The sequence below is a fragment of the Staphylococcus parequorum genome (assembly GCF_039237145.1).
GTDB classification, from domain to species: Bacteria; Bacillota; Bacilli; order Staphylococcales; family Staphylococcaceae; genus Staphylococcus; species Staphylococcus equorum_A.
Window position 1 is genome coordinate 980415 of sequence record NZ_CP150682.1, and the last position, 57671, is coordinate 1038085.

Consider the following 57671-nt stretch of genomic DNA (forward strand, 5'->3'; position numbering starts at 1 on the left):
TAACTAAAGAAATAAGTTCAGGACACGGTGTGCTATACATTTATGGTAATTACGCAGGCGATTTGATGAACTTTGAAATGGCTAGTGAAATGACTGAAATTGAAGATGACATCAAAACCGCAGTGGTCATAGGTAATGATGATGTTGCCTCTTCAAAAGATATTGATGATCGTAGAGGGATAGCTGGAGAGTTGTTAGTGTATAAGGCGGCAGGCGCAGCAGCTGATTTTGGCTATGACTTAGAAGAGGTAAGACGTATTGCCCAATTAGCTAATGATCATACACGTTCAATGGGTATTGGTTTAAGTCCATGCTATTTACCTCAAACTGGAAAACCAAGTTTTGATTTAGAAGAAAATGAGATGGAAATTGGTTTAGGACATCATGGTGAGCCTGGTATTGAAAAAACAACAATTCGCACAGCAAAAGAAACAGTCCATGTGATGATGCAAAATATTTTAAAAGAAGGATTATATAACGCTGACGATGAAGTGGTTGTATTGGTTAATGGCTTAGGTGCAACCTCTCAAATGGAACTGTACATCATAAATAAAGAAGTAGATGAAATTTTAAAAGAACAAAATATTAAAACATATAAATCTTATATAGGTAATTTTATAACTTCAATGGAAATGGGCGGCTTTTCGGTGACTTTAATGAAATTAGATGACACTTTGAAATCTTGTATGGATCATCCTGTAGATTGCCCAAACTTTAAAGAAGTGTAGGAGGAAGTAGTTATGGCGTTGACGAGTCAATCATTTAAAGCATATATCTTAGCGTTAACAACCTTATTTGAAGAACAACAAGATGTACTTTGTGAATTGGATAGGAAAATCGGTGACGGTGACCATGGTGTAACGATGAATATTGGTTATCAAGCCGTACAAAAAACGATAAATAATGAATTACAAACACAAGACGATATCGCAAAGATTAGTGTTGCAGTGGGGAAAAGTTTTTTAGATGCAGTTGGTTCTTCAGTTGGTCCACTCTATGCTTCTGGTTATCTTAAAGCGGCCGTTGCAATAAAAAATAAAACTGAACTAGATGATGAAGCATTATATCAATTTTGGATTGCTTTTAGTAAAGGTATTAAAGATAGAGGTAAAGCTGAAATTGGAGATAAGACAATGATAGATACGCTTGAACCATTCTATAAATCTTTAGAAAGCGCACTAGATGAGGGCGAACCGTTTGGGCCTGCTTTTAATAAAGCACTGGTTAAAGCGAAGTCAGGAATGGATAGCACGAAAGAGATTATTTCGAATAAAGGCCGTTCTAAAAGACTCGGTTACCGTGCCCAAGGACATGTTGACCCAGGTGCGACATCTTCGTATCTCATGTTAGAAACTTTTAAATCATTTATTTAATTACTGTAGCTAAATCTATAAGGAGGAATTAGAATGAAAATAGCAATTGGTGCAGACCATAATGGTTATGAATTAAAAGAAGCGGTTAAAGCTCATGTTGAACAATTAGGACATGAGGTAGAAGATTTTGGTTGTCATCAATGTGCAGAAACTGACTATCCAGATGTAGCTGCTGAAGTAGGTAAAAGCATCCAACAAGGACAAAATGAAAGAGGTATCTTAATTTGTGGTACAGGTATTGGCGTTGCAATCACTGCTAATAAACTCAAAGGCATTCGTGCAGCACTTGCACATGATTATTACTCTGCAGAACGTGCACAATTAAGTAATAACGCACAAATTTTGACCATGGGTGCTCAAATTGTTGGTATAGAAGTCGCTAAAAAGAACGTTGAAGCTTATCTCAACGTAGCTTGGGAAGGCGGTTCACAGCGTAAAGTGGATAAAATAGACCAAGTTGAGCATAATGAAAACAACTAAAAGATAATTTGAAATCAATTCATATATTAAAAACGCTCATTCCTAATTACAACAATTTGGGAATGAGCGTTTTATTATTTAGAGAGCGCATAAGTGATATTTATTTTTGAAAAGTAAAACATCATATTTTTAAAAGATAGCATTGTATAAATGAATAATGTGTAATAAATTGATTGCAAGTATATAACATGAATTAAAATAATTATTGTAAATGATATGTCTGAAAAATGACAATTAATAATTAATATTGTGAATATACTTTGAATTTAATATGATGAGAGGTACAAGACATAATTAGGGGGATATGTTGTGCAACTGTCTATAAGATTTCCTAAAGCGACGATGTCTATATTTTTCATCACTATAATCATAGTGTTTATGGCATTAACGCAACAAGTGTCAGCACATGCCACACTTGAAAAAGCAACGCCAAACGCAAACAGCGTTGTAGATGAACAACCAGGAGAAATTGAGCTACAATTTAATGAACCAGTACACGCACAATATTCAAGTGTGCAAATTTTTGATGATACTGGAAGTGAAATTGCTGAAGTGAAACCAAGTACAACGGGTTCTTCGCAGACATTATCATTTCCTGTGGATGAGTTAGAAAAAGGAACGCATAATATAAAATGGCAAACAATGTCAGCAGACGGTCACGAGATAAGCGATACGTTTGAATTTTCAATTGGAAAAGAAACTGCTAATGGCATTGACACAACACCACCATTTTATGAAAAAGCAGATTTTTGGTTTGGTGCATTACGCTTTATAACTGAAGGGCTTATTATTACATTATCTGGCCTATTTCTAGTAAATCAATTGGCAAGTAGGAAGGGATTATTAACATTTAAGTCTGATCGATATTTTAAACCCATTGTATGGATGCTTATGATGCTTTCAGTAATAACTGCTTTAGTTTATATGATGACACTTTCTTCAGATGTTGTATCTGATGTATTATCATTGCAAACAGCAGCACTCACACAAGTGCCATTTGTCTTAGCGATGGTGGCCATCATAGTATTGTTAGGGTTATTTACATTGAAACACATGGCACAGAGTTGGTACGTATTCATCACAATAATAATGCTAATCACATTGAGTATGTCTGGACACGCATGGTCTCAAAGCGTGCCTATTTGGTCGATTTTAATTAGAACAGTACATATAGGCGGGATGTCACTTTGGTTAGGTGCATTGATTTATTTATTATTTGTCATACGTGCGAAATCAAATCAGAATAGCCAGGCTATCAGAGCATTTTTATTGAAATTAAATACAATTGCAGTAGCACTTATTATTATTTCGGGTGTATTGATGTCTATAGATCAAACAAATATATTAGCTATTTGGACTGATATACAAACATGGAGTGCATTGCTCATCGTTAAAGTGGTATTAACGCTCATCATGATGACGCTAGGTTTTTATCAAACGACACGTGCGTTAGGAAAACAACACCGTGCAAATAAAGTAACATTGTATATTGAATTAAGTATAGGACTCATATTGATATTAGTTGGTGTAATTATGAGTCAAATTAATATTCCAGGATAAAGGGAGATAAAAATAATGTTCAAACAAATTATGGCAGCAATAGTCGCATGTATCATTGCAGTGGGCTTTTCTAAAAGTGCAGATGCACATGTAACGTTAAATCCGGATACAAGTGAACCGGGCTCATATGAAAAGTATGATGTTAGAATTCCAGTAGAAAAAGATGCAAATACGACTAAAATTGAATTAAAAGTACCGGAAGAACTTACAGTAGTTGGTGTAGAGCCTAATGATCAATTTGATCATAAATTAACTAAAGATGATGAAGGTAATATTACAAAAATTACTTGGACAGCAACAGATAAAGGCATTGGTCCAAATGAATTCATCGATTTACCAATTCAAGTCGCTAACCCTGAAAAAGAAGGAGAATTCAAATGGGAGGCTTACCAAACCTACGATGATGGTGATACTGTTAAATGGACAGGCGATGAAGATGCAGAAAAACCTGCGCCTATTACTAAAGTAGCTAAGGGCAACGAAGATACTGCTGGAAGTAGTCAATCTAGTAATGGTCCAATAGCACTATGGATTGTATCAATTGTTGCAATTATTTTATCGTTAATAGCAATTTTTAAAAAGACAGCTAAATAAAATAGGTGTGTAAAGTTAATTAATAAAATAAATAAAAAGGCGAGTCATCTTAAAAATATGACTTGTCTTTTTAATGTGTAAGTTTGTTGAATTGTCACTGTAATTTTCAAAAAAATATCCTATAATAGCTATAAGGAGGAGTCTCGATGCGCAGAATTTTGTATGCTTTTTTAGTCTATACAATCTTAGGTTTACTAAGTGGGTTTTATTATCGTGAATTAACGTTAGCGTATGATTTTACTGGTGAAACACAACTTGTAGTTGTACACACACATACGTTGATATTAGGTATGTTTATGCATCTTATTTTATTACCTGTAACGAAAGTCTTTAATTTAAGTAGTTATTATCTATTTAATTGGTTCTACATTATATTTAACCTGGGTGTATTAACAACAATAGGAATGATGTTTACTAAAGGGACATATCAAGTCATAGGTAAAACAGTACCAGAATCATTTGCAGGATTTGCTGGTATCGGACATACAATTTTAACAGCAGGATTTATTTTATTATTCTTCTTGTTAAAAAGTGCAATTATTAAAGATCCTAAAGATGAAAAATAAAATTGAGGATGAGACATGTAATGATGTCTCATCCTTTTTTATTATCTTGATGAGCTGCTTCGTTAATGAGGTATGGGTTAAGAAAAAATGACCGTATAGTTATATTAATTTGAAGAACACAAATAAATGTAAAATTGATTAAAAATAACAGCGTTTCCATTGATAACCGTTATCATTTCAAGCATAATAGAATCAACAGAAAAGATAGATTTTGGGAGGATTCATTATGGATGACGTTATAATTATTGGCGGTGGGCCAGCAGGATTGTACGCGAGTTTCTATGCGGGTTTACGAGGTATGAGTGTTAGAATTATTGATATACAAGATAAACTTGGTGGAAAAATGCATGTTTATCCTGAAAAAATTATATGGGACATTGGTGGTTTAGCACCTAAACCGTGTGCCGAAGTAATTAAAGATACGGTTGCACAAGGTTTACATTTTAATCCTGAAGTGAATTTGGAAGAACGTGTCATAGATATTAGAAAAATAGCAGAACAACATTTTGAAATTGAAACGGCTAAACATCATATTTATAATGCTAAATCTGTCATCATTGCAATTGGTGGTGGGATTATTAATCCTAAGCAATTAGATATCAAAGATGCAGAGCGCTATAAACTAACGAATTTGCACTATGTAGTCCAATCATTGAAAAAATTTAAAAATAAAAATGTATTGATTTCAGGTGCTGGAAATTCTGCGTTAGATTGGGCAAATGATTTAAGTGGTTATGCCAAAAGTGTCACACTTATTTATCGTAAGGCAGATATTAGAGGCTATGAGGCAATGAAAGATGTGTTGGAAAAATTAGAAGTTGAAAAGTTATCTAATACACATATTCATCAACTTATTGGTGATTCTACGCAAACCAAAATTGAGCAAGTTATTTTAGAAAATACAGAAACAAAAGAACAAATTGTAAAAACATTTGATGAAGTAATTATAAGTCATGGGTTTGACCATGAAAGTACATTACTAGAAGAATCTTCAACTCAAGTTGATATGTTTAATGAATATAGTATTAAAGGTTTTGGCAATACATCTACAAGTATTGAAGGACTGTATGCATGTGGTGATATTATTTATCATGAGGCAAAAGCACATCTGATTGCTAGTGCATTTAGTGATGCTGCGAATGCCGCAAACTTAGCTAAATTATATGTCGAGCCTAAAGCCACGCCTGAGGGTTATGTATCTAGTCACAATGATGTGTTTAAAGAATCTAATAAAGTAGTTATGAAAAAATATCTATAAAATAAAAGTAAGCTAAAAGGCTATGTGATATGGTAAATGTTACATAGTCTTTTTTTAGGAGTTGTTCGTAAATGATAGAAATAAAGCATGAAGCACCAGCAATTTCAGAGTATCGAAATTTACGTAAAATAGCAGGATTGAGTGAGAAATCACAAAAAGCAGCAGAGAAAGGTTTAGCTCATGCTTGTTTTGATGTAACCATTTATGATAATCAATTGCTTGTTGGCATGGGGAGAGTGATTGGTGATGGTGGGACAGCGTTTCAAATTATTGATATAGCTGTTAATCCTAATTACCAAGGGCAAGGTTATGGCAAGTTGATTATGACAGATATTATGGCCTACATTTCTGCTGAAGCGGAACAAGGTACTTATGTCAGTTTAATTGCTGATTATCCAGCAGATCAATTATATGCACAATATGGTTTTATCATGACAGAACCGCATTCGGCAGGAATGTATAGAAAATATTAAAATATAACAAAACTGGCTTATTTAATAACATAAACAAATCAAACTTTGTACTGAACACCAAAAGTTGTACTGTGGTTTAGTATATAATTTCAAAGGTTTGTTTTAGATTGTCGACTATTTGTTGGTTGAACTTATATAGAAGAAAATGCACACAAAAATTTAATGAAGGAAAACACCTATAAAAACCAAATGTTTAATGTGCACAAAAAGAGAGGGTATGAAGTCATATGACTTCATACCCTCTTTGAGGTAAAACTGATGTGTTTCAGTGTACCTTTTATATAATGAGATTATTTTGTTTCATTAATATTTGCTTCGTCTGCATTTGTTCTAGAACGTAATTCGGCTTCGATTTCTTCTAAGCTACGTCCGCGCGTTTCTGGTAGGTATTTAATAACAAAGATTAAAGCTACAATACCAATAGCTGCAAAGATTAAGAATACTTGCTCTACTGGTAATACGTCAGTCAAGAGTGGGAAGAATTGTGCAACTAATAAACTACCAATTGACAATACTAATGCTGCCATACCCGTTGCTGCGCCACGTGCACGCATTGGGAATAATTCTGGTAACATAACCCATAGTACAGGACCCCAAGTGAAACCAAAGAATATAATGAAAAGAGTTAAACAAGCAACAATAATCCAAGCTGATGATTGAATTCCCATTGACCATATTAAGATAGCCATGATTAATAATGAAGCTACCATACCGATATTACCGATAATTAATAGGCGTTTACGGTCAATCTTATCAATAATATTAATAGCCACAATTGTAACTACCACGTTCACTGCGCCGATACCGACTGTACCTAAAATAGAAGTGGCATCTCCTAATCCAGCTTTACTGAAAATAGTAGGCGCATAATAAATGATTGCGTTAATCCCTATAATTTGTTGTAGCAAGGCAAACACACAACCAATTAATAGTGTAGGTCGTAACCAAGCTGATTTTAGAACATTCCAAGTGCTGTCAGAAATCTTGTTGATTTCTTTCATATCAGCAATTTCTTTGTCTATTTCACTGTGTTTAAACGTTAATTTCATAACGTCTCGAGCAGCTTTTTCGCTTCGATGTTCAAGTAACCATCTTGGACTTTCAGGCATAAATGCTACACCGATAAGTAAGATGAGAGAAGGTACAATTGCAAGACCTAACATCCATCTCCAACCTTCAATTGGTGTGAAAGCGTAGTTGATTAAATATGATGATAAAATACCAATTGTAATCATTAATTGGTTTAATGAACTTAATGAACCACGTTGTTCTGTTGGTGCCATTTCTGATAAGTATACTGGAACGATTGCGGTAGAACCACCAACGGCTAAACCGATAACTAAACGACCGAGTACTAAGATTTGCATTGATGGTGCTAATGCTAGAATTAATGCCCCGACAATATAAATGATCGCTATGATAAACACAACGCGTCTACGTCCAAGTCTGTCAGACATTGGTCCACTTGCTCCCGAACCAACAATTGCCCCAACGAGCATAGATGAAACGACTAAACCTTCTGTAAAACTATTTAAAGGAATATCATCTTTTATAAATAATAAGGCACCAGATATGACTCCCATGTCATAACCGTAGAGTAAACCACCTAAGGCACCAAGGAAAAAGATGAGTTTCTTATTTATTTTCATTCCCAAACCCTCCTGATTTAATTCGATAGATATAAGTATACGCTTTCATATATTGGTTGTAAATATTAAAGTATAAGTTTTTTATTAATTCATATGTGTTTATATCAAACGGAACATTTTCTATATACGAATATAAATTCATTTATATTTAAAATGCAAAAAATCCTACTTCAAAATAAAATTGAAGTAGGATAGCAAGAACTCACTATTTTACTAGGCTTCGAAATCGATAACGATACGGCCAGAATTATTATGTTCAAGCACCTTTTTAATACTATCTTTTATATCGCTAAATTTGATTACTTGTTTAATTTCATGTAATTGATCTGGTTTTAAGTCTTTAGCTAATCGACGCCAAATATGTTTACGTTGTTTCATTTCAGTATAAACTGAATCAATGCCTATAATACTTGTACCTCTTAATATGAAAGGAAATACTGAACTGTCAAATGTATGACCACCAGTCATACCAATTACTGCGATACTTCCATTGTAATCTATTTGTTTGATAATCTGAGATAAACTTTCGCCACCTACAGGATCAATTGCTCCTTGCCAAGTACGTTTGCCAAGCAGTTTATTATCAGTTTCGTTAATACGAGGTATAACTTCTTTTGCACCGAGTGATTTAAGCTTTTCTTCAACACCTGATTTACCTGTGCTCGCTACAACATCAAAGCCAATAGAATCTAACATCATAACAGCTAGTGTTCCAACACCACCTGTAGCACCACGTACAAGAACGTCATCTTTTTCAACTGAAAGTCCGTTACGTTCTAATTTCTCTATTGCTAATCCTGCTGTATAACCAGCTGTTCCGTAGATCATAGCCTCTTCCAGTGTTAAATCTTTAGGTAATGGCACGATCCATTCTTCTTTGACACGAGCATATTCACTAAATCCACCAAAATGACTACTACCTAAATCGTAACCAGTTACGATTACTTCTTCGCCAGGATTGAATGCGTGCGTATCAGAATGTTCTATTACACCTGCTAAATCAATGCCTGGAACCATTGGATAAGCATTGACAACTTTTGAATTTTCAACTGTTGCTAATGCATCTTTATAATTGATACCTGAGTACTTAACCTTAATCAGCACTTCACCTGCTGGAAGGTCATCTATAGTTATATCTTTAAATTGATTTGTTACTTTGCCGTCCTGTTCATCGACTACAAAAGCTTTAAATGATTCAGTCATTGCCTTAGGGCACTCCCTTATGTATATATTTATGCACAATTAAAAAACTAGAATCAACTTTATCACGTAATTGCAAATTACACAATAAGCCTAGACACAAGGTTTTAGAAGTAAGCGTTTTAAAATAAAAAACTTTTGTGATTATGTGAAAGTAAAACGATGTTGTAAATATACCTTTTAAAAGTAATGGAATTATAATCAAATTATAGTAAAATTATCCTCGGATTAGTATAATAAATTACAAATATGAATTGAGATAGAGGTGGACATCATGACCCAATGTATTGAACGTGTTAAACAATCTGAGGTTAAAATATTGAGAGCCTTGTGCATGACAACTTTTAGAACAACTTTTGAGGCAGGCGAATATTCTGATGAAGATTTTAACCATTATTTTAATGAAGCTTATGCTATGGAGCAACTAGAAAAAGAATTACTAAATAAAAATTCATTCACTTACTTTTATAAGGAAAAAAATGAAATAATTGGTTATTTTAAATTGAATGTTAATGATGCTCAAACGGAAGTTATGGGTGATGAGTATCTCGAACTGCAACGTATTTATTTTCTCCCCCAAGCACAAGGAAGTGGTAAAGGTAGCGATGTCTTTGATTTTGCAGTAACAAAAGCTAAAGAACTGAACAAATCAAAGCTTTGGTTAGGTGTATGGGAGCATAATGCGCAAGCTTATCGGTTTTATCTAAAACAAGGACTTACAGTGACTGGAGAACACCAATTTTATACAGGTTCTATTATAGATACGGATTTAATTATGGAGAAAGATTTATAGATATGAATAGTATTTAATAAATTGTTTAGTTTTCATTAAATTTATATTTTATTTCGAAAAAATTTTGATAAAAGATGTTTATTTTTAAATTTATAGTGAATAACATACTAATTCTCATCTAACTTATTGGGCAAATTAATACATATGGCTAAATCATTAAGTTATGAGTATTAAAACATAAGGAGGTTTTCTATATGAAAAAATTATTAGCAGGGGCTCTGACACTATCTTTAGCTTTAGCTGCTTGTTCAAATGGTGGCGATGACGAAAGTAATAAAAAAGATGATAGTTCAGACGACAAAAAATCTAGCGAAGACCAATCAAAAGATTCTAAGAATGATGACAAGAAGAGCAATGATAGCTCAGACAAAGATTCAGACAAAGATTCAGACAGTAAATCTGGTGACAGCAATTCAAGCGATGATGATAGTTCTGATAGCAACAGTAATAGCGATTCAGATAGCAGTAGTTCATCAAGCGACAGTGGAAATGCTTCAGACAGCAATGGTTCAAATTCAAGCGGTAGTAATGACGCTAACAGCTCTAATAGTGGCGATAGTGCTAATAGTTCTAGTGGTACATATGCTAATGGCGATGCAGCTAACAGTGGTAATAACGCTAATGGTTCTGCAGATAGCGCAAATACAAATGGTGCAAATGATAATGCGAATTCTAACAGTGATGCATCAAACAATGCGAATGCAAATGCAAACAATACAAACAATGGTACAGCAAATTCAGGAGCATCAGAATATGTGCCACCGTACCAAGGACAAAATGCGGTTCCAGTTTCACAAAATATTTCGTCAGGAACTGTTGATAATCAGGCCGCATTACAGAATTTACCTAACTTCCAAAACTCATTAGATAATGCAACGGCAGAAGTTAACTCAATTAATGGTCAATCTAATCCTTACAATGATTATGCCATTGAAGGAAGCGAAGGTAACTATAGTTATATCTTTAGTTTCCAAAATCAAGCTGAACCAGGAACATATGCAATTGCTACAGTAGATCAACAAGGGACTGTAAGAGTTGTAGATCCAGCTTATCATCAATAAACAATCGAAGTGAAAATGATATACACAATAAAAAAGGCTAGGAGATCTCATTACTGTAATGAGTTTTCTTAGCCTTTTTAATGTAAGTTTAACGATATTTTATGTTAATTATAAGTTTTATTACACTTTTTAATAATATGAGACAGGGTTTCAAAAGCATGATTATCTTTATTGATAAAAGAATTGGAATGAATCTCTGTCATTTGATGACTAATTAAATCATTTAGCAATGCTTTAGCATCACTATATCTAACAGTAGCTAATGAATGCATAACTTCATCGTAGACGCCACGTTCAGAAATGTATTTAGCATGATTTGGTGTGTACTGACAAACAGTTTTATTAATTGTTAATGCATCAAAAATAATAGAAGAATAGTCTGTGAGTACAATGTCTGAAACTAATAATAAATCTTGAACTTCTATATGTGACGGTGCAAGAATTGCATTTTCAGGAATATAAGAAGATTGATCTTCAATATGTCCTTTAAATACAACATTATATTTATTGAGTAATCCATCACTAATAGGTAATAAATCTGAATCATCGTGGTGAGATTTCCATGTTGGTGCATAAAGTAAAGTTTCTTTTTCAGGGTCTAACTTCAATTCTCGTTTAATAAAAGAAATATAATGGTGATCTGTTTGTTTATCTAGCAAATATCTATTTCTAGGATAACCGCAGTTTAAAATATGTGTTTCTTGTTGCGGAAAAGCAGATTTGAAATATTCTATAATAGATTCACTATCACACACAAAATAATCTTGTTGTAACCATTTATTGTATTTACGTGCGCGGTAATTGTAAATATTTAGATTTTGTGACGGTTCATTACTATCTAAAAACAGTTTTTTTATGGGCGTGCCGTGCCAAAGTTGAATAACAGTTCCATTGGGTTTCAGTGTGTCTGGAATATTACTTTCTAATATCACTACACATGCGCTTTCTATAAGCTCTTTTGCTTTTGGATCATTTGGCTTAATGAAGTTTGGACCATTGACATCATCGGTTATAAAATATATTGGTAATTTTGAAAAATGTTTTGCAAAGTGATTGAACAAGTAACGAGAATTACCTCTAAAACCATAATCAAAGCCTAAGAATACAATATGATTTTTAACTTTTGACGGGTTTTTTTCATATATGTAGCTTTGCTCTCGATGTTTTTTAACTGACTGGCGTTGCATCATATTGAATAACCAGTGAGGCATTTTGAAACCTGTAGAATTTAACCATTTATCAGTAAAACGCATTTGTTCTGGCGCTAATGTTTCATTTGTTTTAAATGGAAGTCCATGTTTATGTTCATATGCTAATTTATTTAAATTGAACTTTGTCGTGTTCAATGGTGTCAGTTTATGTATATCCTTCCATATCTTATTACTTGTAGTGAATGAATGACTGAAATCAAAAGTGACATGACTGTCAGTAGCAACATCATCTTGCAATAGTGATATTAAAGCTAAGTCAAATACATTTTGTATATTAAAGTCATCTATAATACGCTGCGTTGTTTCTATATGGAAAATGATGTTTGGATAGTGATTAATATTTTCTATCCAGTCATTAAATGTAATCTCTAATTTACCAAAATAACGACAATCATTTATATATTGTTGGTTAACAGTATAGTCAGATACAATCGTGCAAGGTTTCAAATTAACTGCATCAATCATATTTTGGTGTATTTTTATATTCTTGTTTATTACAACAAAATGTGTATAATTTTCTAGTGTTGCTTTTTTTAGTTGAGTTTCTAAATGTTGCCACTCAGCTAATTCAATTTGTTTTATCATTAATATCCCTCTACTTAATCATTATTGTTACTATTTTACCACGGAGTGCACTTGAGATAAATGAATCCCTTGTACAGCAGGTTTTAAAATTTTAAACTTCGTGTTACGCTAGAAAAAATAACGAAAGTTTTAAAAAGTATATTGTATTTAAGACAGAAAATGTTATAATTTCATTGTGAAAAAAATCACAATAATAAACTACCCCAAAATTAAAATAGAAAGAAGTAGTGAAACGAATGTTTGTAGAAACTTTTAACCCCTTTAACAATGTATTAGTCTCATCTATCATTGCAGCGATTCCTATTATTTTATTCTTGTTATGCTTAACTGTATTTAGAATGAAAGGGATATATGCTGCAATAACTACTGTAGTCGTTACATTAATCATTGCAATATTGTGTTTTAAACTACCAGTAAGTATTGCTTCTGGTGCAGTTGTCGAAGGATTTTTCCAAGGTATCATACCTATTGGTTATATTGTTATCATGGCAGTATTATTATATAAAGTCACAACTGAAACAGGGCAGTTCCAAACTATCCAAGATAGTATATCTAGTATCTCACAAGACCAACGTATCCAATTATTACTTATTGGGTTTGCGTTTAATGGGTTCTTAGAAGGTGCTGCAGGTTTTGGTGTGCCAATTGCAATCTGTGCACTTTTACTTACTCAACTTGGTTTCGCTCCATTACAAGCAGCGATGTTATGTTTAATTGCAAATGCTACGGCAGGGGCGTTTGGTGCGATTGGTTTACCTATTACTGTAATTAATACTTTAGGTTTACCAGAAGATATTACAGGTATGGCAGTCTCACAAATGTCTACGCTAACTTTATTCATTATGAATATGGCGGTACCATTTCTATTGATATGGATTATTGATGGTTTCAAAGGTATTAAAGAAACATTGCCAGCCATCTTAATTGTAAGTATTACTTATACAGTATTACAAGCTGTAATTACATTATTTGTTGGACCTGAATTAGCAGATATTATTCCGCCATTAGGTGCAATGTTAGCATTAGCTTTATTTTCTAAAAAATTCCAACCAAAACATATCTTTAGAATTAATAAAGAAGAGAAACCACAACAAATTGAGCAACATAAAGCGAAAGAAATTGTTTATGCATGGAGCCCGTTCTTTATTTTAACTGTATTTGTAATGATATGGAGTGCACCAAATTTCAAAGCACTGTTTGAGCCAGGTGGCGCATTAGAAGCGTTCGTCTTTAACATCACATTACCGGGCACATACAGTGAGATTGCAAATAAAGCAATTAGTCTTCCATTAAACCTAATTGGTCAAACAGGTACAGCCATTCTTTTAGTAATAATTATTACTATTTTAATGTCTAAACGTGTTGGTTTTGCTGATGGTGGTCGACTATTTAAACTTTCATTTAAAGAACTTTGGTTACCAATCATCACAATATGCTTTATCTTAGTAATTTCAAAACTTATGACGTATGCAGGGTTAAGTAATGTAATTGGTGAAGGTATTGCAAAAACAGGCGCTATATTCCCATTATTATCTCCAATTTTAGGTTGGATTGGCGTATTCTTAACTGGATCAGTGACAAATAATAATACGTTATTTGCGCCGATTCAAGCAGCTGTTGCAAATAATATAGGAGCAAGTGGTGCGTTACTCGTTTCTGCCAATACTGTTGGTGGTGTAGCAGCGAAACTTATATCTCCACAATCTATTGCAATCGCTACTGCATCTGTTCAACAAGTTGGTAAAGAATCTCAACTGTTGAAAATGACATTACGCTATAGTATTGCGATGCTCGTATTCATATGTATTTGGACATTTATCTTGAATTTCTTTGTATAGAAATAAATAATTAAAAACGACTACACATTATTTGGCTGTCGACAAAGTCTGTGACTTTGTTGGCAGTTTTTTTGTGCGCTTTCCACAAGTATAAATTTGACTTCACTATATAAGTTTCATACTCGCTTGCCTAAAGCACGGCCTCAGCCTGTATTCTTCAGCTTGTGCTATTCTACTGGACGGAGCCAAATCACTGTCGATACTTAGGTTTAAAAAAACAAATCAAACGTCATAATTAACGTTTGATTTGTTTACGTTTTGGATAAAGTACTATGGCGTGTGTGAATTTAGCATATTTGAAAACTGTTGATAAACAGCTTCAGGAGCATAAGCAGCTACGGTCTTGAAACCATTTTCTATAAGGACTTGTTCTTTGAATTCTTGATTGATTAGTCTACGTAGTTTATTCGATAATTCAGTCACGTTCGTGTGATCTATTAAATAACCATTCACGTTATTTTTAATAATAGAATCAGGGCCAGCGTTTCCACTAAAGCTTACTACAATATTACTTTGGTTCATGGCTTCTAAGATAACCATGCCGAAACCTTCGTTACGCGAAGGAATGACTGTAATTTCACTAATTGCTAATTTTTCGTTTAATTGTTGCGTTGAACCTTGTAGTAAAACAATATCTGATAAATTATAACGATCAATAAGTTGTTGTAGCGCTTCTCTTTCCTGACCTTCTCCGAAAATGTGTACTTTATAGCCAAATTTTCTGACGATATGTTGAATAGGATTAATACTATCGATGAGTAAGTCGAACCCTTTTTCATATTCTAAACGACCAGCTGCAGTAATTATTTTTTCTTTTGTGATAGTAAGTCTAGGTTCATCTAAAATGTTTGGAACAACATAAACAGGTGTTTGAATAAATGATTGATATTTAATTTTATCTACAGTAGTAAGTGTAGTCACTTTATCTAAAGCGGTATATGCATCAATGATTTCTTGTTGAAATGCTTCGGGATGGGCTTCAAAATTCATGTGCTCCATGCCAATGGTTTCAATGTTGTTTTGTGCGTATTTTGCAATCAATATATTAAAACTGGCTCTAGTTCCGATTAGAACATCCGTATCAATTTTACGGATGGATCTAATCATTTTTTTCTCTATATAATGTGAAAATTGATTTAAACCCGGTTCGTTTTTTGAAAGTACTTTAGGTTTAGAAAATGAAGTGTATTTATTGATGCGGTTAAAAAATAAATCTTTAAAATTTTTAGGGTGTAACTGATAATTGATCAAAGGTTTTATAACTATAGAATCATGGAGTTCGAAATAAGGTTTTATATCACCTTTAAATACAGAAATGATTTCGATTTTATGACCTTTTTTAGCTAGCGTATTAGCTAATTGTGAAATAGACTTTACAGTGCCACCCATAGCATAAATATTATGCATGAAAAAAGTGATTGATTTCATCCGAGAACCTCCAAATGTTTCTTAACTTAAATTAGAATTCATTATATCATGAATTGTATGATGTTTTTTTATGAGTAGTATCAAACTTATTTAAGTATTTAAAAAGCGTATTAACGTCTTTTTAGAAGATATAATAGAACTTTTATTTAACAGTTTGGTTAACACATATTAACAAAATTTGTGTAGAATTACTGAAAGCCCTTTTTTCATAGGGCAATTACGTATATAATTAGAGAAGTATAAAGATATATTTCGTTATTTTTACATTTTAATCAATTATAACGGCAAGGTTTTTTTATTTTTTAGTTATAGAAAACGCTTCATCCCATTTTTTAAAAGGATAAAGATAACGTTTCTATAAACATATATAAAAGGGGGACTGTGTTTGTTATGAGCACAAAACATAGCAAAACAGATGTCATCTTAATCGGTGGCGGTATCATGAGCGCAACATTAGGAACTATATTAAAAGAACTCGCACCAGAGAAAGAGATTAAGATGTATGAAAGGTTATCTACACCGCAGAAGAAAGTTCTAATGGTTGGAATAATGCAGGAACCGGTCACTCTGCATTATGTGAGCTGAATTATACAAAAGAAAATAAAGATGGTTCAATAGATATAAATAAGGCCGTAAAAATTAATGAACAATTCCAAGTTACTAAACAATTTTGGAATTACTTAGTTAAACAGGGTCAACTTACGCAGCCTGAGGCGTTTATTAAGCCTGTACCTCACATGAGCTTTGTACAAGGCGTCCGAAATGTAGATTTCTTAAAAAGACGTGTGGAGAGATTAAATAAAAACATTCTATTCAGTAATATGGAAATTACTGATAATAAAGATAAAATAGCTGATTGGGTGCCACTGATGATGGAAGGTCGTACATCTCATGTACCAGTGGCAATGAGTTATGATAAAACTGGCACAGATGTTAACTTCGGTGCACTAACTAAAAAGTTATTTGAAAACTTAGAAGAAAAGCAAGTTGAATTGAATTATGAACATGAAGTACAAGATCTTAAACAACGTGAAGACGGTGTTTGGGAGATGAAAGTTAAAGATTTACAAACAGATATCGTGACATTTGTTGAAAGTGATTTCGTGTTCATCGGGGCTGGTGGGGCAAGTTTACAATTGTTACAAAAAACAGGTATTAAAGAATCTAAACATGTTGGTGGATTCCCTGTAAGTGGCTTGTTCTTAGTATGTAAAGATGAATCTATTACAACGCAACATCTTGCTAAAGTATATGGAAAAGCTTCAGTAGGAGCGCCACCAATGTCAGTACCACATTTAGATACACGTTACATAGATGGCAAACGTACAATATTATTTGGTCCATTTGCAGGATTTTCACCTAAATTCATGAAAACTGGTTCAAATATGGATTTAATTAAATCTGTGAAGCCAAATAACTTAATTACAATGCTGTCTGCAGGAATTAAAGAAATGAGTTTAACAAAATATTTAATTTCACAACTTACCCTTTCAAATGAAGAGCGTATGGAAGACTTACGTCAATTTGTTCCTAATGCTAAGAGTGAAGATTGGGAAATTGTTGTAGCTGGTCAACGTGTGCAAGTTATAAAAGATACAGAAAATGGTAAAGGAACATTGCAATTTGGTACAGAAGTTATAACTTCTGAAGACGGTTCATTGTCTGCATTGTTAGGTGCGTCGCCTGGTGCTTCTACAGCAGTAGATATTATGCTTGATATGCTTAAACGCTGCTATGGTGAAGAATTTAAACAATGGGAAGATAAAGTAAAAACAATGGTACCTTCATATGGCATGAAATTATCAGATAATGAAGCACTTTATACGAAATTGAATAAAGAAATCACGAAAAATCTAAAAATAAATTAATATTGCTTTAGCATTGATATAATAATAAGAAATGAAAATAAGCGCACGGCTAATCTAGTATCATACTAGGCTAACCGTGCGCTTTTAGTTTAACTTTTACGGATTTCGATAGAGAATGTAGTGCCCTTATTTTTTTCGCTTACTATGGATATCGTACCTCCATGTAGTTCAAAAATGGCCTTAGCAATAGCAAGGCCTAAGCCATTACTGTTGTCATGGTTACTTGCTTTATAAAAACGTTCGAACAAACGAGATTGGGTTTCTTCAGTCATACCCTGACCATCGTCTGTAATCGTACAATTGATAGAATCTAAATCTTGTTTGAGCATAATATCTATCGTGCCACCTTGAATTGAATATTTAATGGCATTTGTAATGAGGTTTTGGAATGCTTGATGTAATAAGCGTTCGTTACCAATCATTTCAATATTCTCTAAATCTGACATAATGATTAAATCTTTTTCATTGGCAGAAAATTGTTCATGGCGAATAATTTGTTTTAAAAGTTGGTTAAGTTCAATGTGATCTTTAAATTCAAGATGTGCACCATTATCAATTTCCGATAACAGTAAAAGTTCTTTTGTTAATTCGCTAAGTTGTGTAGTGATTTGGTAAATATCATCAATATAGCGCTCACGTTCTTGATCACTCTTAGCGAATTTGAGCTGATCAAGTAGATGATGAACATGGGTTAATGGTGTTTTTATTTCATGAGAAACGTTCTGAACGAAATGTTGTCTCATATCATCTAATTGTTTTAATGAAAGTCTCATTTTATCAAATCGGTATTGTAACGTGCCTAATTCATCTTTACGGGTGATCTTAATGGCCGTATCAAAATTACCTTGCATAAGACGTTCTGTCGCATTTTTCAATTGTTGAATGGGTTTGATTAATGTATAAGTTGAAGAAATAACTAGAATGATAGAGATAATGAGTAATAACGATATTAATATCGCTAAGAATATTCTAAATTCACTAAATGTTTTACCAATATCTGGTCTCATGAAGACAGCATAGTTTTGACCTTTGGATTCAAAAGCAATACCTACTGTGTTTTGAGTAGTGTTTTCAAAAAAACCAGTAATAATAGGCGCGTAAGGTAAATTTTTAATACCATGATAATCTTTACCGTTTAGTACGCTTTGAACTTCTTGTGGAGCTATATTATCTTTTCTGAATGGTTCACCATAGTATGTTCTTTTTCCGTTTTCTGAAATAGTCATAATTTGGTAGTTCATTTCACCTAAATGTTTGAAAAATGGTGGATAGCTATCTATTTTTGATTCATTTTGGTATTCCATCGAATCTTTTAAAGTACGCATAATTTTTGCATCATTATTTTCTTTCAAAAAATTATGATAAATAATATTTGTACATAAAAAACTGACTGCTGCACTGAAGAGCATAACAACAATGGTATACACTGCAATGCGTGTATAGAGTGATTTAAACATGATCATCCACCTTATAACCCAATCCACGCACTGTATGAATTGTTACTGATGCTTCCAATTTTTCAAGCCTTTTTCTAAGACGTTTAATGTGAACATCGACAGTGCGTTCATCACCTTCATAATCAAATCCCCATATTTTTTCTATTAAATCATCACGGTTAAAAACTTGTCTTGGATGAGAAGCAAGGATAAATAGTAATTGGAATTCTTTATTAGGCAAATTCATCGTTTTAGATGCTGTTTGTAATTCTAAATACGCTTGATTAATCGTCAGGTTGCCAATAGTAATTTCATTATTAGCATTAATATTATAGCGTTTAAGCACAGCTTTAATTCTGAAAATAAGTTCTTTCACTTCAAAAGGTTTCGTGACATAGTCATCCGTGCCTGTTAAATAAGCTTGCTCTTTATCGCTTAAAGCATCACGTGCAGTTAACATGATGACCGGCATATTGTAATCTTCTTTTAAAATCTTACAAAGCTCAAAACCGCTCATGCCACCCATCATAATATCTACAATGGCAATGTCTACTTGATTGGATTCAAGGTAGGATAATGCATCTTCAGCACTTGATTGCGTAATTGTTTCTAATCCTTCACGACTAATATAATTAGAAACATACTCTAAGATTTTTTTGTCATCATCGACAATTAGACAAGTTGTCATGGGCAATGTCTCCTTCTTCATTTTAATGTCATTATAAACGTTACTAAATGACTTAACAAATAACAAAAGTTTTTAAAAATGAACATGAGTTCATATTGAGTTCACATAAGGAGGATAAACTCTAGATATAAGTTTTAGAGAAGGAGTGGGAAATAATGAAATTAGCATGGCAGGAGATTAAATATTATAAATTCCGTTATATTTTAATTATGTTAATCATTTTATTACTAGGTGTTATGGTCTTATTTATTAGTGGACTAGCACAGGGGTTAGCGAGAGAAAATATATCGATGTTAGACAACATGAAAACTGAAAAATATGTTTTACAGGACAATAAACAACCACAAATTGAGAAATCAATTATCAAACCAGAACACCAAAAAAAAATAGAAGATATTACAAATCAAGAACCATTAAAATTAGCGTCACAAACATTAAAAATTAATAAAGCCGAAGAAGATGTTGTGATGATTAATACAGTAGATAATGACAAGCCTGAATTGGCAGAAGGTAGTTATCCAACAAAAGATAATGAATTTGCAATCAACAGCAAGCTTACTGCCGAAGGTATAAACGTCGGTGACATGGTTGAAGTTAAAGATGGTAAAGAATTAAGAGTATCAGGTGTTATCAACGATACGATGCATTCACATAGCTCAGTCGTGATGATGAATGACAGTGGTTTCGACAACTTGAACAAACAAGTGAGTACAGTTTATCCTGTTAAAGACTTAACAAGTAAACAACAAGATGAAGTAAATAAAATCTCAGATGTCAAAGTATTTACACAAGATGATATTACAAGTGAAATACCAAGTTATCAAGCAGAGCAAGCGCCATTAAATATGATGATTGTAAGTTTATTCGTGATTTCAGCGATCGTACTTAGCGCATTCTTCTATGTTATGACGATTCAAAAAATACCAGAAATCGGTATCTTAAAAGCAATTGGAATCAAAACAAAACATTTATTAAGTGCATTATTAATTCAAATATTAATTACTACTATGATCGGTGTATTGATTTCTGTCGGCTTCGTGAGTGGTTTATCATTAATTATGCCAGTATCGATGCCATTCCACGTAACAGCATCTAATCTATTATTAGTTGTAGGCGTATTTATTGTAGTGGCAATTATAGGTGCGGTATTATCATTCATTAAACTATTTAAAGTAGACCCTATTGAAGCAATTGGAGGTGGAGAATAATGAGTTTACAAGTAAAAGATATTAAAAAAACATTTGGTAAAGGTCCATCAGAAACCCCAGTATTAAAAGGAATAAACTTTGAAGTGAATGATGGAGAATTCGTAATATTAAATGGTGCGTCAGGTTCAGGTAAGACAACATTGCTTACTATTTTAGGTGGTTTACTCTCACAAAATAGTGGTGACATTTTGTATAATGGTTCTCCGTTATATGCAGGAGATAAAAAAGCATCAGAATTAAGATTGAATGAAATTGGATTTATATTTCAATCTTCACATTTAGTACCTTATTTAAAAGTGAAAGCACAGTTAACGACAATAGGTAAAGAAGCTGGAATGTCTAAAAATGATGCTAATCAAAGAGCGGAAATGTTATTAAAACAAATAGGATTAGAACACCGTTTAAATGTATTTCCACATATGTTATCTGGTGGGGAGAAACAACGTGTAGCGATTATGAGAGCATTGATGAACAATCCTAAAATTATACTTGCGGATGAACCTACAGCAAGTTTAGATGCAGAACGTGCAACTGAAGTTATTCACATGATTAAAAATCAAATACAAAGTAAAAAAATGATAGGTATAATGATTACCCATGATAAACGATTATTTCAGTATGCAGACAGAGTAATTGAATTAGATAATGGTGTAATAGTGAATTCATAGACCATAAAAGTTCAATTCAGTCAGCCACTGACAATATAAAACAAGAGGTTGAGACATGTGATATGTCCCAGCCTCTTGTTTTTTTACGTTCTCATTCATCTTATGTTTATTGCCAATAATTAATGCTTAGCACTATGTCACGTTGACCTATTTGCTAAATTGATATTTTTAATTGATTTAAGTTGGTTGTTTTTAAAATTATATATCTACAGAGTAGGGATATGCCACAATGCAAAAATACAAGCAAAAAACAATGTAGCGAAGTAGACTGTTAGCAATAACTTGTATTGATACATTAATGCTAAAAAATCTCTAATTAAAGCAACTTCAAAAAAGTGATAGGGCGTATGACTTCCTACACCTGTTAATTTAAGGTCTAACTTTTGGCCGAAGCGGACTGCACGCATAATATGAAATTGACTTGTAACACAGACGATCTTAGGTTTTATATTAAATGACTGTTGTATCAGTGATTTTGTAAATTTAATATTTTCGTATGTACTCGTAGATGCATCTTCCATTAAGATTTGATTTGGATTCACGCCACGGTCAACTAAGTAACGAAACATGGCCAAAGCTTCAGATATAGGTTCATCCGGACCTTGTCCGCCACTTACGATTAATTGCGCATTTGGTTGTTGATTAAACAAGGCTAATGCTCGATCTAATCTACTAGCTAGCATAGGCGTGACATGTTCATTAAAAATACCTGCACCTAAGACGAGTATTGTATCAAATTTTGCAATGTGTTGCTGATTTAAATAACAAGAAGCGCAAGATACATAACAAATAAAAGTGAAAATTGCGCTAAAGGCAATCGTTGCTAACCATAGAAATACAACATTAAATGCAAACGGTAGCAAGCTAATGTAGGCACAAGAAAGTGTGAAAACAATGACTTTAAAAGATAAGCGATAGAGTCGTTTTAAAAATAGCGCGCTCATACGATATTGCAGTATATGTTTGTGTTTTATATGTACTAATAAGAAACCAATAATCATCACAACAATGATATCTATAGGGATATGATGAGAAGCAATACGTAATATAATTACAATATAACCTAACATTACCTGGGAAATAAAAATATTGATATTTGCAAAATATTTTAAATTTAAATACATACTTACGAAAATAAGTACTGTCAGTATACTACAGAGTAGTGCCAGAATATTCATGTTTCACCCCAGTATTTTATAGTATATTAAATGTAGTTGAATCTATTAAAATAAGCAAATGTATAAAACGTTACTATTAATATTAAGCAATACACAACATCCATAAATGGATGCATTATATATTTTAACTTTTATAGAAGTTAAAATATTGATACTATTAATATAACAAATAACAAAATGATATTACATATAGTGGAGATTGAAGAGGTGCAACCAATGGTGAAAAATTTAAGTAGTCATATAGAATTCATGGGAGAATTCATAGATGATGTAAATACATTATTAGCTAAATTATTAAAGGCGTTAAGAGAAGAGTACAATGTATCAAAAGAACAGGCAAACGTTATTTTAATGCTTGAAAATGGAAAAGCGATGACTTTAACAGAAATAACAGAACGTCAAGGCGTAAATAAAGCTGCCGTCAGTCGAAGAATAAAAAAGCTAATTCAAGCTGAGGTTGTACAATGGGATAAATCTGAAGATACAGGCGATCAACGATTAAAATATATTAAATTAACTGAGAAGGGCAAACAGTTTAATAGAAAAAGTAAGTCTATTATAAATGACATAGTGAGTGATATGCTGCATGATTTATCAGATGATGAAATTGAACAAGCACGTTATGTATTGGAAATCATTGATCAAAGACTGAAGAACTTTAATGTCAAACATCATTCGTAACATTAATTAATATTAGTATGGTAGGACGAATCTAAAAACACAGCAAGTTATAATTAGATAAATATGAGTCTTATTAAGTGGCTGTTAGCATCCAAGCTAGGGTGACTAGTAGCTGCTTTTATTTTATGAATTATTTAGTTATAAAGTTTGTAGATATATTGTTTTGAACAATGGATGATCCAATGACAGAACTGAAGCATTAGACTAAATGCGTATATCAATTTTTAAGCAAGGCACATATAATAAATATTATAGCTATTAAAATATACATTATAATACTTCAATTATGCATAGGTATAGTAATTTATACAGTATTAATCTGACATATAGTTTCAACCTATAATGTGTTAAAATAACGGGATAGTGTAAAAATCGAGGGTAAAGAGGTGATAAAATGCAAAAATGTCCAAAGTGCGGAGAAAACATAAGAAATGGGCAGAGAAGGTGTAGTCATTGCGGTTATCGAGCAAAACAAGACGATTCAGAAAAAATGACGCGCTCTACAAAAACAAATAAAAACACAGCAAACATTAACGCACGTAAAGTTATTCCTTTGGGGATTGCATTCTTTATCCTTATCTTACTGATCATTGTTTTTTTCTTAGTAAGAAATTTTAATTCACCTGAAGCACAATCAGAGATTATAATAAATGCAGTAGATAATAACGATACGCAAAAACTTTCAACGCTTTTGAGTACCCAAAATAACAGTGTTGATGAAAATGAAGCTGAAGCTTATATTAAATACATAAAAAATGAAGTTGGAATGGATAACTTTGTGAAAGATGTAAATAGTAAAATTGCGAAATTGAACCAAAATGATACAAAGAATTCAGGTTTTGTCACAGCCAAAAATGGAGAAAAAGTTCTGAGAATCAGTAAAAATGGAACACGTTATTTAATATTTGATAATATGAGCTTTACTGCACCAACTAAAGAAGCAATTGTGAAACCTAAACAAAAAACAACTTATAAATTTAAGGCAGATGATAAACAAAAAACAGTAGTTGCTGAGAAAAATAAGCCAACTTCTTTAGGTAAATTTATTCCAGGTGATTACACACTTGAAGCTAAGAAAGAAATGGAAAACGGTCAATTCAATGGTCACCTTAAATTCAACTTTAATAACAGCAACAATGAGTCAGTTGATGTTATTGAAGATTTTAACGAGGCATATGTACAAGTTGAATTAAATGGTGCATCCGAAATAGATACAGATTCAGTTAAGGTGAAAATCAATGACAAAGCTTATGATTACGCAAAAGCTAAAGAATTTGGTCCATATCCTAAAACAAAAGATATAACAGTATCTGCTGAAGGACAAGCGAAGAAGAAAACATTTAAGTCAGCAGAAACAACAGTGAAAACAGATAACCTCAAAGATAAAACACAGGTTACTTTAAACTTTGATGATGATGAAATTGAGAAGTATGTTGAGGAAAAAGAAAAAGAAGAAAATAGTTTTAGAAATAAGGTGTCTCGTTTTTTCGGTGAATACACTGCGGCAATGATTAGCGCACGCAGTCAAAGCAATTTTAATTTAGTATCATCTTATATAAAGAAAGATAGTGAAAAATATAAGGATACTAAAAAGGACGTTAAATCTAATGAACTATTCTATCTTCAACAACCACAAATCACTGATATTGTAAAAGAAGGCAAAACATTCTACGTTACGGGCCAAGCATTAAAAGAAGATGGCCAATATGGTGAGGTAGAATATCAACTTGAAGGTAATGACAAAGCGAATGATTTAAAAGTAGTGAAATACTCAGAGGAAAGTTAAATATTTGAAAATTTAATGCAAAACGTACTTTTTATAGTTACCTTGTGGGAGCAGGAATACGATATCAAATTTTGATTATGTATTCCTGCTCCCTTTGTCTTTTACATATCAATTTAACTTCATCTATTTAAAATTGCGTTCGCAAAGGCTATAATAATAGCAATAAACTTTATCTTATAATGATATGATATAAAGTATTAACTAAGTAGCTAAAATTGCTAGAGCTTCAACATTGGGGAGAATAGAAATGTCTAATTATCAAGAGCAAAATAAGAATTCCTTACTGTTTGTTATTATCTTAGGCGCGTTGACTGCGATAGGGGCATTATCTATTGATATGTTCTTGCCAGGTTTGCCGCAGATACAATCAGATTTCAATACAACAACATCTAATTCACAACTTACATTATCTTTGTTTATGATTGGTTTAGCATTAGGTAATTTATTTGTAGGTCCGATATCAGATGCTATAGGACGAAAGACACCACTAATCGTAGCTATGGCGTTATTTACTTTGGCAAGTATAGGTATTATTTTTGTTGATAATATTTGGTGGATGATTGCCTTAAGATTTGTACAAGGATTTTGTGGTGGAGCAGGAGCGGTGATTTCAAGAGCGATATCAAGTGATCTGTATACTGGAAAACAATTAACTAAATTTTTAGCGTTACTTATGCTAGTAAACGGTGTTGCACCAGTATTAGCACCAGCACTAGGGGGCATCATTTTATCATTTTCTACGTGGCGGATGGTCTTTGTCATATTAACTTTATTTGGTCTGCTTATGTTATTTGGAACGATATTTAATATTAAAGAGTCATTGTCAACTGAACAACGAGATAGCCCACATCTCGTAAGTATTTTCAAAAGTTTCAAACGGTTATTAGCAACGCCTCGATTTGTATTACCTATGCTTATACAAGGTGTGACCTTCGTTGTTTTGTTTAGTTATATTTCTGCATCTCCTTTTATTGCACAACGCATTTATGACATGTCTGCTCAGCAATTTAGCATTATGTTTGCATCTGTAGGTTTAAGTCTCATTATCTCTAGTCAATTAACAGGTAAGTTAGTGGATTATATTGATAGACAAGTTCTTTTACGTGTATTAACAATCATTCAATTAGTGGGTATTGGGTGGATAAGCATTGTTTTGTATATGCATCTATCTATCTGGCTATTGTTTATAGGTTTTATTATTCTTGTGGCTCCTGTTACAGGAGTAGCGACACTAGGATTCTCAATTGCAATGGATGAGAACACAGGTGGCAATGGAAGTGCGTCTAGCTTATTAGGATTAGTTCAATTCTTAATAGGTGGCCTTGTATCACCACTAGTAGGTGTAATGGGGGAAGATAGTTATATACCCTACGTTACAATTATATTGATAGTAGGGGTATTATTGATGATACTTCAAATAATAAATTATTTTGTATTTAAACGTGTAGCACCTAAATAGTAAATTGGTTAAAGAGAAAATGAAAAACGGCTGTTAGATTCCTTAGTGGATACCTAGCAGCCGTTTTTCATTTATGTACTTTAGAAATATCGTAATACGAAAGTGATTACAGTATTAACGCCCTAATTTAATTGCATTTGCAAGTAAAATTTGTGCCATTTCATTTGGTGATTCAATACAACCTTCTCGTATCCAATAATAGATAATACCAAGCTGTCCCCCAATAGCATACGTAACAAACTGTTTTTTATTTGCCACGGTCGTATAATCATCTAACATTTTTGTATAATTGAGTTTGGTTTCTTTAACATAATCGCTAAATAAGTCACGATTTGGATTTGTGACAAATATTGCGTGAAAGAAGCCATAATGACGATGGATATAGCACAAAATAATTTTGAAAAATTTATATAATTTCTCGTAGTTGATTTCTGTATGTTCAAAGCTATTGTATAAGACATCTAATAATTTTATATACTTCTTTAGGTGATAAGTTTGAATTGTAGATAAAAGCTCATATTTATCTACGAAATAATCATAGAATGTCGTTCTGTTAACGCCACTATAAGCGCAAATCATTTTAATAGTAATATGTTCAAATGGATGTTCTTCTAATAGGATAATCATATTTCGAATGATTTTATTTTTAGCTGTCTGTCTCATTTTATCTCCTTCAAAATAACATATGATTACTTACCCGACACATTTAGTAGAAGTGTCGGTGTTTTTTTATTTAGCATGACTCTATAATATATAAGGTGAATTTTAAAAGCAAATAGGAGGAAAGTGTAATGAAGAAAATGGTGTTAATTAATGTCATTACCATTGTAGTTCTTGTAATAATAGGAGTAGTTGGTTTCCACTTTTATAATCAAGCTACAGGATTTGTCAGTACAGATAATGCCAAAGTTGACGGAGAGCAAATTAAAGTTTCAGCTCCATCAGCAGGCGAAATTAAATCTTTTGACGTTAAGAATAATGAGAAGTTAAGTAAAGGCGACAAAGTTGCAGAAATCGCAGCAAAAGGTGAAGATGGCCAATCACAAGATATGGATATTAAAATGCCCCAAGATGGAACGATTGTAAAAACAGATGGTATGGAAGGTTCAATGGCGCAAGCTGGAACGCCAATTGCCTATGCTTATAATTTAGATGATTCATACATTACTGCAAATGTTGATGAAAAAGATATTGCGGATGTTGAAAAAGGTAAAGATGTAAATATAACACTAGACGGTGAAGATGCTGAGCTTAAAGGTAAAGTAGAAGAAGTTGGTAAAGCAACAGCTTCAAGTTTTTCAATGATGCCTTCAACAAACAGTGATGGTAACTATACTAAAGTTTCTCAAGTAGTACCTGTAAAAATCTCACTAGATTCAAAACCATCTAATAATGTTGTTCCAGGAATGAACGCTGAAGTCAAAATTCATAAAAACTAAGGAGGGCTTGAAATGACAATAGCCTTCATTATAATTTACGTAGTCATAGCGCTCATTCTTGTCGGATTATTGAATCTATTTATCACTAAAAAAAATAAGAAGAAATCAATGCGACAAATGGAACATGCTAAGCATGAAAACAACACATCGAATGAAACTTATCAATCTAAATTTAAAGTAAGAGACAATGAAAAATCTAGCGAAACAATGTCACAATCTGAAGAAACACATCATACAAGTGAAAATGTTACATCGGATTCTGGTGTACTTGATGATGAAATTGAACACTCAAATACAGAAACAGAAGAAGTACAACAACAAACTGATTCTGATCACGAAAAGATAAATCCAAATTCAGAAGAAGCCCAAGTCAATGAACAGCTAAAAGCTAAACATAGTTCATTTATGTTTGGTAAGGGTGCTACACAAGGCAAAGTTTTAGTAGCCATGATTTTTGGTATGTTCATTGCAATTTTAAACCAAACATTATTGAACGTGGCTTTACCAGAAATCAATATTGATTTTAATATTTCTGCGAATACGGGTCAGTGGCTGATGACAGGATTTATGTTGGTCAACGGTATTTTGATTCCTATCAGTGCGTATTTATTTAATAAATACTCTTATCGTAAACTCTTTTTAGTTGCGATGGCATTATTCACTCTGGGCTCTTTAGTCTGTGGTATATCAGGCTCGTTTGGAATGATGATGGTAGGACGCGTATTGCAAGCCATTGGCGCAGGTATATTAATGCCGTTAGGTACAAATGTATTTATGACGATTTTCCCACCAGAAAAACGTGGTGCGGCAATGGGAACGTTAGGTATCGCAATGATCTTAGCACCAGCGATTGGTCCAACATTATCTGGATATATCGTTGAAAATTATCAATGGAATGTTATGTTCTATGGTATGTTTATCATCGGACTTGTAGCTTTAGTTGTTGGTTATATATGGTTTAAAGTATATCAAGAAACGACAAACCCTAAAGCAGATATTCCAGGTATTATCTTTAGTACTATTGGTTTTGGTGCGTTATTATATGGTTTCAGTGAAGCAGGAAATAATACATGGACTTCACCTATAGTGTTAATTTCATTAGTGCTAGGTGTTATTTTTATTATTGCCTTTGTTATCAGAGAACTTACAATGCGTGTACCGATGTTAAATCTAGAAGTATTAAAATATTCTGGTTTCACTTTAACAACTGTAATCAATATGATTGTCACAATGAGTTTATTTGGTGGTATGATTCTGTTACCACTATATTTACAAAATCTAAGAGGATTCAGTCCAATGGAATCAGGTTTACTATTATTGCCAGGTGCATTAATTATGGGAGTAATGGGTCCAATTTCAGGTAAATTACTAGATACAATTGGTATTAAACCGTTAGCCCTTATAGGTACAGCAATTATGACTTATGCAACTTGGGAATTGACTAAACTTGATATGAATACAACATATGCTCACTTAGTAGTAGTTTATATGATTCGTTCATTTGGTATGAGTTTTATCATGATGCCGATTATGACTGCGGGTATGAATTCCTTGCCACAACGTTTGATTTCGCATGGTAATGCCTTATCCAATACATTAAGACAACTTGCAGGTTCTATAGGCACAGCCTTATTAGTGACTGTAATGTCAACACAAACAACTGAACATATCGCTGCTTATTCACAAGATTTAGATAAAACAAATCCATTTATTAAAGATCGTTTACAAGAAATGGCTCAAGCAATGGGTGGCGAACAATTGGCGACATCACAATTGTTAGAATTTGTTCAGAAACTCGCATCCATCAATGGTGTGAATAGTGCATTCTTAATTGCGACAGGTTTAAGTGCGCTTGCATTTATATTGAGTCTTTTCTTAAAAGGGAAAGAACATTATCTATCGAAAGAGAATTAAAGTAACTATAAAATATTAAAGCGTGAGGATAAAATTCTCATTCCAAATTAAAAGAACCAATCCGTTAGTTTGATATGCTCCCTTCAAAGTAGACACTTAAAAAGTAAAAACTTTGAAGGGAGTTTTTTTGTGTCTCAAAAACTTAAAGTAGATTTAAATTCACTTCTTATTGCCTTTGACAAATATGAAGAAGGCATGAGTTTTGCGAATATTGTAGATGAATTAAACCTAGATATTCATACAGGTATATTAAGAGATAAATACTATCAATATTTAGATAAAGGTATGGAATCGTTGATTCCAAAATCAAATAACAATAGTTATTCAAAAGAATTTAAAATGAACGTTGTTGATGAATATTTTCATAGTGAGTTATCTTATCGAGATTTAGCGATTAAATACAACGTGCCATCACATAAGACTATAATTAATTGGACAAAACGTTATACTGAGGATAAAGAGAACCAAAATTATTCTTCAATATCTGAGGTGTATATAATGAAAGCGAAAAAAACGACTTATGAAGAAAAATTAAATATCGTTAAATTTTATCTGGATAATGAATTAAGTTACAAAGAAATAGCCCAAAGATTTAATGTTACTTACGGTCAAGTGTACCAATGGATACAAAAATATAAAGAGCATGGCAGCGACGGTCTAATCGATGGTCGAGGTAAAGGTAAACCTCAATCAATATTAACTTCTGAAGAAGTTAATGAAGCTGAAATTAAAGCATTAAAAGAACGTAATAAAATTTTAGAAATGGAAAATAAAGTTTTAAAAAAATATCAAGAAATAGAAAGAGAGATGATGAATCAAAAATCAAACAAATCACGGCATACGAAACGATCCAAACGCTAAAAGAAGAATATCCTGTTCAACAACTATGCCAAACGCTTGGAATTTCAAGATCCAGTTATTATAAATGGATTCATCGCGTACCTACACAAAGAGATGTAGAAAACGAATCTTTAATGGAAGACATACAAGAAATATATGATAAATATAAAGGCATTTATGGTTACAGACGTATTTACATTTATATTCGAATTAAATTAGGTAAAAAAGTGAATCAGAAGCGTATTTATCGATTAATGAAAAAACTGAGACTAACTGCTGTCATACGTCGTAAGAGAGCACCATATAAACGCTCAACGCCTCAAATCACAGCTGAAAATATATTGAATCGTGAATTTCAAGAAGATAAACCTAACGTTAAATGGTTAACTGATGTAACTGAGTTTCGACTTAAAGCTGGAAACAAAGTATATTTAAGTGCTATTTATGATTTAGGTACAAATAAAATAGTTAGTTATGAAACAAGTGCTTCAAATAATAATCAACTCGTATTTAACACTTTTGATAAAGCAGTATGTAATATGGACTCTACCGAAGGTATTCTTTTGCATAGTGACCGAGGGTACCAATACACATCTAGGCGATTTAGAGATAAATTAAATCGCTTTGGCGTAATTCAAAGTATGTCGCGTGTTAGTAGATGTATAGATAATGGACCAATGGAAAGTGTTTGGGGGATTATTAAAAGTGAGATTTATAGAGGAAATAAACATTATTTATTTGAGAATATAGAAAGAGCTAAAATTATTATAGATGATTATATTCATTTTTTTAATAATGAGCGCATCACATTAAAAATGGCTGATCTCGCTTAATACGAGATCAACCTAAAATTTAATTATTTACTTGTCTACTTGACTGGGTGCAGTTCAGTTGTTTAATGGATTGGTTCTTTCTATTTTAAATTTAGTTGTATTAGTTTAATGAATCAATGCTTATGCTTTGGATATTAAGCACGTATACGAGGTTTACGATTTCTAAAAAGCATACTAATGATAATCAAAGCAATACTACATCCTAAAAGAATGAGCGCATTATGAATTGCGTCGGCTTCTGTCAATATATCAATAGGCCTAACTGAAACGTAATATTGATTCATTGAATCGGCAATACGTTTAGCAATATTTTTAATTAAGTAAGAAAAACCAAATGTAATAACTAACATAATAGCAATAACAAACATATTGACAACTTTTAATGCAGTTCTATTAAAAATAATCGTAAAAATTGTTAAAATGATACTAAAAATACAAGCAATAAAAAATACATAAAACACTAATATTAAACGATCGATACTTGTTTGTAAGTTATCAATGTTTTCAACATTGATATTTAAGTTAGAGAAGCTATTGATCGTTTCCTGAAAGTTTGTAAGTTGGTGGAAGTTAATCGTTTCTTTGACAAATACTAGATTGAAAATAGGTTCCTTAAACATACTATAGCCTGTAATAGCTACTAATATTAATACGATAAGTTGGATAAGTATGTTCACCCAAGAAAGTTTCTTTTTACCGTAGCGAGATCCTCTTTGCATAGGCTCGCTCGTTAATGTGTGCTCAAAATCGGCAAACTGTTTGTTTTTTTCGGCCATAAGGTGCTCCTTTCGCTAAACTAATATTAACATCTTCTTATTTTATGACTTTTGTTTTGTTATAATGCTTAATAACTGATACATTTTAATTATCGATAGAATGTATTTAATATTCAATAGCATTTAAAATAGGGGTTTTTTATGTTACTTACATTATATTATATCTTCTTTTTTATGTCATTGTATTAATTTTACCATAACATTAATTTTTAAATACTAAATTATATTAAAAAATTCTGATAAAATGCACATTAAATATAGAGATTGGGTTGATTATGAATGAAATCAAGACTGACAACAAAATTTATCAACAAGTATTTATTACCACATAGATCAATTTTATTTGAAGGTGAGCAAGATTTTGAACGATTTTTAGATACAAGGTTAAAAATGAATGAAAAAAAGCATAAACAACCAGAAACATTAAATGTAAAATCTGATTTGGATAAGCAAACTATAGGGAACATGCAGCTTTTCAGATTTTGTTTTAGGCATAGTCGCAAGAAAAAAATACTATATATACATGGTGGCTACAATGTATTGCAACCGTCAGCATTTCATTGGAGATTAATGGATAAGCTCGCATTAAGTACATTACATGAAATTGTTATGCCAATTTATCCTAAAGCACCTGAGTACTATATTGATGACACATATAGTGCTATTTTTGAAGTGTATAATCAATTATTATCCGAAGTGAGTAGTGATGAAATTGTTATTATGGGTGATGGGACTGGCGGTGCATTAGCATTAGGCTTTATGCAGCAATTGCAAGATAAGCAACAACCCTTACCAAATAAACTTTATTTACTGTCACCGCTTCTAGATGCGGATCTACAAAACGAAGCGATTACAGAAGAATTAGAAAAGAAAGATGTCATTCTAAATAGATATGGTATTCAAAAAATTATGCGCCATTGGTCAAAAGGTTTTTCACTAGATGAACCTAAAGTTTCACCTATTAATGGGAATTTAAGTCATTTACCACCGATATTTATGTTTGGTGGTACGCGTGAAATTTATCAACCAGATATGAAAAAATTGGTTGATATTTTAGAAGAGCGTCAACAACCCATACATTATTATGAATATAAAAATATGGTTCATGCATTCGAACTTTTGCCTATTAGAGAGTCTCATAAAGTGGTTAAACAAATCGTTAATACAATTGATGTATAATGTACGATAAAGTTAGTTATTTCAAATGAAAATCCAACTTACAAAGGCAAAGGATATAGAATAAAATAAAACGAGGCTGGGACATAAATACTTGTCTCAGCCTGAATTATTTTCTAGTCAGCTTTGCCGAGGTGACTCATACAACGAAATCTTTTTAGAAACATTAGATTTCTGTCCCACTACGGTTTCATTGCGTTTAAGTATTTATAAGTGTGTTAACTGTATCAATAACTAATTTTTGACCCCTTAGATTATAGTGAGTGGCTAAAAATAATTCAAATTCATCTTGAGGTTCAATCATTGAACTAAAGTTAGAAGCAGATGTTTCAAATTCTTCAGAAGTAATAAGCGTGTAATTATTATAATGTTCAATGAATGTACGGTCATCTGTATATGTTTTTAAAAGCGTATGAATGGCATCGATTGCCTTCTTTTGACCTTGGAGATAGCTTATATCTAAACCTCGCTTAATGAGTTTACTATCAGGGCCATTAATAACGAGACTTTTATTTTGGTTAAGTTCACTCAGTTCAAATTTAGTATTATCAAATAAATCATAAAGTTGTAATTGTACGATTTCTCTTATACTTTGTGTCATGAATATGCATCTCCTTGTTGTGGAATGTTGATACGATGACCTAATTGTTTAGGCCACTCGATGCGTCCTTGATTATCATAGTAACTTACAATTTGATCTAAATAATGTTGAGGGAATGGGGCTGATTTTTTAGTCTCTCTGCTAATACCTAACATCATAGCTTCATTTGTAGCTACAGTCGTCCCGTCTTGTTGTTTCATTATACAGAAGAAATGTACTCTCTTAACATCATAATTATATATATATACACTGATGTAGAATTGGTCATTTTCAATTAATTCCGATAAATAAGCAGTCTGTTCCTCAACAGTGAACATTGTATAATTTAATGCTTTACGTTCTTGAAGTGATAAACCATGCTGATAATTAAATTGGTTAATTGCGTCACTAAAAACCATATTGTAGTTCGCATCATGTACGTGTCCGTTATGGTCAATCATTTCTTGAGCAACAGTTTGAACTACTGTAAAAGGCTTTTCCATGTAAACAGCTCCTTGGTTGTTAAAAACAAAAGTAATAGTTAAATTTTAACATGTAAATGTATTTTCTAAAGAAAAATAACTAAAACTTACCAAACCATACATACGGTCTATTTCATGGTAAAATAGAAGAAATGATTTGAGGAGGGAAATTATGAGTGTGACAATAAAATATCAGACTTCCAAAGAAACTTTAACTCAAGTTAACCACTTTAAAGAAATTCCTGAATCAGCTACTTTTATCTGGTGTGATTTTAATGATCCATCTGATGAAGAAAACGAGATGTTACAATCCTACTTTAATTTTAATCAGCTTGAAATTGATGATACGGTAAATGGGACTCCAAGAGCTAAATATAAAACCTATGATACTTATCAATACATAGTGTTTCATAGTGTTGACTCGCAATATAAAGGAGATAAAGTTCTGAATCTGTTCATTAAAGACAACATGTTAATTACATATCATCATAAGCCCTTTGATGTATTACAAGAAGTGGAACAGTATATCTCAAGTCATTATGAATCGGATTTAGATGCTTCAGATGCGATACTTTATATTTTGGACGAAGTTGTAGATACTTATTTTGAATTAATTTATGATATCGAAAATAAAGTCTATGAGTTAGAAGATAGAGAAACACATGGTAGCTCAACTAAAGAAATAATGGATGATGTATTTAAAATACGTTCAAAAATCATAAAATTAAAGCGTATTATATATCCAATGAGAGAATTAGTAGAGAATATGAAAGAAAGCAGTCAATTACTTGTAGATGACAAAAATCATATGTATATTCAACATATAGACGATCATATGATTAAACAAGAAAATATAATGAACTTATCACAAGAAATGACAGAAGAAATAAGGGATAATTATTCGTCATATTCATACTATAAGATGAATAGCATTATGCAAATACTTACTTTAGTATCTGTTGTATTCCTCCCACTAACATTAATTACAGGTATATATGGAATGAATTTTTCAAATATGCCAGAGCTTAAATGGCATTACGGTTATTACATTGTGCTTGCAATCATGTTAGCGATTAGTATAGGGAGTATTTTTTATTTTAAAAAAGAAAAATGGTTTTAATTTTATATTTGAAAATATAGGTAATGTTTTAAATAATAGAGTGAACATAATAAGGATTGAAAGTAGGGCAAAAGATGAGTGATAATAAAAGAGAACAAAGAAAGAATGAGCACGTAGAAATTGCAATGGCACAACAAGATGCTACAATTTCAGATTTTGATGAAATAAGGTTTGTCCATCATTCAATTCCGAATATTGATGTGGATGATGTTAATATACAAAGTGAATTAAAGGACTTTACACTTAAGAAACCATTATATATTAATGCAATGACAGGCGGCAGTGAATGGACGAAAGAAATCAATGAGAAGCTGGCAATCATTGCACGTGAAACTGGGATGGCAATGGCTGTAGGATCTACACATGCTGCTTTACGTAATAGTAAAATGATTTCATCATTTAGTGTAGTAAGAGAAACAAATCCTGATGGTATTATATTCAGTAATGTTGGTGCAGATGTGCCTGTAGATAAAGCAGTTGAATCAGTGAAATTACTTGATGCACAAGCGCTACAAGTTCATGTAAATGCACCCCAAGAACTTGTCATGCCAGAAGGGAATAGAACCTTCTCTACATGGATGGAAAACCTTGCGCAAATTGTAGCACATGTGGATGTACCAGTAATTGTTAAAGAAGTTGGCTTTGGTATGAGCAAAGAAACAATTAAACAATTGTATGAGATTGGAATCCGATACGTTGATGTAAGTGGACGCGGCGGTACAAACTTTGTAGATATTGAAAATGAAAGACGTACGTATAAAGATATGGATTATCTTGGTTTATGGGGTCAAACGACTGTTGAATCATTATTAGAAAGTACTGCACACCAGCAAGATATGGATATATTAGCAAGTGGTGGTGTGAGAACACCATTAGATGCAGTGAAATGCCTTGCATTAGGTGCGAGTGCTGTTGGTATGTCACGACCATTTTTAAACCAAGTCGAGAACCATGGCATTACAGAGACAATTAATTATACTGAACAATTCACAGAGCATATGAAGAAAATTATGACCATGCTTGATACGCCAACAATTAAAGATTTAAAACAATCACAAATGATCTTTAGTCCTAAGCTAGAATCATGGATAGAGCAAAGAGGATTAGATATTAGGTAATAAAAAGGATGGCTAAGACATAAATACTTGTCTCGGCCATCCTTTTATTCAACTGAGCATGTTTATATCTCAGTTTGATTCAAATGTCATTTTACTTTAACCAAAAATGTTAATGAATGCTGTAACGATTGGTACACCAAGTAAATCTATTAAGAACGCACCGACAATCGGAACGACAAGATAAGCTTTAGGTGATGCACCGTATTTTTTAGTAATAACATCTAAGTTAGCCATTGCGTTAGGTGTAGCACCAAGACCGTGTCCGATGAAACCACCAATCATAACTGCGGCATCATAATTTTTACCAAGTCCTCGGAATACGACGAAGACTGAGAATAAAACGATGAATACAACTTGTGCTAATACAATAACAATTAATGGAACTGCTAATTGATAAATTTCAGTAAGTTGAATACTCATTAAGGCAATAGATAAGAATAAGCTAAGAGAAACATCACTGATACTATCGATAATCTTCATATCAATCAGATTTAAATTGTTATATTCTGAAATATTACGTATGATAACTGCAACAAACATAGCACCTACATAAACAGGGATATTAATACCTGTTAAATCTGAGAACGTATTACCTAAATAAGAACCAATAGCCATACAGATGGCTACAATTGAAAATTGTAATAGGAAAATAGTTGTCGGTGTCATGCGATTTTTTAAGTATGAGTTTGATTTTACACTACTGTAATCTTTCATTGTTTCTTCTGCATGTTCTGGTTTTAAATTATATTTATTTATTAAAAATTTAACGACTGGTCCACCAATTAAACCACCAGCAACAAGTCCTAATGTTGCAGCTGCTAGAGCGGCTGTTAATGCGGAATCAATACCCATGTCTTGCACGGTTTGACCATATGCTGCAGCATTACCATGTCCACCTTCCATTGACATTGAACCAGCTGTTAGTCCAAGCAATGGCGGAATATTTAAAACTTTTGCGATAGATACACCGATGATATTTTGGAATACGGCAAGAACGCCACAAAAGATAAAATATAATATTAATACTTTTCCGCCTAAGCGTAGTAGTTTTAATGATGCTCCTAGCCCAATTGTTGTAAAGAAAGCAAGCATAAAGAAATTCTGAATAAAATCAGAATCTAATTTTATTGTTATAATATTCGTTGATTGTAAGACAGCAACTAGTATTGAGAATAATAAACCACCAATTACTGGTGCTGGAATACATAATCGCCTTAAAATTGATACGTGATTCACAATAAATATACCAAAAAGGTATAAAACACTCGCGAGTGCTAAAGTAGTAATAGCATCTAGCTCTAGCATTTTCATTCCCCCTCATTTTACAAATAAATCTCTCCTATAATGTGATATGTAAACAAATTTCGCACTAAAACAAGAAAGTGCTTACAAAAGCCCATTGTATTTATTATACATTTTAAAACACTATAACGCTAGAAAAGAATTAAATTCGAAAGAAAATTAATTTCATTTGTGTAAAATAACACTTTGATTTTTAATGTTACTTCATTTATATAGTATTAAAGGTAATAGCAGTGCTTCAAAATTGATTCATAATATAATAGAGGTAGTATTAAAATGAGCTATATCAATGTGATGGAACGAAAATGAATAACTGAATAAAAGAAATGAAGTTTTATGCAATGACATTCAATCGGTTTTGATATACTATATATCATATGTAAATACTAGGTTATAAGGAGTAAGTATATGGATGAATCATTAAGAAGTGAAAAACAATATGGTGCGTTAGCATTATTGCCGTTATTAATATTTTTAGTTTTATATATCGGTGTGGGGATTACATTTACGATTATGGGCAAAGAGGATGCTTTTGATCAACTGCCACGACATGTCGCTATTTTTATAGGTATTGTCATAGCATGGACTTGTTATGATAGAAAAACGAAATTTACGAAAAAAGTTCAGATTTTTACTGAACACGCAGGGAACTCAGGCATTGTAAATCTTGGATTAATATTGTTACTTGCAGGTGCTTTTTCAACGGTTACGTCTGAAATGGGGGGTAAAGAAGCTATGGTCAACATGGGTCTATCCGTGATTCCGCCAAGTTTACTTATCCCAGGAATATTTATAATGAGTGGGTTTGCTGCCTTAACGTTAGGGACTTCAACAGGAGCGCAAGCAGCATTTATTCCTGTAGGTGTAGCCGTGGCACAAGCAGCGGACTTAAGCGTAGCAGCAGCGGGTGCAGCTGTTATTGCAGGTGCTTACTTTGGTGATAATTTATCTATCATTTCTGATACAACGATTGCTGCAACGAACGGCGTAGGTGCCAAGATGAAAGATAAATTTAAAATGAATGTGCTCATTGCTATGCCCGCCGCATTCATCACAGCGATTATATATGCCATTGTTGGTGGGACTGGTAATGTAGAAGGCGATTTAAGTTTCAATTTCATTAATATTTTGCCTTATATATTTGTATTAATAGCGGCTATTGCAGGTTTAGACGTCATTCTTGTGCTTATTCTTGGTATCGGGATGGCTGGACTACTAGGTTTGGTTCAAGGTCAAATGGGTATCTTCCAATTTACGAAATCGATTGGTGATGGTATGGAAAGTATGTTCAACATTTTCCTTGTAGCATTCTTAGTATCTGGCCTTGTAGCATTGATTCGATACTATGGTGGTGTAGATTGGATCATTCAAGCTATGAAGCGAAAAGCTACAGGACGTAAAAGTGCTGAATATGTCATCAGTATGATGTCAGGTGTGCTGTCTGCTGCACTTTCACATAATACGTTAGCGATTATTATTTCGGCACCAATTGCAAAAGAGATTGGTGATGAATATAAAGTGCCACCTAAACGGATGGCCAGCTTACTAGATATATTTGCTTGTAGTGCTTTAATGGTCCTCCCTCATGACAGTGGGATGTTAATGGTAGAGCAATATGGCGATGTCTCTTATTTAGAAGTATTAAAATATTCATTCTATCCAGTTATATTGGTTATTTGTACAATTATTACAATTCAATTTGGTTTATTAGATGGGAATAAAAAGTTAAAAAATAAATAGTTGATGAAAAACTTATGCTTGATATAGAAAAAAGAGCTTCCATTTTTGGAAGCTCTCAGAGTGTCGACAAAGTCTCTGACTTTGTTGGCACTTTTTTGTGCACGCTTTCCGTGGGCACAGCCTCAGCCAGTAGTATTCGGCTAGTGCTTTTCCCGCAGGAGTCGGCCCAAATTACTGCCATTTTTCAAACAAAAATAATATAATATGTTTAAATTAAACAGTGGTGGGGTCTGTAATGTTGAATAAATCAATCGATAAAAGAAATAGAAACGAACGTAGCGGAGCTTCCATTTTTGGAAACTCCTTTTCTATATGATTATAATTAGTTATTTGCGCCAAGTATGTTCTGGGTCAGTCATATCTGATTTACGCATCTTAGAGACATAGGGATTGCCTTTTACAGTAAAGCGTAGTGGTTTAAATGTCCAGTCGCCTTTGTTTGGAATTCCAATACGTCCGCTTTCTTCAATAGCACATGGGTATTTACGATTTTTAGTGTCGATTAATAGACGACTTTCATTTAAACGAGAACCATCTAAATGTCGAGGAATATTAAAAGCTTTGGTCCACTTTCCAGGTCCGTTGGTTAATTCAAATCCACTTTTTCCTCTATTTAATTTCATGGTTTCGATACCTTCTTTAGGTTCGACAGCTCTAATTAATACACCTTCAGGGACGCCTTCATCTTTTGTGACAAAATTTATTAAAAGGTGATTGTGCATCACGTGTGCATATATCGTCCCACCTCGTTTATATAAAGATTCTACTTTGGGCGTTCTTTTTCCATTAAAACCATGAGCGGCGCGGTCTTCTTTGCCAACATAGGCCTCTGTTTCTACAATATATCCAGTGAATGTTTCGAGTTCATCTTGAAAAATCACTTTGATACCTAGTAAATCTTTAGCAATAGTTATTGTATCTCGACGTAAAAAATCCATGAGTTGTTCCTCCGATTTCTAGTTTTTTAAAAAATAAATATTTTTAAATGTTTTTTTTAGAATCAGTAAAATTGTATTACTACTTACAAAATAGTTTGTTACACTAAACTAAATAAGATATTTAAAGAATTTACATATAATGTACCAAAATTTAATGTGAATTAAAAATTATCTTTAACATATGAATATGAAAGGGGGAGTATTATGGAGCGGAAAGTTAGTTTTCTTCAAGCACTCAAATTGTTCTGGACAAACTATGTTAATTTTAAAGGGCGCTCACGTCGAAGCGAATATTGGTATATGATATTATGGCATATGATTTTTATGATACCAGGGCTAATATTACTTATTATAGGTTTTATTATGCTTGTTTCAGGTCTTTCATCTTATTCTGGTGAAATCACTGTAATTGGAGGCATTCTAATATTCATATCTTTTATATATCTTGTTATATATGGATTAGCTACACTGATTCCTTGCTGGGCATTATTGGTTAGAAGATTTCATGATACAGGTAGACAAATGTTGATTCCAGTGATTTATTTTGCCGTATTAATTGTTACTAATATTATGATTACATTAATAAATGCGATGGATCCTGAATATGCTAATATTTCTAGTATCATTACGCTGATGTTGATATATATCATTTATGCGGTATTAGGAATATATTGTTTAGTTATTTGTTGTTTGGATAGTGAGAGAAAAACAAATAAATATGGGACGAGCCATAAATATGGTAATCACATTCGCTCGAATGCTCACATGTATGAGGATACTTTTAACCCAAAAGAAAATGAGCAACTTGGACAAACTCATAATCAAAAACAAGAGGAATTAAAATACTGAAATTAAAACGCTGTTACCAACTTAGTTTAAGTGGAAACAGCGTTAGTTTTTTCTTGTGCAATATCACTTGCACAAGAAGTAATAAAGTAGAATCATGTCTAGCAAAGTTGAATTTAAAATGTAACTTTGCTTGATCTAATGGTATTATCAAAGTATATAATTTTTAAAAAGAGAGGGGTCGGGGGCATAATGTCACTAAACATTAAACATGTAACCAAGAAATATAAAGATTTTACAGCGGTTAATGATATTTCATTATCTTTAGAACAAGGTAAAATGTTAGGTTTTCTAGGCAGAAATGGTGCAGGAAAAACGACAACCTTCAGAATGATTTTAGGACTAACGCCAATCACTGAAGGTAAAATTGCATATAATGACAAACCCATAGACAAGACTTCATACAACCACATTGGCTATTTACCAGAAGAGAGAGGATTACATCCTAAAATGAAAGTAGAAGATGAATTACGTTATTTAGCTACTTTAAAAGGAATGAAGTCCAAAGAAATTACGGAAGCTATAGATTATTGGTTAGATAGGTTTGGTATTAACGAAAATAGAGAAAAGAAAATTGAAGCATTATCCAAAGGAAATCAACAAAAAATCCAACTTTTAGCAAGTATGTTACATAAACCAGAATTATTAATTTTGGATGAACCATTCAGTGGCTTAGATCCAGTCAATGTAGAGTTATTAAAATCAGCTGTTAAAGATTTAAATGATGCTGGTACTACTATTATATATAGCTCTCATAGAATGGAACATGTAGAAGAATTATGTGACAATGTCTGTATTCTAAATCGTGGAGAGCTTGTTGTTTCAGGTCCAATTGATGAAGTGAAAGCAAATCATGGTAAGAAAAGCGTCGTCATAGAAACAGAACATGAAATGCCAGAAATAGATAGCATTGACGGTGTATTACAAGTAGATAGAAGTAAAAGAGAAATCAAAGCAATGATTGAGACAGAAGAGGTTGCTGAAAAAATTTATGAAGTTGTAATACAGTATGGTTTCGTCAAACGATTCCAAGTTGTAGAACCATCACTAAATGAAATCTTTATAGCAAAAGTAGGTGACGTCAATGGATAAATTCTTTGCGACTTTTTCCTTAACTTATAAAAGTAAAGTCAAAACAAAGTCATTTGTTATTTTTACAGCTATTGTGATTCTTTTAATGGTTGGCGCGGCGAATATTAATAAAATTATTGATTTATTTGATGATGGACCTGATAAAGTAGGGGTCGTCTCATCGAATAATGAAATCTATAAAGTCATTAAATCACAAGGTGATCAACTTGATGAAGGCGCAGACTTTAAGCAATTATCAGAAAAACAAGCAAAGTCACAGGTTAAAAACGAAAAATTAGATAAAGCTTACGTTATTAAACTGAGTGAAGATAAAAAACTTTCAGGTAAAATATTGAGTAAAGATACTGTTTCAGAACAAGATAAGCAAAAATTAAAAGCGACATTATCAACTATACAAACACAATTTGTTGCAGCGAATTTAAACTTATCACAAGATGAATTAAAGCAGTTACAGTCTCAAAGTGAAGTAACTTCAGAAGTGCTTGCAGATAATGCTAACAATTCAAATTTAAGTGAAGCTCAAAAAGGCTTTAATACAATGATTGTATATGCAGGCGTGATGCTTATATTCTTTATCATTTTCAATTATGCGAGCCAAGTTGCTATGGAAATCGCAACTGAGAAAACATCACGAGTTATCGAAATGATTATTACGAGTGTGTCACCAGTGACGCATATTCTTGCGAAGATGGCAGGTGTGGTTTCAGTAGCATTAACCCAAATCAGTATATTTATTGTGGCTGGCATTATATGTTTCTTATTGTTTGATATTGGAGATATGTTAAAAGGGTTTAATATTGAACCAAACGAATTAACCGTGCAATTAATCGTCGTAGGTATCATATCAATGATTATTGGTATACTTTCATATATTATTTTAGCATCGATTTTAGGATCTATTACTGCTCGTATAGAAGATATTAATCAATCATTAATGCCAATGACATTAATTAGCATGATTGCATTTTATATTTCCTTATTTAGTATCATGAACACAGATACATTATTGGTGAAAATTACCAGCTTCATACCATTACTTTCACCATTTGTGATGTTTGTTCGTGCATCCACGCCAGATGTTGCTATATGGGAAATTGTATTAAGTATGATTATATCTATTATCACTATTTTTATACTATTATGGGTTGCAGTGCGTAGTTATAAAGATACGATTTTGAGTTTTGATAAAGGCTTTATGAGTTCGGTAAAACGTATATTTAACAAAAAATAATAATTTAAAATGAGCGATTATAATAAACTACCATCAACATGTAATATGTGGAGGTAGTTTATTTTTTATGATTGATACATTTATTGTGTATAAAAAACGTATCTTTTTAGAGTGAATAGAAAGTTGTTTATATAAAATTACTATGTACTTATATAAATTAAGTAGTAGAATAAAGAGGAAATCAACAAAGTTATAATATTATACAATGAAAATTTGGCTATTATTTGTATAATAATAGAAAAAGTATAACAATTTTTATGATTGTTTGTTAAAATTGACGATTAGTATAGATAAACATTTGACTAAATTGTTACAATATAAGAGAGTAATAGAAGAATTAGGGAGTATTAAATATTACACAAGATTTGTGTTATTGCATCACAGTGACTTTGCAAGTTAACTTATGCTAGAGGGAAGCATAGTTAATCACATTGATGTTGTTACATTTAATCGTATTATGTGTGATAGGGATTGTTCACTACAATTGAATTATTATTTTCAAAATAAATATTCAAATAAATTGGACTTGTAGTGAGACAGTTTACATTGCCTAAACACAATGAAGATCCCCTTCTGAGTTGTGATTTACAGGCCACGTTTGTAAGTGATGTTTTTATTCATGATAAAACCTGATATTAACTTTTGAAAAAGTATTGGGTTTGAAAGGGAGTAATTGATGATGTTTGCAAAAGTAGAAAGCCAAAGTAATGGTATTGATTTAATTAAAATTGATAATGAAGAAACGAAAATTGTTTTTACAAATTATGGTGCACGTATTGTCTCATGGAAGTACGATGATAATAACATTGTACTTGGAAATGTTGTAGAAGCAGATGAATTCTATGAAGAAAATCCATTTCATTTCGGGGCAACAATTGGCCGTTATGGTGGTAGAATTGCAAATGCTACTTTCGAATTAGATGGAAAGACTTATCAGCTTGACGCAAATAACGGTGAACATAACATACATGGTGGGCCAGAAGGTATTGGTACACGCTTTTTTGATTATGAAATTGAAGAGCAAGTGGGCCAAGTAAAAGTTATTTTTACAACAACTATAAAAAGTTCGGACGACCATTTTCCTGGCGATATTGAGCTAGAAGTGATTCATACTTATGATGTTGATCATAAATGGACAATTGAATACAAAGCAACCGCTACAGAGAAAACGTTATTTAATCCGATGAATCATGTTTATTTTAATTTGAATAGAGATAATAATGTGATTGATAACCATAGTATTTCAAGTTCAAAATTAGATATGTATTTATTAGGCGACGATAATATCGTTGAAAGCATGGAACCAATTGATTTAGTGGACACGTTTAACGAAAGAAACATACAATTTAAAGACATCTTTACGAGTGAGCATCCAGTTGTGAAAGCACAAATGGAACGTTTTGGCGGCATCGATCATCCATTTGATATAGGTGGCAATGAAATGACCGTTGAAAATAAACGCTTTTTATTAACAGTGAACACTGACATGCCAAATGTTGTCATTTTCACATTTAATGATACTACAAGTTGGCAAAGTGACTTTAATATTTATAAGGCACATTCTGGTTTTACGCTTGAAACGCAATGTATACCAAATGACATTAACTTAATGGGAGAAAAAGCACCATCTATATTGGAAGCTAATCAACCATACTATTCAAAAACGTCATATAAAATTTTTGAAAAAGAGTTATAGAAACTAAATTGATATTATGCAAATAAGTCTGGGACATTAATATATGTCTCAGACTTATTTTTATATTGTCAGTAGTTAACTGCATTGGAAATGCGCTTATATTAAACTTTTAAAGACTTACAATTCTTGTATTCCATTTTCTAGTCATCTTTGCCGAAGTCGAATCATACAACAAACCTTATTAGAAAAATTTAGTTTTCTATCTAGTTCCATTTATATAGTTATTTCTCTGCGATGTTTTGTGCGCGTTTTAAAAATTTTTGCAATTTTGAATGTCTCTCGTCAGTTAGATAGGGATTTTTCAAAGCATCTGTTAACCGCGTTATATTTTTATTATCGTTATAATAGATGTCATTCAGTTCGAACACTGAAAGCGGCATATGCGTGTTTGAAGAATGTATGAATTCTAAATTTGCACCATTATCTACAAATCCTTCTTTGATAACTCTAAGATAAAACCCAGTCTTGCAAGAACGCGACATGCGCTTAACTAAATCTGGAATTTTATACTTTTCTTGAATTTTCCAACATGGTTCTCTTATTTCAGATACTTCTACAATTGCTTCATCTAATTGAAATTGATCACCCAAATAAATATCATTTTCATCTAAATCGACAGCAGTTAAATTCTCACCAAACATAGCATAGTCAGGTAATGTAGAAACATCATTTTTCCATAATTCATAGTTCTTCTTACTATAAAGACATAGCGCTTTATCTGGTCCACCGTGTCCTTTATATTCTTGCTCATCTTCAATAAACCCAGTCTTCGATAACCACATTTGACTTGTAATTCTCTTTTTGTTTAAGGCTGAGCGCATCGGTCTTTTCGTACTGTATGATAAATCTTGAATTTTACCTGTAGAAATTGCATCTAGCGCATAAATCATAATTCAGTACCTCCTGCAGTTTAGTGATTATCATTTTAAAACAATTTTCAGAATATGCAAGTGAACATATATTAGCGTCTTATATTTACGTTTTTTAGCTATGTATTTTTATGAATCTCATGTACAATAAAGATAAAAGTACTGTGTGTAAAGGGGAAGCATTATGAATAAAAAACAGTTGAAGTTAAGTACATTTGATGATGCATTAGACCAAATTAAAGATGGTATGGTTGTGGGTATTGGTTCAGGTTCAACAATTGAACTACTCGTGCCAAAAATCGCAGAGAAATTAGAACAAGCACATATTGATATAACTGGCGTCTGTACTTCAAACAAAACAGCTTATATCGCAAAGGAATTAGGTATGCGGGTAGTCGATGTAAACGATGTGGATAAAATTGATATCGCAATTGATGGCGCTGATGAAGTAGACAATCAATTAAACCTTATAAAAGGTGGCGGTGGAGCACTATTTAGAGAAAAAGTAATTGATGCTATGGCAGACAGATTTATTGTTTTAATAGATGATAGTAAATGCGTAGATTATTTAGGCCAAACGTTTAAGCTTCCTGTGGAAGTAGATAAATTTAATTGGCTACTCGTTTCTAAAAAGATTGAGTCATATGGTAAGGGTAATATTAAAGCAATACGCCGTGTTGTTGATGATGTGCCATTTATTACAGATAATGGAAACTATATATTGGACTTAGAATTAAACGGAAGTATAGATGCTTACGAAATGCATGAATATTTAATCCATCTTGTGGGTGTATTGGAAACCGGTTATTTCTTAGATGTTGCTGACCAAATTATTATTGGTTCACCAGACGGTGTGAAAGTACTTGAAAAATAAATAATACAAAAAGGCGGATGAGACATGTAATTATGTCTCATCCGCTTTTTTGTACTTTTATTTAAAGGTGGTAGTCCTTTGGGAGAGGACTGACTAGTTAATAAAGCAATATAGGACGCGCAGAAAGCATAAACACAAAATGCCGACAAAGCCAGAGACTCTGTCGACACTTTGTGAGGCATACCATACTCCCCAAGTTTTAATAATGTTACGCATTAGTGTAACTAACGACGGTGACCACGTTTACTTTTAAGATTAAAAGGTGAACGCGTTTGTTTATCATTTGAATCATTGTCTACTTCTTGATCATTATGTGTGGCGTGTGTAGTGTTTGATTCAGTTGATGATGTGTCTTCAACATGATCATCATCTGTAATGGATGCTTTCGCATTACTCACAGCCGAAGATTTACGAGAAGATGAATAACGTGCACTTGTTTTTAATGACTCATTATCGTTGTCAGTTGTATCATGTTTTACTTTTTCAGTAGATGCTTCAACGGAACTATTAGTCAAATTATTTGAGTCGTTATTATCATTAGATTTTGATTTGTCATCTTCTTCATTTATTTCAACATGGTCATCATACGTCGAGTTGCTTTCAGTGTTTGTTTTTTTTTGATTATCATCAGTAGTTAAATCTGCGTTGTTTTGTTCAGTTGCTTCATTAACAGTAGATGTTGTAGACGATGCTGTATTTTTATCATCGACTGTTGAAGTTGTCGTCTTTGTTGTCTCATCAGTGTGTTGTTGATCTGAGTCGTGCGCTGTATGATGAGCCGCAGCAACACCACTTGCAGCAGTCGTTGACTTTAAGCTGTCTGAAGACGATGTGCTTGTCTTATTTTCATCTTTAACACTATCTTCATCAACATCATCATCGGTTTGTGCATCGTTTTCAGATGTTTCATTAACATGATCAAGGTAGTTGTTATCATCCACTTCATCTAAATTACGTTTTGTGAAGAAATAAAGAATCACACGAACGATAATACTTAATAGAATGTAAACAGCAGCAACAGCGGCCGTAGTTAAAGCAATTACTTTCATTGGGAACACATCGCCTAATTCTTCGTTAAATAAGAAAACGAGTCCAAATGACATTGTTGCATGGAATATTGTCGCAATGTATATTGTACGTCCTTTTGTAGCACGAATAAGTTCTCCAATAATCATTGAAAAAGCGAAAGAATAAAGGAAACTATATATCGCATAATCAAAGCTAAATGAAATATTAACATTCCATATTGAATAAATAATGCCCACAATAATAGATGCGATAAATGTATTCATCTTAGTTTCAACAATATGTTGTAAATAAGAACGGAAACCAAACTCTACTAAGAAAGCCATGATAATTTGACCAATAATAATTGATATAATTGAAACAGATAAATCGTCTGTTTGTAGAAGTACAAAACTATCAGCATAAACATTGAAGCAAATCATAGCAATAATAAAAATAATTAATGGTATGACAAGTGCTAAAATGATACGTTCTATAACTTTTAAACTAATTGAAAACTTTAAACTACCAAGTTGCGTACCTCTGTGTTTAAAGACGAGTAAACATATAACGGCAGCAATAAATGGTGCTAAGCTGCTCATGTCAAAGACAAAAGTTTTAAGAGAAATTGTACCTTGAAAATCTTTAAGTATAATAGGTGCTGCATAAGCAATAATGAAGAAAATAAATATCATCATTGCCCATTGAAAACCTGGTATACGTTTTGTATTCATTATGTAACCTCCAATAGGGTTCAGAAAAATCATTTATTCCTAATTATACATACTTCTGAGTGATAAATAAATTAAATTCAAATATTTATCATTGAAATGTAATACTTTTACAAAATCAAACGTCTAAATGCAACAATTTTAATATGAATTTCAAAATTAACTTTTAAACAAGTGGGTAAAGATAATTATAAATATAATTGAATTGGTAAAAATGTAAGCGTATACTTTAAGTGTCGATATAGTTTCAAAAGGAGGAGAACTATGTATAAATTAGCACAACGTGATTTATGGACAGGAAGAGTAGATAGTGAAACAGAGGAAACAGAATTCAGGCATTTTCAAACAATACAATTTCGTAATATTGAAGATGAGTACGATGAGCCACGTCACGGTGTAGGTATGTTAGGTTATGCGGTTGATAAGGGTGTTGAACTTAATAAAGGAAGAATTGGAGCTAAGTTAGGCCCAGATGCAATCAAGAAAACTTTTGCTAATTTACCAGTCTTGAGAACATGTTCAATTTATGATTATGGTAATGTTGAACATAATCATGAGACTTTAGAAGAAACACAACAAGAATTTGCGCATTATGTTGCTTCATCGATACAAAGACATAACCAAACCTTTTTGTTAGGGGGCGGACATGATATCGCTTATGCGCAGTATTTAGGCACACGTGAGGCGTTTCCTGATGCTTCTATTGGTGTCATCAATATTGATGCACACTTTGACACTAGAAAAGAATCTGGTTCTACTTCTGGTACGACCTTTAGACAAATTTTAGAACAGGATGAAAGTACTGATTATTTAGTATTAGGTATTCAACAAGGTGGTAACACGCAAGCACTATTTGATTACGCGAAAGAAAGAGACATCGGTTTTGTTTATTCTGATGAATTGTTACATCAAATTTCTCCTCCAATTAAGGATAAGATAGAACGTTTTATACATGATCATGATGTGATTATGTTTACGATATGTATGGATGTTATTGATAGTGCATTCGCACCGGGGGTAAGTGCAAATGCTGTATTAGGCCTATCACCACATGTTGTGCTTGAATTGGCGAAACGTATTATTCCAAGTGAGAAAGTTTCTACTGTTAGTATTGCCGAAACGAATCCAAAATATGATGTGGATAATCGAACTGCTAAATTATCTGCTAATTTTTTGCATCATTTTATTCTTTAATATTCCAATAATCAATGCATTGATTTATAAAAGAAAGTACTCGTTCTGAGTGCTTTCTTTTTTTTAGGTAGTTGATATAAATAGAACGACCTAATTTGGGACGCATTTCCAAAGCATCCAAATCCCGAGCGTTAAATGATTGATAATATACACGTGGAATAACTGCATATCCCAATCCTCTATGGACAAAATTAGTAGCCGCTTCAAAACGATCAACTTCCATAATGATATTCGGATGTATATTCATACGTGTAAAGTAATCATCAAGATGTTTACGCACTTGAGAACCTTTGGTAGGTAAGATTAATGGCAATGATTTAATAGACGTTATTTTAGTATCTGGAAAAGCATTTTTAGGTGTAATAACGACATAGGATTCCTCATATAGAGGAATAGATTTAATATCTTCATGACTAATTTGTTCATTGGTCAATGCAAGGTGATTTTCAAAATTGATGAGCTGTTCCAGTATTTTATTTTGGTCATGCACTTCAGAAACAAGGTAAGTCTGGTTGGGGTTATATTTTAAATGGATAGAAAGCACTTGAGAAATCCATTGATTTGCTGATTCTAAAATAGACACTTTGATTTTAGGCGCATGTCCCATATTAAGGTCATACATTTTTTCTATTGTTTGATGATAGTTCTGTATCAATTGTTGGGCGTAATTATAAAAATGAATTCCTTTTTCAGTGATTTTAATATCCTTAGTAGTTCTCATAAAAAGGTCATACCCTAAATTGGCTTCCATTTTTTTTATTGTAGTCGTTAAAGACGGTTGACTAATATGTAAAAAGTTAGCAGCTTTAGTGAAACTATTATATTTCACAACAGCGACAAAATACTCTAATTGAATGATTTTCAACACAAAGCCTCCTTGAATATTTGTTTTATTTATAGTCTTAAACTATTAATAATTAGTTTATTTATATTGGTAGGATATATCATATCATATTATACTTAGTAATATAGCGGGAGGCGTACTTTCATGTTAGGGGCGTGAAGTACATGTGGAAATTTTTCATTTATAGCTTGATTGGCATTATATGTTTCTTTGTACCTATAACGATTAATGGTAAATCAACAATTCTGATTGATCATATTGTTCAGTGGATTACATATTTGGTGAATCCAATTTTGCCATATTATGTATTACTTTTAATCATTATAGGTGCATTACATCCATTTATTAATAAAAAGTGGAACAAATCAAAAACTGATATTATATTTAGCTTATTTAAAGTACTAGGCGTCTTCATTGCTTTCATGATTGTCTTTGATTTTGGACCAGGATTTGTATTGAAAGAAAGTATTGGACCTTTTTTATACGATAAATTAGCGATACCACTAAGTGTGTTAATCCCAGTAGGAGCTATTTTATTAACATTTTTAGTGGGTTACGGTTTATTAGAATTTATTGGCGTAATTATGAGACCAGTAATGAGACCTATTTTTAAAACGCCAGGTAAATCAGCAGTTGATGCGGTTGCTTCGTTTGTAGGGAGTTATTCAATTGGCTTATTAATTACAAATAAAGTCTATAAGAAAGGCGACTATACGCATAAAGAAGCAGTTATCGTTGCGACAGGTTTTTCAACTGTATCTGCTACTTTCATGATTATAGTAGCTAATACACTAGGTATTATCGAACATTGGAACCTTTACTTTTGGTTCACACTTGCAGTGACTTTTATAGTTACTGCCATTACCGTACAACTCCCACCTATAAGATTTGAGAAAAACACGACATATCAGAACCAACCATATAAAGAAGAAAAACGCAGAAATATGCCTTTATTAAAAGAGTCTTGGTTAGAAGCTAAATTAGCTGTTAAAAATGCTGACTCACTAATAGGAAATGTACGTGAAAATTTACGTGACGGCGTCGTAATGACAATTGCGATATTGCCTTCTATTATGTCTATCGGCTTCTTAGGTCTAATTATTGCTGAATATACACCGATAATCGAATATGTATCTTATATATTTTATCCATTTATAAGTATATTCCCAGTCCAAGATGTAGCAATATTAGCACAAGCCTCAACCATTTCGATTGTTGAAATGCTGTTGCCTGCAGCGATTGCACAAACTGCTGATTTAGCTACGAGATTTATAGTAGGCGTAATGAGTGTTTCGGCAATTATCTTTTTCTCGAGTGTGGTGCCTGTGATTCTTTCAACTGAGATAAAAATATCAGTTGGTAAATTGGTCTTGATATGGTTTGAAAGAGTAGTACTTACTTTACTCATCACGATACCATTCGCATTATGGTTATTTTAAGATTTATTAAACAAAGGTTAATTAATTAAAATGAGGAGTGATTTTTCATGAGAAAAATAGTAGCAAAAAAAGGTTTAGATATTGAATGTAAAGGCTGGGAACAAGAAGCAGTCCTTAGAATGTTGTATAACAATTTAGATCCAGAAGTAGCTGAACGTCCTGAAGATTTAGTTGTATATGGCGGTATTGGTAAAGCAGCTAGAAATTGGGAAGCATTTGAAGCGATAGAAGAGACGTTACGTTCATTAGAAGCGGATGAAACAATGTTAGTGCAATCCGGAAAACCAGTTGCTGTATTTAAAACACATGAAGAAGCACCGCGTGTATTAATTTCAAATTCAGTGCTTGTACCAGAGTGGGCAAATTGGGATCACTTTAACGAATTAGATAAAAAAGGTTTAATGATGTATGGACAAATGACAGCAGGTAGCTGGATATATATTGGTTCCCAAGGTATTGTTCAAGGCACTTATGAAACATTTGGTGAGCTTGCTAATCAACATTACGATGGCACGTTAAATGGGACAGTGACTTTAACAGCTGGTCTAGGTGGCATGGGTGGTGCGCAACCTCTGGCCGTTACAATGAATGGCGGTGTTGTAATCGGTGTAGATGTTGATGAGACACGTATTGATAAACGTATAGAAACGCGTTATTGCGATGTGAAGACACATGATTTAGATGAAGCTTTACGTTTAGCCGAAGAAGCACGACAAGAAGGCAAACCATTATCTATCGGACTTGTTGGTAATGCTGTAGATACACACAAAGCCATTTTAGATAAAGGATTTAAAATTGATATTGTTACTGACCAGACAAGTGCACATGATCCATTGAACGGTTACATTCCACAAGGTTATTCTTTAGAGGAAGCAAAAGCGTTACGTGATAAAGATCCTAAAGCATACGTTGCGTTATCGCAAGATTCAATGAGAAAACATGTTGAGTTAATGATCGAATTCCAAAAAAATGGTGCAGTTGCTTTTGATTATGGGAATAATATTAGACAAGTTGCCTATAATAATGGCTTAGAAAACGCTTTTGATTTCCCAGGATTTGTACCAGCTTATATCCGACCTTTATTCTGTGAAGGCAAAGGACCATTCCGTTTTGCAGCTTTAAGTGGAGATCCTAAAGATATCAAACGTGCAGATGAAGAAATGAGAAAACTATTCCCAGATAATGAAAAGCTCATTCGTTGGTTAGATTTAGCTCAAGAAAAAATTGCATTCCAAGGATTACCTTCTCGTATAGCTTGGTTAGGTTATGAAGAACGTGCCAAAATGGGCTTAGCTTTAAATCGTTTAGTTCGTGACGGAGAAATTTCTGCACCAGTTGTTATTGGTCGTGACCATCTTGATTCAGGTTCTGTTGCGAGTCCAAACCGTGAGACAGAAGGCATGAAAGATGGTTCAGATGCTGTGGGAGATTGGGCAGTATTAAATGCTTTAATTAACACAGCAGCTGGTGGCTCATGGATTTCGTTCCATCATGGCGGTGGTGTAGGTATGGGTTATTCATTACATGCTGGTATGGTCATTGTCGCTGATGGTTCAGAACGCGCAGATCGTCGTTTAGGACGTGTATTAACGACAGATCCGGGTATGGGTGTTGTAAGACATGCAGATGCAGGTTATGAATCAGCAATTAATGTTGCTAAAGAAAAAGGTATCAAAATTCCAATGATTACGGGTAAAGGAGATAAAAAATGAATGATTTAATTATACAAAATATTAAACAATTAATTTTACCAAAATCTACAGAGCGTCCTTTAAAAGGAAAAGATTTAGACAAATTAGAAATCGTTGAAAATGGAACGGTAGTTGTTAAAGATGGCAAAGTGGTTTACTCAGGCGCCCATACAGATGAATATGAGGCGAAGGAAACAATCGACGCTACAGGAAAAGTTGTATCACCATCACTTGTTGAAGCACATACACATTTAGTTCATGGTGGTTCAAGAGAACATGAAATGTCGCTTAAAAGACAAGGCGTTTCATATTTAGAAATACTTGAACAAGGTGGAGGTATTTTATCCACAGTGGAAGCAACGCGAAATGCCACTGAAGAAGAGCTGTTTAAAAAAGCTGAAAAGAATTTGTTAACGATGATACAACACGGGGTTTTAGCTGTTGAAAGTAAGAGTGGTTATGGTTTAGATAAAGAAAGTGAACTCAAGCAACTACGTGTATCTAAGCGTTTAGCAGATAAATATAACTTAGATATGAAACATACTTTCCTAGGTCCACATGCAGTACCAAAAGATGCGAAATCTAATCAAGCCTTTTTACAAGAAATGATTGATTTATTACCTGAAGTTAAACAGTATGCTGATTTTGCAGATATCTTTTGCGAAACAGGCGTATTTACAGTAGAAGAATCCAGAAGATATATGCAAGTAGCAAAGGATTTAGGCTTTGATGTTAAAATTCATGCGGATGAAATTGATCCATTAGGTGGTCTTGAATTAGCAATTGATGAAGGTGCAATTTCTGCAGATCATTTAGTAGCATCCAGTACAGAAGGCAAAGCGAAACTTAAAGATAGCGATACAGTAGCTGTATTATTACCAGGTACAACGTTTTATTTAGGAAAAGAACAATACGCAGATGCTAGAGGGATGTTAGATAATGATGGGGCTATCGCAATTGCAACAGACTTTAATCCAGGAAGTTGTGTAACAAACAACTTACAACTTGTGATGTCGATTGCTGCATTGAAATTAAAATTATCACCAAATGAAATTTGGAATGCCGTTACGGTAAATGCAGCGAAAGCAATTGATGTTGACGCTGGTACAATTAATAAAGGTGACAAAGCCAATATTGTCATTTGGGATGCACCAAACCATGAGTATATTCCGTATCATTATGGTATAAACCATGCTGAAAAAGTAATTAAAGGTGGCAAATTACTGGTTGATAACCAAGTTAAGTTAAATAACTAATAACATTGAGTCTGGGGCATAAATACATGTCTCAGACTCAATTTTTTTCTAGTCAACATTATGGGCGGGAATACGAAATCAAATTTGATATCTATCCCGCTTCATTTTAAGGGTAAAACAAATTAAGTTTGAGTTGATTAAATATTTCGACAATTATGGTACCATGTTATTTAAAGCATACATGGGAGGTGACATCGAATGTGGGGCAAACTACTTATGTTAAACAATGGAGCGGGGATTTAAGTCAAAATATGCTCACAGGTATATTACTTGCCCTTGCATTACTTCCAGGCGCAATTGCATTCTCTTTCATCGCTGGTGTAAGTCCAACGATAGGCATGTTAAGTACTGGTTTGATGATGCTCGTGTTGAGCTTTACTGGGAATAGAACGTTGATGGTCTCAGCGCCAAGTAGTGGTGTGTCGCTAGTAGTCGCACCATTAATGGCAAGTCATGGTCTAAACGCGCTTATATTAGCTACATTGTTTATGGGTGTCATACAAATTATATTGGGATATTGTCACATAAATAAATTGTTAGACTTCATACCTACGGGTGTAGTCATTGGTTTTATGAATGCATTAGGTTTATTATTGTTTACCTCCCAATTAAAGCATATATTTAACATTTCAGCCTCGACATATGTGTTTGCAATTGCTTCATTCTTTATTATTTGGCTTGCAGGGCGATATATCAAACTTATACCAGCACCTTTAATAGCTATTATTATATTGACACTACTTGCAGGAGTGATGAAACCAAACATTCAATATGTGTCTGATATGGCTTCAATACATATAAAAATGCCAATACCTTCCATACCAAATGAAATAAGTGATTTGAATATAGTGGTGATTGCATTGCTTTATGGTATAGCAATGGCTATTGTAGCCGTGATACAAACGACTTTAACTGCGCAAATGGTTGATGTTGTAACTTCGACAACCAGTGATAAGAATAAGGAATCTATTGGTCAAGGCATCGCGAACTTTATCGTTGGCTTGTTTGGAGGGTTTGGCGGTAGTGCACTTGTTGGACAATCACGCTTTAATGTAGCAATGGGTGCGAATTCAAGGTTGTCGACTTTCATCACAGGAAGCTTTTTATTGATATGTTTATTTATTTTTGGAGAGATTATCGGACGCATACCTATGGCAGTGTTAGCCACTGTGTTGATCACGATTTCACTTGGTACGTTTGATAGACGAACGTTGCCATTTATTCGCAAAGCACCCTTGTTAAATAGCGTTTTAATTATTTCTACCGTAGTAATTATTTTAATTACGAATAACCTTGCCTTAGGCGTCGTTGTTGTAACAATAAGTTATTACATGATTTACCGTTTTATTAATAAGAAAGGACGTGACATATAATGCCACAATATGAAGATTATGTGAATTGGAGAAGAACATTACATCAATACCCTGAACTTTCAGATGCTGAATATGAGACGACAAAAAGATTGAAACGAATATTAGAAGCGTATGATATTAAAATAATTGATTTACCACTAGAGACTGGTTTAGTTGCTGAAGTGGGACAAGGTGAAACATTCGTGGCTGTAAGAACAGACATTGATGCTTTGCCTATCCATGAGCAAGTGG

At 32.8% G+C, this 57671-nt stretch carries 49 protein-coding genes and 2 pseudogenes (2 of these 51 cut by a window edge); 35 read left to right on the forward strand and 16 right to left on the reverse strand.

The window, feature by feature from the left end:
* From AAA453_RS04500 to AAA453_RS04535, 8 genes are all read left to right on the forward strand, one after another.
* A protein-coding gene (locus AAA453_RS04500; protein WP_427706570.1) for a dihydroxyacetone kinase subunit DhaK crosses the window boundary here: on the forward strand, positions 1 to 728 show its 3' portion. The gene continues 271 nt to the left of window position 1, outside the view; the window shows 728 of its 999 coding nt (coding positions 272-999); the start codon falls outside the window, past its left edge; its stop codon occupies positions 726 to 728.
* 12 nt (positions 729 to 740) lie between these two features.
* The gene (gene dhaL, locus AAA453_RS04505; protein WP_427706572.1) at positions 741 to 1373 is read left to right on the forward strand and encodes a dihydroxyacetone kinase subunit DhaL; all 633 of its coding nucleotides are present in this window, start codon (positions 741 to 743) and stop codon (positions 1371 to 1373) included.
* A gap of 33 nt (positions 1374 to 1406) precedes the next feature.
* Complete coding sequence (rpiB, locus tag AAA453_RS04510; protein ID WP_069817545.1) at positions 1407 to 1853, forward strand: ribose 5-phosphate isomerase B; 447 nt, start codon at positions 1407 to 1409, stop codon at positions 1851 to 1853.
* A gap of 309 nt (positions 1854 to 2162) precedes the next feature.
* Entirely contained in the window at positions 2163 to 3413 is a 1251-nt protein-coding gene (locus tag AAA453_RS04515) for a copper resistance CopC/CopD family protein (RefSeq protein ID WP_427706575.1), read from the forward strand.
* A 15-nt stretch (positions 3414 to 3428) separates the two neighbouring features.
* The gene (locus AAA453_RS04520) at positions 3429 to 4007 is read left to right on the forward strand and encodes a YcnI family protein (protein ID WP_427706577.1); all 579 of its coding nucleotides are present in this window, start codon (positions 3429 to 3431) and stop codon (positions 4005 to 4007) included.
* Positions 4008 to 4153: 146 nt separating this feature from the next.
* Positions 4154 to 4573: a DUF2871 domain-containing protein gene (locus tag AAA453_RS04525; RefSeq protein ID WP_065338641.1), complete on the forward strand. Its 420-nt coding sequence runs from the start codon at positions 4154 to 4156 to the stop codon at positions 4571 to 4573.
* A gap of 226 nt (positions 4574 to 4799) precedes the next feature.
* Positions 4800 to 5831, forward strand: a complete 1032-nt coding sequence (locus AAA453_RS04530; protein ID WP_427706579.1) for an NAD(P)/FAD-dependent oxidoreductase — start codon at positions 4800 to 4802, stop codon at positions 5829 to 5831.
* 71 nt (positions 5832 to 5902) lie between these two features.
* A complete protein-coding gene (locus AAA453_RS04535; RefSeq protein WP_285324146.1) occupies positions 5903 to 6304 on the forward strand; it encodes a GNAT family N-acetyltransferase in 402 nt (133 codons plus the stop codon).
* A gap of 290 nt (positions 6305 to 6594) precedes the next feature.
* On the opposite strand, the gene AAA453_RS04540 is transcribed toward AAA453_RS04535, so the two are convergent.
* A complete protein-coding gene (locus tag AAA453_RS04540) occupies positions 6595 to 7953 on the reverse strand; it encodes a sugar porter family MFS transporter (RefSeq protein WP_427706581.1) in 1359 nt (452 codons plus the stop codon).
* A 213-nt stretch (positions 7954 to 8166) separates the two neighbouring features.
* Positions 8167 to 9156, reverse strand: coding sequence for an acryloyl-CoA reductase (locus AAA453_RS04545; protein WP_285324144.1), 990 nt, complete (start codon positions 9154 to 9156; stop codon positions 8167 to 8169).
* Positions 9157 to 9427: 271 nt separating this feature from the next.
* Here AAA453_RS04545 and AAA453_RS04550 point away from each other — a divergent pair, with 271 nt between their 5' ends.
* Together AAA453_RS04550 and AAA453_RS04555 are read left to right on the forward strand one after the other, a co-directional pair.
* Complete coding sequence (locus AAA453_RS04550) at positions 9428 to 9946, forward strand: GNAT family N-acetyltransferase (protein ID WP_427706583.1); 519 nt, start codon at positions 9428 to 9430, stop codon at positions 9944 to 9946.
* Between the two features lie 194 nt (positions 9947 to 10140).
* Entirely contained in the window at positions 10141 to 11007 is an 867-nt protein-coding gene (locus AAA453_RS04555; protein WP_427706585.1) for a hypothetical protein, read from the forward strand.
* A 104-nt stretch (positions 11008 to 11111) separates the two neighbouring features.
* On the opposite strand, the gene AAA453_RS04560 is transcribed toward AAA453_RS04555, so the two are convergent.
* The gene (locus tag AAA453_RS04560; protein WP_427706587.1) at positions 11112 to 12803 is read right to left on the reverse strand and encodes a CDP-glycerol glycerophosphotransferase family protein; all 1692 of its coding nucleotides are present in this window, start codon (positions 12801 to 12803) and stop codon (positions 11112 to 11114) included.
* Positions 12804 to 13039: 236 nt separating this feature from the next.
* On the opposite strand from AAA453_RS04560, the gene AAA453_RS04565 reads away from it, so the two are divergent.
* Positions 13040 to 14641, forward strand: coding sequence for an L-lactate permease (locus AAA453_RS04565; RefSeq protein ID WP_427706589.1), 1602 nt, complete (start codon positions 13040 to 13042; stop codon positions 14639 to 14641).
* A gap of 270 nt (positions 14642 to 14911) precedes the next feature.
* Here AAA453_RS04565 and AAA453_RS04570 read toward each other — a convergent pair whose 3' ends face one another.
* Entirely contained in the window at positions 14912 to 16069 is a 1158-nt protein-coding gene (locus AAA453_RS04570; protein ID WP_427706591.1) for a glycosyltransferase family 4 protein, read from the reverse strand.
* 390 nt (positions 16070 to 16459) lie between these two features.
* Between AAA453_RS04570 and mqo the strand changes: the two are divergent.
* A pseudogene (gene mqo / locus AAA453_RS04575) lies at positions 16460 to 17937 on the forward strand (malate dehydrogenase (quinone)).
* Between the two features lie 89 nt (positions 17938 to 18026).
* Here mqo and AAA453_RS04580 read toward each other — a convergent pair.
* Positions 18027 to 19394, reverse strand: a complete 1368-nt coding sequence (locus AAA453_RS04580) for a HAMP domain-containing sensor histidine kinase (protein ID WP_427706593.1) — start codon at positions 19392 to 19394, stop codon at positions 18027 to 18029.
* The gene (locus AAA453_RS04585; protein WP_069817568.1) at positions 19387 to 20061 is read right to left on the reverse strand and encodes a response regulator transcription factor; all 675 of its coding nucleotides are present in this window, start codon (positions 20059 to 20061) and stop codon (positions 19387 to 19389) included. Before AAA453_RS04585 ends, AAA453_RS04580 begins: the two co-directional genes overlap by 8 nt.
* Before the next feature lie 155 nt (positions 20062 to 20216).
* Between AAA453_RS04585 and AAA453_RS04590 the strand changes: the two genes are divergently transcribed.
* Together AAA453_RS04590 and AAA453_RS04595 are read left to right on the forward strand one after the other, a co-directional pair.
* Positions 20217 to 21269 (forward strand): ABC transporter permease, encoded by a 1053-nt coding sequence (locus AAA453_RS04590; protein ID WP_427706595.1) that lies wholly within the window; start codon positions 20217 to 20219, stop codon positions 21267 to 21269.
* Positions 21269 to 21937, forward strand: coding sequence for an ABC transporter ATP-binding protein (locus AAA453_RS04595; RefSeq protein ID WP_002506847.1), 669 nt, complete (start codon positions 21269 to 21271; stop codon positions 21935 to 21937). Before AAA453_RS04590 ends, AAA453_RS04595 begins: the two co-directional genes overlap by 1 nt.
* 206 nt (positions 21938 to 22143) lie before the next feature.
* Here AAA453_RS04595 and AAA453_RS04600 read toward each other — a convergent pair whose 3' ends face one another.
* Positions 22144 to 23115: a YdcF family protein gene (locus AAA453_RS04600; RefSeq protein WP_427706597.1), complete on the reverse strand. Its 972-nt coding sequence runs from the start codon at positions 23113 to 23115 to the stop codon at positions 22144 to 22146.
* Between the two features lie 216 nt (positions 23116 to 23331).
* Here AAA453_RS04600 and AAA453_RS04605 point away from each other — a divergent pair, with 216 nt between their 5' ends.
* The 3 genes from AAA453_RS04605 to AAA453_RS04615 all read left to right on the forward strand — a co-directional run bounded on the left by AAA453_RS04605 (position 23332) and on the right by AAA453_RS04615 (position 27041).
* Positions 23332 to 23796 (forward strand): MarR family transcriptional regulator, encoded by a 465-nt coding sequence (locus AAA453_RS04605; protein ID WP_069817575.1) that lies wholly within the window; start codon positions 23332 to 23334, stop codon positions 23794 to 23796.
* Between the two features lie 394 nt (positions 23797 to 24190).
* Complete coding sequence (locus AAA453_RS04610; RefSeq protein ID WP_427706599.1) at positions 24191 to 25582, forward strand: zinc ribbon domain-containing protein; 1392 nt, start codon at positions 24191 to 24193, stop codon at positions 25580 to 25582.
* 247 nt (positions 25583 to 25829) lie between these two features.
* On the forward strand, positions 25830 to 27041 hold the full coding sequence (locus AAA453_RS04615; protein ID WP_427706602.1) for a multidrug effflux MFS transporter: 1212 nt from the start codon (positions 25830 to 25832) through the stop codon (positions 27039 to 27041).
* A 114-nt stretch (positions 27042 to 27155) separates the two neighbouring features.
* Here AAA453_RS04615 and AAA453_RS04620 read toward each other — a convergent pair whose 3' ends face one another.
* Positions 27156 to 27704, reverse strand: coding sequence for a TetR/AcrR family transcriptional regulator (locus tag AAA453_RS04620; protein ID WP_285323694.1), 549 nt, complete (start codon positions 27702 to 27704; stop codon positions 27156 to 27158).
* A 128-nt stretch (positions 27705 to 27832) separates the two neighbouring features.
* On the opposite strand from AAA453_RS04620, the gene AAA453_RS04625 reads away from it, so the two are divergent.
* From AAA453_RS04625 to AAA453_RS04635, 3 genes and pseudogenes are all read left to right on the forward strand, one after another.
* Positions 27833 to 28480, forward strand: a complete 648-nt coding sequence (locus AAA453_RS04625) for an HlyD family efflux transporter periplasmic adaptor subunit (RefSeq protein ID WP_427706604.1) — start codon at positions 27833 to 27835, stop codon at positions 28478 to 28480.
* 12 nt (positions 28481 to 28492) lie between these two features.
* Positions 28493 to 30394, forward strand: coding sequence for a DHA2 family efflux MFS transporter permease subunit (locus AAA453_RS04630; RefSeq protein ID WP_427706607.1), 1902 nt, complete (start codon positions 28493 to 28495; stop codon positions 30392 to 30394).
* A gap of 72 nt (positions 30395 to 30466) precedes the next feature.
* Positions 30467 to 32067 (forward strand): annotated as a pseudogene (locus AAA453_RS04635) (IS3 family transposase).
* Between the two features lie 134 nt (positions 32068 to 32201).
* Here AAA453_RS04635 and AAA453_RS04640 read toward each other — a convergent pair.
* Positions 32202 to 32843 carry a hypothetical protein gene (locus AAA453_RS04640; RefSeq protein ID WP_427706609.1) on the reverse strand — a complete coding sequence of 214 codons (642 nt, stop codon included), beginning with the start codon at positions 32841 to 32843 and terminating at the stop codon, positions 32202 to 32204.
* Between the two features lie 279 nt (positions 32844 to 33122).
* Here AAA453_RS04640 and AAA453_RS04645 point away from each other — a divergent pair, with 279 nt between their 5' ends.
* Positions 33123 to 34022, forward strand: coding sequence for an alpha/beta hydrolase fold domain-containing protein (locus tag AAA453_RS04645; RefSeq protein ID WP_427706611.1), 900 nt, complete (start codon positions 33123 to 33125; stop codon positions 34020 to 34022).
* A 196-nt stretch (positions 34023 to 34218) separates the two neighbouring features.
* On the opposite strand, the gene AAA453_RS04650 is transcribed toward AAA453_RS04645, so the two are convergent.
* Positions 34219 to 34620, reverse strand: coding sequence for a hypothetical protein (locus tag AAA453_RS04650; protein ID WP_285323699.1), 402 nt, complete (start codon positions 34618 to 34620; stop codon positions 34219 to 34221).
* Positions 34617 to 35102 (reverse strand): thioesterase family protein, encoded by a 486-nt coding sequence (locus tag AAA453_RS04655; protein ID WP_427706614.1) that lies wholly within the window; start codon positions 35100 to 35102, stop codon positions 34617 to 34619. The genes AAA453_RS04650 and AAA453_RS04655 overlap by 4 nt, the downstream gene beginning before the upstream one ends.
* Before the next feature lie 151 nt (positions 35103 to 35253).
* Between AAA453_RS04655 and corA the strand changes: the two genes are divergently transcribed.
* Together corA and fni are read left to right on the forward strand one after the other, a co-directional pair.
* Entirely contained in the window at positions 35254 to 36201 is a 948-nt protein-coding gene (gene corA, locus AAA453_RS04660; RefSeq protein ID WP_427706616.1) for a magnesium/cobalt transporter CorA, read from the forward strand.
* A gap of 74 nt (positions 36202 to 36275) precedes the next feature.
* Positions 36276 to 37319 (forward strand): type 2 isopentenyl-diphosphate Delta-isomerase, encoded by a 1044-nt coding sequence (fni, locus tag AAA453_RS04665; protein ID WP_069817586.1) that lies wholly within the window; start codon positions 36276 to 36278, stop codon positions 37317 to 37319.
* 96 nt (positions 37320 to 37415) lie between these two features.
* Here fni and gltS read toward each other — a convergent pair whose 3' ends face one another.
* A complete protein-coding gene (gltS, locus tag AAA453_RS04670) occupies positions 37416 to 38624 on the reverse strand; it encodes a sodium/glutamate symporter (protein ID WP_427706618.1) in 1209 nt (402 codons plus the stop codon).
* Between the two features lie 405 nt (positions 38625 to 39029).
* Here gltS and AAA453_RS04675 point away from each other — a divergent pair, with 405 nt between their 5' ends.
* On the forward strand, positions 39030 to 40361 hold the full coding sequence (locus AAA453_RS04675) for a Na+/H+ antiporter NhaC family protein (protein ID WP_427706620.1): 1332 nt from the start codon (positions 39030 to 39032) through the stop codon (positions 40359 to 40361).
* Positions 40362 to 40687: 326 nt separating this feature from the next.
* Here AAA453_RS04675 and AAA453_RS04680 read toward each other — a convergent pair whose 3' ends face one another.
* Positions 40688 to 41299 carry a DNA-3-methyladenine glycosylase gene (locus tag AAA453_RS04680; protein WP_427706622.1) on the reverse strand — a complete coding sequence of 204 codons (612 nt, stop codon included), beginning with the start codon at positions 41297 to 41299 and terminating at the stop codon, positions 40688 to 40690.
* A gap of 204 nt (positions 41300 to 41503) precedes the next feature.
* Between AAA453_RS04680 and AAA453_RS04685 the strand changes: the two genes are divergently transcribed.
* The 4 genes from AAA453_RS04685 to AAA453_RS04700 all read left to right on the forward strand — a co-directional run bounded on the left by AAA453_RS04685 (position 41504) and on the right by AAA453_RS04700 (position 46164).
* The gene (locus tag AAA453_RS04685) at positions 41504 to 42148 is read left to right on the forward strand and encodes a DUF805 domain-containing protein (protein ID WP_427706624.1); all 645 of its coding nucleotides are present in this window, start codon (positions 41504 to 41506) and stop codon (positions 42146 to 42148) included.
* Positions 42149 to 42337: 189 nt separating this feature from the next.
* Positions 42338 to 43237, forward strand: a complete 900-nt coding sequence (locus AAA453_RS04690; RefSeq protein ID WP_427706626.1) for an ABC transporter ATP-binding protein — start codon at positions 42338 to 42340, stop codon at positions 43235 to 43237.
* A complete protein-coding gene (locus tag AAA453_RS04695; protein WP_427706628.1) occupies positions 43230 to 44468 on the forward strand; it encodes an ABC transporter permease in 1239 nt (412 codons plus the stop codon). The genes AAA453_RS04690 and AAA453_RS04695 overlap by 8 nt, the downstream gene beginning before the upstream one ends.
* Before the next feature lie 679 nt (positions 44469 to 45147).
* Complete coding sequence (locus AAA453_RS04700; protein WP_427706630.1) at positions 45148 to 46164, forward strand: aldose epimerase family protein; 1017 nt, start codon at positions 45148 to 45150, stop codon at positions 46162 to 46164.
* Between the two features lie 221 nt (positions 46165 to 46385).
* Here the strand turns inward: AAA453_RS04700 and AAA453_RS04705 are convergent, their stop codons facing one another.
* The gene (locus AAA453_RS04705) at positions 46386 to 47054 is read right to left on the reverse strand and encodes an MOSC domain-containing protein (RefSeq protein WP_427706632.1); all 669 of its coding nucleotides are present in this window, start codon (positions 47052 to 47054) and stop codon (positions 46386 to 46388) included.
* 163 nt (positions 47055 to 47217) lie between these two features.
* On the opposite strand from AAA453_RS04705, the gene AAA453_RS04710 reads away from it, so the two are divergent.
* A complete protein-coding gene (locus AAA453_RS04710) occupies positions 47218 to 47907 on the forward strand; it encodes a ribose 5-phosphate isomerase A (protein WP_069832974.1) in 690 nt (229 codons plus the stop codon).
* Between the two features lie 224 nt (positions 47908 to 48131).
* Here the strand turns inward: AAA453_RS04710 and AAA453_RS04715 are convergent, their stop codons facing one another.
* Positions 48132 to 49646, reverse strand: coding sequence for a CPBP family glutamic-type intramembrane protease (locus AAA453_RS04715; protein WP_427706634.1), 1515 nt, complete (start codon positions 49644 to 49646; stop codon positions 48132 to 48134).
* Between the two features lie 261 nt (positions 49647 to 49907).
* Here AAA453_RS04715 and hutG point away from each other — a divergent pair, with 261 nt between their 5' ends.
* A complete protein-coding gene (hutG, locus tag AAA453_RS04720) occupies positions 49908 to 50837 on the forward strand; it encodes a formimidoylglutamase (RefSeq protein WP_427706636.1) in 930 nt (309 codons plus the stop codon).
* Here the strand turns inward: hutG and AAA453_RS04725 are convergent.
* Positions 50827 to 51702: a LysR substrate-binding domain-containing protein gene (locus tag AAA453_RS04725; RefSeq protein ID WP_427706638.1), complete on the reverse strand. Its 876-nt coding sequence runs from the start codon at positions 51700 to 51702 to the stop codon at positions 50827 to 50829. The two genes, hutG and AAA453_RS04725, sit on opposite strands and share 11 nt — an antisense overlap.
* A 143-nt stretch (positions 51703 to 51845) precedes the next feature.
* Here AAA453_RS04725 and AAA453_RS04730 point away from each other — a divergent pair, with 143 nt between their 5' ends.
* The 5 genes from AAA453_RS04730 to AAA453_RS04750 form a co-directional block, all read left to right on the forward strand.
* The gene (locus AAA453_RS04730) at positions 51846 to 53120 is read left to right on the forward strand and encodes a YjiH family protein (protein ID WP_427706640.1); all 1275 of its coding nucleotides are present in this window, start codon (positions 51846 to 51848) and stop codon (positions 53118 to 53120) included.
* Positions 53121 to 53167: 47 nt separating this feature from the next.
* Positions 53168 to 54832 (forward strand): urocanate hydratase, encoded by a 1665-nt coding sequence (gene hutU / locus AAA453_RS04735; protein ID WP_427706642.1) that lies wholly within the window; start codon positions 53168 to 53170, stop codon positions 54830 to 54832.
* Complete coding sequence (gene hutI, locus AAA453_RS04740; RefSeq protein ID WP_427706644.1) at positions 54829 to 56067, forward strand: imidazolonepropionase; 1239 nt, start codon at positions 54829 to 54831, stop codon at positions 56065 to 56067. The genes hutU and hutI overlap by 4 nt, the downstream gene beginning before the upstream one ends.
* Before the next feature lie 200 nt (positions 56068 to 56267).
* Positions 56268 to 57440 (forward strand): SulP family inorganic anion transporter, encoded by a 1173-nt coding sequence (locus AAA453_RS04745; protein ID WP_427706646.1) that lies wholly within the window; start codon positions 56268 to 56270, stop codon positions 57438 to 57440.
* A protein-coding gene (locus AAA453_RS04750; protein ID WP_427706648.1) for an amidohydrolase crosses the window boundary here: on the forward strand, positions 57440 to 57671 show its beginning. 893 nt of this gene lie beyond the right edge of the window; 232 of the gene's 1125 nt are visible here — the first part of the coding sequence; it begins with the start codon at positions 57440 to 57442; its stop codon lies off the right edge, out of view. Before AAA453_RS04745 ends, AAA453_RS04750 begins: the two co-directional genes overlap by 1 nt.

Coding starts and splice junctions, on each gene's coding strand:
- dhaL (WP_427706572.1), top strand. CDS start 741: ATGGCGTTGACGAGTCAATCATTTAAAGCATATATCTTAGCGTTAACA.
- rpiB (WP_069817545.1), top strand. CDS start 1,407: ATGAAAATAGCAATTGGTGCAGACCATAATGGTTATGAATTAAAAGAA.
- AAA453_RS04520 (WP_427706577.1), top strand. CDS start 3,429: ATGTTCAAACAAATTATGGCAGCAATAGTCGCATGTATCATTGCAGTG.
- AAA453_RS04525 (WP_065338641.1), top strand. CDS start 4,154: ATGCGCAGAATTTTGTATGCTTTTTTAGTCTATACAATCTTAGGTTTA.
- AAA453_RS04530 (WP_427706579.1), top strand. CDS start 4,800: ATGGATGACGTTATAATTATTGGCGGTGGGCCAGCAGGATTGTACGCG.
- AAA453_RS04535 (WP_285324146.1), top strand. CDS start 5,903: ATGATAGAAATAAAGCATGAAGCACCAGCAATTTCAGAGTATCGAAAT.
- AAA453_RS04540 (WP_427706581.1), bottom strand. CDS start 7,953: ATGAAAATAAATAAGAAACTCATCTTTTTCCTTGGTGCCTTAGGTGGT.
- AAA453_RS04545 (WP_285324144.1), bottom strand. CDS start 9,156: ATGACTGAATCATTTAAAGCTTTTGTAGTCGATGAACAGGACGGCAAA.
- AAA453_RS04550 (WP_427706583.1), top strand. CDS start 9,428: ATGACCCAATGTATTGAACGTGTTAAACAATCTGAGGTTAAAATATTG.
- AAA453_RS04555 (WP_427706585.1), top strand. CDS start 10,141: ATGAAAAAATTATTAGCAGGGGCTCTGACACTATCTTTAGCTTTAGCT.
- AAA453_RS04560 (WP_427706587.1), bottom strand. CDS start 12,803: ATGATAAAACAAATTGAATTAGCTGAGTGGCAACATTTAGAAACTCAA.
- AAA453_RS04565 (WP_427706589.1), top strand. CDS start 13,040: ATGTTTGTAGAAACTTTTAACCCCTTTAACAATGTATTAGTCTCATCT.
- AAA453_RS04570 (WP_427706591.1), bottom strand. CDS start 16,069: ATGAAATCAATCACTTTTTTCATGCATAATATTTATGCTATGGGTGGC.
- AAA453_RS04580 (WP_427706593.1), bottom strand. CDS start 19,394: ATGTTTAAATCACTCTATACACGCATTGCAGTGTATACCATTGTTGTT.
- AAA453_RS04585 (WP_069817568.1), bottom strand. CDS start 20,061: ATGACAACTTGTCTAATTGTCGATGATGACAAAAAAATCTTAGAGTAT.
- AAA453_RS04590 (WP_427706595.1), top strand. CDS start 20,217: ATGAAATTAGCATGGCAGGAGATTAAATATTATAAATTCCGTTATATT.
- AAA453_RS04595 (WP_002506847.1), top strand. CDS start 21,269: ATGAGTTTACAAGTAAAAGATATTAAAAAAACATTTGGTAAAGGTCCA.
- AAA453_RS04600 (WP_427706597.1), bottom strand. CDS start 23,115: ATGAATATTCTGGCACTACTCTGTAGTATACTGACAGTACTTATTTTC.
- AAA453_RS04605 (WP_069817575.1), top strand. CDS start 23,332: ATGGTGAAAAATTTAAGTAGTCATATAGAATTCATGGGAGAATTCATA.
- AAA453_RS04610 (WP_427706599.1), top strand. CDS start 24,191: ATGCAAAAATGTCCAAAGTGCGGAGAAAACATAAGAAATGGGCAGAGA.
- AAA453_RS04615 (WP_427706602.1), top strand. CDS start 25,830: ATGTCTAATTATCAAGAGCAAAATAAGAATTCCTTACTGTTTGTTATT.
- AAA453_RS04620 (WP_285323694.1), bottom strand. CDS start 27,704: ATGAGACAGACAGCTAAAAATAAAATCATTCGAAATATGATTATCCTA.
- AAA453_RS04625 (WP_427706604.1), top strand. CDS start 27,833: ATGAAGAAAATGGTGTTAATTAATGTCATTACCATTGTAGTTCTTGTA.
- AAA453_RS04630 (WP_427706607.1), top strand. CDS start 28,493: ATGACAATAGCCTTCATTATAATTTACGTAGTCATAGCGCTCATTCTT.
- AAA453_RS04640 (WP_427706609.1), bottom strand. CDS start 32,843: ATGGCCGAAAAAAACAAACAGTTTGCCGATTTTGAGCACACATTAACG.
- AAA453_RS04645 (WP_427706611.1), top strand. CDS start 33,123: ATGAAATCAAGACTGACAACAAAATTTATCAACAAGTATTTATTACCA.
- AAA453_RS04650 (WP_285323699.1), bottom strand. CDS start 34,620: ATGACACAAAGTATAAGAGAAATCGTACAATTACAACTTTATGATTTA.
- AAA453_RS04655 (WP_427706614.1), bottom strand. CDS start 35,102: ATGGAAAAGCCTTTTACAGTAGTTCAAACTGTTGCTCAAGAAATGATT.
- corA (WP_427706616.1), top strand. CDS start 35,254: ATGAGTGTGACAATAAAATATCAGACTTCCAAAGAAACTTTAACTCAA.
- fni (WP_069817586.1), top strand. CDS start 36,276: ATGAGTGATAATAAAAGAGAACAAAGAAAGAATGAGCACGTAGAAATT.
- gltS (WP_427706618.1), bottom strand. CDS start 38,624: ATGCTAGAGCTAGATGCTATTACTACTTTAGCACTCGCGAGTGTTTTA.
- AAA453_RS04675 (WP_427706620.1), top strand. CDS start 39,030: ATGGATGAATCATTAAGAAGTGAAAAACAATATGGTGCGTTAGCATTA.
- AAA453_RS04680 (WP_427706622.1), bottom strand. CDS start 41,299: ATGGATTTTTTACGTCGAGATACAATAACTATTGCTAAAGATTTACTA.
- AAA453_RS04685 (WP_427706624.1), top strand. CDS start 41,504: ATGGAGCGGAAAGTTAGTTTTCTTCAAGCACTCAAATTGTTCTGGACA.
- AAA453_RS04690 (WP_427706626.1), top strand. CDS start 42,338: ATGTCACTAAACATTAAACATGTAACCAAGAAATATAAAGATTTTACA.
- AAA453_RS04695 (WP_427706628.1), top strand. CDS start 43,230: ATGGATAAATTCTTTGCGACTTTTTCCTTAACTTATAAAAGTAAAGTC.
- AAA453_RS04700 (WP_427706630.1), top strand. CDS start 45,148: ATGTTTGCAAAAGTAGAAAGCCAAAGTAATGGTATTGATTTAATTAAA.
- AAA453_RS04705 (WP_427706632.1), bottom strand. CDS start 47,054: ATGATTTATGCGCTAGATGCAATTTCTACAGGTAAAATTCAAGATTTA.
- AAA453_RS04710 (WP_069832974.1), top strand. CDS start 47,218: ATGAATAAAAAACAGTTGAAGTTAAGTACATTTGATGATGCATTAGAC.
- AAA453_RS04715 (WP_427706634.1), bottom strand. CDS start 49,646: ATGAATACAAAACGTATACCAGGTTTTCAATGGGCAATGATGATATTT.
- hutG (WP_427706636.1), top strand. CDS start 49,908: ATGTATAAATTAGCACAACGTGATTTATGGACAGGAAGAGTAGATAGT.
- AAA453_RS04730 (WP_427706640.1), top strand. CDS start 51,846: ATGTGGAAATTTTTCATTTATAGCTTGATTGGCATTATATGTTTCTTT.
- hutU (WP_427706642.1), top strand. CDS start 53,168: ATGAGAAAAATAGTAGCAAAAAAAGGTTTAGATATTGAATGTAAAGGC.
- hutI (WP_427706644.1), top strand. CDS start 54,829: ATGAATGATTTAATTATACAAAATATTAAACAATTAATTTTACCAAAA.